The organism is Bombella favorum (assembly GCF_014048475.1).
GTDB lineage: Bacteria > Pseudomonadota > Alphaproteobacteria > Acetobacterales > Acetobacteraceae > Bombella > Bombella favorum.
In genome coordinates, this window is sequence record NZ_NWUS01000003.1 from 114,846 (window position 1) to 172,516 (window position 57,671).

General features: G+C 55.7%; 54 protein-coding genes and 1 riboswitch (2 of these 55 cut by a window edge). Of the genes, 27 read left to right on the forward strand and 27 right to left on the reverse strand.

What is annotated here, in order from left to right; all coding sequences use genetic code 11:
* On the forward strand, positions 1 to 1,433 hold the 3' portion of the coding sequence (locus tag CPA57_RS07475; protein ID WP_182082191.1) for a hypothetical protein. 301 nt of this gene lie to the left of the window's left edge; only the last 1,433 of its 1,734 coding nucleotides appear in the window; its start codon lies off the left edge, out of view; the stop codon is at positions 1,431 to 1,433.
* A 9-nt stretch (positions 1,434 to 1,442) separates the two neighbouring features.
* Here the strand turns inward: CPA57_RS07475 and CPA57_RS07480 are convergent, their stop codons facing one another.
* On the reverse strand, positions 1,443 to 3,236 hold the full coding sequence (locus tag CPA57_RS07480; RefSeq protein WP_182082192.1) for a DUF262 domain-containing protein: 1,794 nt from the start codon (positions 3,234 to 3,236) through the stop codon (positions 1,443 to 1,445).
* Positions 3,237 to 3,374: 138 nt separating this feature from the next.
* Between CPA57_RS07480 and CPA57_RS07485 the strand changes: the two genes are divergently transcribed.
* The 6 genes from CPA57_RS07485 (at position 3,375) to CPA57_RS07510 (ending at position 10,184) form a co-directional block, all read left to right on the forward strand.
* Positions 3,375 to 4,718 (forward strand): UDP-glucose dehydrogenase family protein, encoded by a 1,344-nt coding sequence (locus CPA57_RS07485; protein WP_195805439.1) that lies wholly within the window; start codon positions 3,375 to 3,377, stop codon positions 4,716 to 4,718.
* A gap of 182 nt (positions 4,719 to 4,900) precedes the next feature.
* The gene (locus CPA57_RS07490; RefSeq protein ID WP_182082193.1) at positions 4,901 to 6,049 is read left to right on the forward strand and encodes a hypothetical protein; all 1,149 of its coding nucleotides are present in this window, start codon (positions 4,901 to 4,903) and stop codon (positions 6,047 to 6,049) included.
* 25 nt (positions 6,050 to 6,074) lie between these two features.
* Complete coding sequence (locus tag CPA57_RS07495; protein ID WP_182082194.1) at positions 6,075 to 6,860, forward strand: MlaE family ABC transporter permease; 786 nt, start codon at positions 6,075 to 6,077, stop codon at positions 6,858 to 6,860.
* Complete coding sequence (locus tag CPA57_RS07500; RefSeq protein ID WP_182082195.1) at positions 6,857 to 7,696, forward strand: ABC transporter ATP-binding protein; 840 nt, start codon at positions 6,857 to 6,859, stop codon at positions 7,694 to 7,696. Before CPA57_RS07495 ends, CPA57_RS07500 begins: the two co-directional genes overlap by 4 nt.
* 1 nt (position 7,697) lies before the next feature.
* Entirely contained in the window at positions 7,698 to 9,107 is a 1,410-nt protein-coding gene (gene radA / locus CPA57_RS07505; protein ID WP_182082196.1) for a DNA repair protein RadA, read from the forward strand.
* An 84-nt stretch (positions 9,108 to 9,191) separates the two neighbouring features.
* Positions 9,192 to 10,184, forward strand: a complete 993-nt coding sequence (locus CPA57_RS07510) for an MIP/aquaporin family protein (protein ID WP_182082197.1) — start codon at positions 9,192 to 9,194, stop codon at positions 10,182 to 10,184.
* 33 nt (positions 10,185 to 10,217) lie between these two features.
* Here the strand turns inward: CPA57_RS07510 and CPA57_RS07515 are convergent, their stop codons facing one another.
* Entirely contained in the window at positions 10,218 to 10,811 is a 594-nt protein-coding gene (locus CPA57_RS07515) for an IMPACT family protein (protein ID WP_182082198.1), read from the reverse strand.
* 353 nt (positions 10,812 to 11,164) lie between these two features.
* Between CPA57_RS07515 and CPA57_RS07520 the strand changes: the two genes are divergently transcribed.
* From CPA57_RS07520 to CPA57_RS07530, 3 genes are all read left to right on the forward strand, one after another.
* Positions 11,165 to 13,756, forward strand: coding sequence for an MMPL family transporter (locus CPA57_RS07520; protein WP_182082199.1), 2,592 nt, complete (start codon positions 11,165 to 11,167; stop codon positions 13,754 to 13,756).
* Positions 13,757 to 14,170: 414 nt separating this feature from the next.
* Positions 14,171 to 15,901, forward strand: coding sequence for an alginate export family protein (locus tag CPA57_RS07525; protein ID WP_182082200.1), 1,731 nt, complete (start codon positions 14,171 to 14,173; stop codon positions 15,899 to 15,901).
* 151 nt (positions 15,902 to 16,052) lie between these two features.
* Positions 16,053 to 16,547, forward strand: a complete 495-nt coding sequence (locus tag CPA57_RS07530) for a flavin reductase (RefSeq protein ID WP_182082201.1) — start codon at positions 16,053 to 16,055, stop codon at positions 16,545 to 16,547.
* A gap of 6 nt (positions 16,548 to 16,553) precedes the next feature.
* On the opposite strand, the gene CPA57_RS07535 is transcribed toward CPA57_RS07530, so the two are convergent.
* The 4 genes from CPA57_RS07535 to CPA57_RS07550 form a co-directional block, all read right to left on the reverse strand.
* Entirely contained in the window at positions 16,554 to 17,843 is a 1,290-nt protein-coding gene (locus CPA57_RS07535; protein ID WP_229709357.1) for an Nramp family divalent metal transporter, read from the reverse strand.
* Between the two features lie 54 nt (positions 17,844 to 17,897).
* Entirely contained in the window at positions 17,898 to 18,146 is a 249-nt protein-coding gene (locus CPA57_RS07540; protein WP_182082203.1) for a DUF3297 family protein, read from the reverse strand.
* A 167-nt stretch (positions 18,147 to 18,313) separates the two neighbouring features.
* A complete protein-coding gene (locus CPA57_RS07545; protein ID WP_143280730.1) occupies positions 18,314 to 18,784 on the reverse strand; it encodes a RidA family protein in 471 nt (156 codons plus the stop codon).
* A gap of 97 nt (positions 18,785 to 18,881) precedes the next feature.
* A complete protein-coding gene (locus CPA57_RS07550; protein ID WP_182082204.1) occupies positions 18,882 to 20,180 on the reverse strand; it encodes an O-acetylhomoserine aminocarboxypropyltransferase/cysteine synthase family protein in 1,299 nt (432 codons plus the stop codon).
* A gap of 229 nt (positions 20,181 to 20,409) precedes the next feature.
* Between CPA57_RS07550 and CPA57_RS07555 the strand changes: the two genes are divergently transcribed.
* A complete protein-coding gene (locus CPA57_RS07555) occupies positions 20,410 to 21,186 on the forward strand; it encodes an alpha/beta fold hydrolase (protein WP_182082205.1) in 777 nt (258 codons plus the stop codon).
* Between the two features lie 77 nt (positions 21,187 to 21,263).
* Here CPA57_RS07555 and hisD read toward each other — a convergent pair whose 3' ends face one another.
* From hisD to gmk, 3 genes are read right to left on the reverse strand one after another with little or no spacing between them, the layout of a single operon-like run.
* Positions 21,264 to 22,556 (reverse strand): histidinol dehydrogenase, encoded by a 1,293-nt coding sequence (gene hisD, locus CPA57_RS07560; protein WP_182082206.1) that lies wholly within the window; start codon positions 22,554 to 22,556, stop codon positions 21,264 to 21,266.
* On the reverse strand, positions 22,556 to 23,248 hold the full coding sequence (gene hisG, locus CPA57_RS07565; RefSeq protein ID WP_182082207.1) for an ATP phosphoribosyltransferase: 693 nt from the start codon (positions 23,246 to 23,248) through the stop codon (positions 22,556 to 22,558). Before hisG ends, hisD begins: the two co-directional genes overlap by 1 nt.
* A 48-nt stretch (positions 23,249 to 23,296) precedes the next feature.
* Positions 23,297 to 23,920 (reverse strand): guanylate kinase, encoded by a 624-nt coding sequence (gene gmk / locus CPA57_RS07570; RefSeq protein WP_182082208.1) that lies wholly within the window; start codon positions 23,918 to 23,920, stop codon positions 23,297 to 23,299.
* A 275-nt stretch (positions 23,921 to 24,195) separates the two neighbouring features.
* Between gmk and pqqA the strand changes: the two genes are divergently transcribed.
* From pqqA to CPA57_RS07600, 6 genes are all read left to right on the forward strand, one after another.
* The gene (pqqA, locus tag CPA57_RS07575) at positions 24,196 to 24,276 is read left to right on the forward strand and encodes a pyrroloquinoline quinone precursor peptide PqqA (protein WP_043559425.1); all 81 of its coding nucleotides are present in this window, start codon (positions 24,196 to 24,198) and stop codon (positions 24,274 to 24,276) included.
* A 154-nt stretch (positions 24,277 to 24,430) separates the two neighbouring features.
* Entirely contained in the window at positions 24,431 to 25,348 is a 918-nt protein-coding gene (gene pqqB, locus CPA57_RS07580) for a pyrroloquinoline quinone biosynthesis protein PqqB (RefSeq protein WP_182082209.1), read from the forward strand.
* Positions 25,345 to 26,076: a pyrroloquinoline-quinone synthase PqqC gene (pqqC, locus tag CPA57_RS07585; protein WP_182082210.1), complete on the forward strand. Its 732-nt coding sequence runs from the start codon at positions 25,345 to 25,347 to the stop codon at positions 26,074 to 26,076. The genes pqqB and pqqC overlap by 4 nt, the downstream gene beginning before the upstream one ends.
* 29 nt (positions 26,077 to 26,105) lie before the next feature.
* Positions 26,106 to 26,402, forward strand: a complete 297-nt coding sequence (gene pqqD, locus CPA57_RS07590) for a pyrroloquinoline quinone biosynthesis peptide chaperone PqqD (protein WP_229709337.1) — start codon at positions 26,106 to 26,108, stop codon at positions 26,400 to 26,402.
* On the forward strand, positions 26,399 to 27,529 hold the full coding sequence (pqqE, locus tag CPA57_RS07595) for a pyrroloquinoline quinone biosynthesis protein PqqE (RefSeq protein ID WP_182082211.1): 1,131 nt from the start codon (positions 26,399 to 26,401) through the stop codon (positions 27,527 to 27,529). The genes pqqD and pqqE overlap by 4 nt, the downstream gene beginning before the upstream one ends.
* A 174-nt stretch (positions 27,530 to 27,703) precedes the next feature.
* Positions 27,704 to 28,501 (forward strand): polyprenol monophosphomannose synthase, encoded by a 798-nt coding sequence (locus CPA57_RS07600; RefSeq protein ID WP_182082212.1) that lies wholly within the window; start codon positions 27,704 to 27,706, stop codon positions 28,499 to 28,501.
* A gap of 63 nt (positions 28,502 to 28,564) precedes the next feature.
* On the opposite strand, the gene rfbD is transcribed toward CPA57_RS07600, so the two are convergent.
* The 6 genes from rfbD to CPA57_RS07630 form a co-directional block, all read right to left on the reverse strand.
* Positions 28,565 to 29,458 carry a dTDP-4-dehydrorhamnose reductase gene (gene rfbD, locus CPA57_RS07605; RefSeq protein WP_182082332.1) on the reverse strand — a complete coding sequence of 298 codons (894 nt, stop codon included), beginning with the start codon at positions 29,456 to 29,458 and terminating at the stop codon, positions 28,565 to 28,567.
* Between the two features lie 42 nt (positions 29,459 to 29,500).
* Positions 29,501 to 30,061: a dTDP-4-dehydrorhamnose 3,5-epimerase gene (rfbC, locus tag CPA57_RS07610; RefSeq protein ID WP_077396779.1), complete on the reverse strand. Its 561-nt coding sequence runs from the start codon at positions 30,059 to 30,061 to the stop codon at positions 29,501 to 29,503.
* Between the two features lie 88 nt (positions 30,062 to 30,149).
* A complete protein-coding gene (rfbA, locus tag CPA57_RS07615) occupies positions 30,150 to 31,073 on the reverse strand; it encodes a glucose-1-phosphate thymidylyltransferase RfbA (protein WP_182082213.1) in 924 nt (307 codons plus the stop codon).
* Entirely contained in the window at positions 31,070 to 32,125 is a 1,056-nt protein-coding gene (gene rfbB, locus CPA57_RS07620) for a dTDP-glucose 4,6-dehydratase (protein ID WP_182082333.1), read from the reverse strand. Before rfbB ends, rfbA begins: the two co-directional genes overlap by 4 nt.
* Positions 32,126 to 32,340: 215 nt before the next feature.
* On the reverse strand, positions 32,341 to 33,753 hold the full coding sequence (locus CPA57_RS07625; RefSeq protein WP_182082214.1) for a mannose-1-phosphate guanylyltransferase/mannose-6-phosphate isomerase: 1,413 nt from the start codon (positions 33,751 to 33,753) through the stop codon (positions 32,341 to 32,343).
* A gap of 76 nt (positions 33,754 to 33,829) precedes the next feature.
* Entirely contained in the window at positions 33,830 to 35,281 is a 1,452-nt protein-coding gene (locus CPA57_RS07630) for an ArnT family glycosyltransferase (protein ID WP_182082215.1), read from the reverse strand.
* Between the two features lie 367 nt (positions 35,282 to 35,648).
* On the opposite strand from CPA57_RS07630, the gene CPA57_RS07635 reads away from it, so the two are divergent.
* A complete protein-coding gene (locus CPA57_RS07635; protein ID WP_182082216.1) occupies positions 35,649 to 36,971 on the forward strand; it encodes an ArnT family glycosyltransferase in 1,323 nt (440 codons plus the stop codon).
* Positions 36,972 to 37,227: 256 nt separating this feature from the next.
* On the opposite strand, the gene ribH is transcribed toward CPA57_RS07635, so the two are convergent.
* The 6 genes from ribH to CPA57_RS07665 form a co-directional block, all read right to left on the reverse strand.
* On the reverse strand, positions 37,228 to 37,698 hold the full coding sequence (ribH, locus tag CPA57_RS07640; protein ID WP_182082217.1) for a 6,7-dimethyl-8-ribityllumazine synthase: 471 nt from the start codon (positions 37,696 to 37,698) through the stop codon (positions 37,228 to 37,230).
* Positions 37,699 to 37,701: 3 nt separating this feature from the next.
* Positions 37,702 to 38,946, reverse strand: a complete 1,245-nt coding sequence (ribB, locus tag CPA57_RS07645) for a 3,4-dihydroxy-2-butanone-4-phosphate synthase (RefSeq protein ID WP_182082334.1) — start codon at positions 38,944 to 38,946, stop codon at positions 37,702 to 37,704.
* Positions 38,947 to 38,954: 8 nt separating this feature from the next.
* A complete protein-coding gene (locus tag CPA57_RS07650) occupies positions 38,955 to 39,605 on the reverse strand; it encodes a riboflavin synthase (RefSeq protein WP_182082218.1) in 651 nt (216 codons plus the stop codon).
* A gap of 4 nt (positions 39,606 to 39,609) precedes the next feature.
* The gene (ribD, locus tag CPA57_RS07655; protein ID WP_229709338.1) at positions 39,610 to 40,671 is read right to left on the reverse strand and encodes a bifunctional diaminohydroxyphosphoribosylaminopyrimidine deaminase/5-amino-6-(5-phosphoribosylamino)uracil reductase RibD; all 1,062 of its coding nucleotides are present in this window, start codon (positions 40,669 to 40,671) and stop codon (positions 39,610 to 39,612) included.
* 93 nt (positions 40,672 to 40,764) lie between these two features.
* A riboswitch (FMN riboswitch) is annotated at positions 40,765 to 40,916 on the reverse strand.
* 111 nt (positions 40,917 to 41,027) lie between these two features.
* Positions 41,028 to 41,552, reverse strand: a complete 525-nt coding sequence (locus tag CPA57_RS07660) for a hypothetical protein (protein ID WP_182082219.1) — start codon at positions 41,550 to 41,552, stop codon at positions 41,028 to 41,030.
* Positions 41,553 to 41,651: 99 nt separating this feature from the next.
* On the reverse strand, positions 41,652 to 42,398 hold the full coding sequence (locus CPA57_RS07665) for a Crp/Fnr family transcriptional regulator (protein WP_229709339.1): 747 nt from the start codon (positions 42,396 to 42,398) through the stop codon (positions 41,652 to 41,654).
* A 260-nt stretch (positions 42,399 to 42,658) separates the two neighbouring features.
* On the opposite strand from CPA57_RS07665, the gene CPA57_RS07670 reads away from it, so the two are divergent.
* The 4 genes from CPA57_RS07670 to CPA57_RS07685 all read left to right on the forward strand — a co-directional run bounded on the left by CPA57_RS07670 (position 42,659) and on the right by CPA57_RS07685 (position 49,527).
* Entirely contained in the window at positions 42,659 to 43,525 is an 867-nt protein-coding gene (locus tag CPA57_RS07670) for an OmpW/AlkL family protein (RefSeq protein WP_229709340.1), read from the forward strand.
* Between the two features lie 216 nt (positions 43,526 to 43,741).
* Entirely contained in the window at positions 43,742 to 44,857 is a 1,116-nt protein-coding gene (locus CPA57_RS07675) for an efflux RND transporter periplasmic adaptor subunit (protein ID WP_182082220.1), read from the forward strand.
* 16 nt (positions 44,858 to 44,873) lie between these two features.
* Positions 44,874 to 47,966, forward strand: coding sequence for an efflux RND transporter permease subunit (locus CPA57_RS07680; RefSeq protein WP_182082221.1), 3,093 nt, complete (start codon positions 44,874 to 44,876; stop codon positions 47,964 to 47,966).
* Between the two features lies 1 nt (position 47,967).
* Complete coding sequence (locus CPA57_RS07685; RefSeq protein WP_182082222.1) at positions 47,968 to 49,527, forward strand: efflux transporter outer membrane subunit; 1,560 nt, start codon at positions 47,968 to 47,970, stop codon at positions 49,525 to 49,527.
* A gap of 85 nt (positions 49,528 to 49,612) precedes the next feature.
* Here the strand turns inward: CPA57_RS07685 and CPA57_RS07690 are convergent, their stop codons facing one another.
* The 6 genes from CPA57_RS07690 to CPA57_RS07715 form a co-directional block, all read right to left on the reverse strand.
* Positions 49,613 to 50,209: a histidine phosphatase family protein gene (locus CPA57_RS07690; protein ID WP_182082223.1), complete on the reverse strand. Its 597-nt coding sequence runs from the start codon at positions 50,207 to 50,209 to the stop codon at positions 49,613 to 49,615.
* Positions 50,210 to 50,283: 74 nt separating this feature from the next.
* The gene (locus CPA57_RS07695; RefSeq protein WP_182082224.1) at positions 50,284 to 51,219 is read right to left on the reverse strand and encodes a ribose-phosphate pyrophosphokinase; all 936 of its coding nucleotides are present in this window, start codon (positions 51,217 to 51,219) and stop codon (positions 50,284 to 50,286) included.
* A 107-nt stretch (positions 51,220 to 51,326) separates the two neighbouring features.
* Positions 51,327 to 51,641: a J domain-containing protein gene (locus CPA57_RS07700; protein ID WP_182082225.1), complete on the reverse strand. Its 315-nt coding sequence runs from the start codon at positions 51,639 to 51,641 to the stop codon at positions 51,327 to 51,329.
* 378 nt (positions 51,642 to 52,019) lie between these two features.
* Positions 52,020 to 52,397, reverse strand: coding sequence for a peptidoglycan-binding domain-containing protein (locus tag CPA57_RS07705; protein WP_182082226.1), 378 nt, complete (start codon positions 52,395 to 52,397; stop codon positions 52,020 to 52,022).
* Between the two features lie 126 nt (positions 52,398 to 52,523).
* Positions 52,524 to 53,546: a hypothetical protein gene (locus CPA57_RS07710; protein ID WP_182082227.1), complete on the reverse strand. Its 1,023-nt coding sequence runs from the start codon at positions 53,544 to 53,546 to the stop codon at positions 52,524 to 52,526.
* A 119-nt stretch (positions 53,547 to 53,665) separates the two neighbouring features.
* Entirely contained in the window at positions 53,666 to 54,655 is a 990-nt protein-coding gene (locus CPA57_RS07715; protein WP_182082338.1) for an energy transducer TonB, read from the reverse strand.
* Between the two features lie 154 nt (positions 54,656 to 54,809).
* Here CPA57_RS07715 and CPA57_RS07720 point away from each other — a divergent pair, with 154 nt between their 5' ends.
* The 5 genes from CPA57_RS07720 to CPA57_RS07740 form a co-directional block, all read left to right on the forward strand.
* Entirely contained in the window at positions 54,810 to 55,472 is a 663-nt protein-coding gene (locus CPA57_RS07720; protein ID WP_182082228.1) for a DNA-3-methyladenine glycosylase family protein, read from the forward strand.
* Between the two features lie 118 nt (positions 55,473 to 55,590).
* Entirely contained in the window at positions 55,591 to 55,809 is a 219-nt protein-coding gene (gene infA / locus CPA57_RS07725; RefSeq protein WP_043559458.1) for a translation initiation factor IF-1, read from the forward strand.
* 31 nt (positions 55,810 to 55,840) lie between these two features.
* The gene (locus CPA57_RS07730) at positions 55,841 to 56,461 is read left to right on the forward strand and encodes a Maf family protein (RefSeq protein ID WP_182082229.1); all 621 of its coding nucleotides are present in this window, start codon (positions 55,841 to 55,843) and stop codon (positions 56,459 to 56,461) included.
* A gap of 5 nt (positions 56,462 to 56,466) precedes the next feature.
* Entirely contained in the window at positions 56,467 to 57,525 is a 1,059-nt protein-coding gene (locus CPA57_RS07735) for a ribonuclease E/G (RefSeq protein ID WP_182082230.1), read from the forward strand.
* On the forward strand, positions 57,522 to 57,671 hold the 5' portion of the coding sequence (locus CPA57_RS07740) for a DNA gyrase inhibitor YacG (RefSeq protein WP_182082231.1). It continues 48 nt past the right edge of the window; only the first 150 of its 198 coding nucleotides appear in the window; the start codon lies at positions 57,522 to 57,524; its stop codon lies beyond the right edge, outside the window. The genes CPA57_RS07735 and CPA57_RS07740 overlap by 4 nt, the downstream gene beginning before the upstream one ends.

The following is a 57,671-nucleotide window of genomic DNA, read 5'->3' on the forward strand; positions in this document are numbered from 1 at the left end:
TCGGCCTTGGCAACACCATCCTCGCCCCCTCCCGCACAGCCAGTACCCCCTATGGTGAACTGACCGCCATTCCCCCAGCCCATCCAGACCTCTACAGCCCCATGCGCCGGGGACAGCTCCAGATTGGCGGTATCCGCCTGACACTGGGCGGGTACCTGGAAGCCGCAGGCGTCTGGCGGTCTCGCAACAGTGCAGCCGACATTGCCAGTGCCTATAATGGCATCCCGTGGCATAATCAGCCTGCCTCCCACATGAGCGAATTCCATCAGACTGAACGACAGAGCCGCCTTGCCTTTCTGGCAGAAGGGATGCTGACCCACTGGCTGGAAGCTGACGCCTATGTGGAAACAGACTTTCAAGGATCGGGCTCATCCTCCAACTCCCGTCAATCCAATTCCTATGTGCCGCGCGCCCGTGTCGTCTATGGTGAACTGAAAGACCGGGAAGATGGCTGGTACCTGCTGGGTGGGCAGAGCTGGTCGCTAATTACGCTCTTCAACAAGGGAATGTTGGCTCGTGATGAGCAAACCCCGATGGTCATTGAGGCGCAATACGTTCCCGGCTTTAACTGGACACGCAACTCCCAGTTCCGTGTGGTCAAGACATTCGGTAAAGAAGAACGCTACGCTGCCGGTCTATCCATCGAAAATCCCAGCTCGGTTCCGGCTGGTGTGTCACCCTGCTCCAACGCAGCTAACCACTGCACCACGACGGACCGGCTGACAGGTACGAATGTCAATAACCCTTCCACCTACTACACAACCGACCCAGCACCGGACCTCATCGCCAAGGTAGCTGCCGACCCCGGCTGGGGCCATTACGAGCTTACAGGCGTCATGCGCTTCTTCCGGGACCGGACAAGCACGTTGGGCGAAGGGCACAACCATACCCGCATCGCTGGAGGCGGTGGGGGTGGCATGGTCCTACCCCTCATCAATAGCAAACTATATTTTCAGGCTTCTGGTCTCGTCGGTACAGGGCTAGGCCGCTATGGCACGTCGAACATGCCGGATTATACCTACGGGCGTAACGGTGCCGTCACACCTCTGCCAGAAGCCAACCTACTTATCGGCCTTTATGGCACCCCCCTCAAAAAACTGAAGCTCTACTCCTATGCGGGGGCGGAGACTGTCCTCAGCCGCCGTGCCTTTGATGATAATGGTGCCCATTATGGTTATGGCAACCGGGGCTTCGACATGCGGGGCTGCTCTACCGAACTCGCCACCAACTGCGCTGCTTCTGGCAATATCCGCACAGTAGCACAAGTAACAGGGGGCTTCTGGTACACAGCGGCCAAGGGTGATTATGGCACTCTATTGGTTGGCGGGCAGTACGCCCACACCCATGTACAGGCTTTTTCCGGCCTTGGTGGCAAACCCAAGAGTGACGCCGATATGGTCCTGATGTCCCTCCGCTACCAGCCGTTTAATTGAGGAGGGCCGTTACGGTCCTCCCATATCCAGTTCTCTGCCGTAATGCTCACTAGGGACATTCCACACAGTACAAGCGAGCTCAGCCAACCACTGAGCTCGCTGACGAATTGTATTCTTATTCCACTCATCAAATGGATGCATATGGGCCACTGCCCGATCAATAGCTGTATTTCCTATGTCCGGTTTCTCAGAAATGATTCTCGTTAACAAATAACGAGACTTGGGATAGATACGTTTCTTATAAGAAAACGCCTTGTTACCCAAAGACATATTGATTGACTTTTCTACAAGGGCCAGATTTCCAATGGACCAAATTAAGCTTGGATCATCAGCACCTAAACCAAACTCCTTGTAAACATCGCAGTCTGACTTCTGTGGGAGAATATGCTCTAGGTGAATTTCCTTGGTGTTGCAATAATAGGAAAGAGGATTATCGCTTCCGTAAGCGTCTCTATCAACAGCCTGCGTTAGTTTCCCAAGAACATAATCAAACTGATATTTTGGCAATGACCTATTATCTATACTCCTAAACATATCATAAAATTTAGATGAGTGTTTTTTCTTCTGCGCCTGAAACGTTTCCTTTGAGAACGCTTTATAATCTTCCATCGTTCTCACTCGAGAAAGAAGAAGAGACCACTTAGCAAATAAAGCCTCAAATGTTCTAATTTCTTCTCTCACAAGGATACATACAAACAGAAACGATTCAATATCACGACATAAGGCTGAGAAAACTTCAGATGAAAGGTTACGACCCGCAAGAAGGAGAACCAAATACTGCCTGGCAGATGTATGTTTCCTATACAAAAAAGATATATTCTCAAGAATATAATTCTGCTCTCCCCTACTATCCTTCTTCTTCAAAAAGAAAGCATACGCTTTCAAAGCTTCTTTCAATTTTTCGGTAAACCCAACTGGGTTATCGCTTAGACCAATCTTCTTATCATTATTGATAAGCCATTCATATAGTTCATCTTTCGCAAGTCGTGGCACACCCCATTTAGAAAAAATAAAATACCTCAGAAAACGCAGAGGCTTCTCATTAATTTTATACAATTCATCTACAATAAACTTCCAACATTCTTGTAGATATTCAAACTGAGTTTTCTCAGCATTCATAAATAGAAGATTTTTCAATAAATCCATAGCATTCAACCCAATGCCACGATCATTAATTGTTTCAAATATCTTCAAAGCCCTACCAAAACTATCTGTGTATATCTTTATAAGCTTTACATTAGCCATAAGATATCCAAAGAATTTCTTTATTTCTACAACAGAATCATCAAGATCATTTGATAGAAAATCTTTCACAACATTATAAGCAATAGAAATATTCTTTATTGATCTTGTATCTTTACTTGTTATTTTCCGACCTTCTATCAAATCATCGAAAACACCCTCTGCATCTTTATATTGTGGTTCTAAACGTGCTCGATGGCAGTCATTACCATACTGATCTGTATCAACATCAACGATGCTCTTTTTTATTCCCTCCAAGTTCTCCTCTCCGAGCGCAGATAATCTGTCCCTTATTGCACATAATACGATAAAAAGCGTTGTAATACGCTGTTGGCCATCAATAAGATCATCAGCTCCCCTTTCTGTTTGACTCGGACAAACCACTACAGAACCAATAAAATACTCAGAGTACTCTCCTTCCATTTGCTCAGAACGTATATCCCCCAAAAGCTGAGTTACTTGATTCTTTCCCCAGACGTACTCTCGTTGGTAACGAGGGACAATATAGAACTTCTGGAAAAGTTCTTTTACACTTACGTCTCTTGATTCAATCGCAGCCATTTGACCCACCACAAAGAAAAATTAAAAAGTCTATTTATGAAAAGACAAAAACCACAATTAACTTTTTTTATCAAACATGAATTTACCATAATATACATTTTATATATTGTTCACGCCCTTACCCTCCTAGGAGACCCCATGCACATCACCATGATTGGCGGCGGTTATGTCGGGCTGGTATCGGGGGCCTGTCTGGCAGCTGTCGGCACGAACGTGACCATCATCGAACATGACCCGACACGGCTTAATCGCCTGAAGGCCGGAGACATCCCGCTTTATGAACCCGGGCTTGAGGAACTAGTTGCCGAGCAACGGCAAGCAGGGCGGCTAGCATTTTCTGATGACCTAGCAGCGGCCCTGCAGAAAAGCCGTGCCGTTTTTATCGCCGTAGGCACCCCTACACGCCGAGGCAGCGGCCACGCCGATCTAAGTTACGTCCACGCCGCAGCACGGGCCATTGCCGCCCATGCGCCTGACGGCCTGTTGATCGTCACAAAATCCACCGTCCCGGTTGGCACCGGGCGGCAGGTTGCGGCCATCGTCCGGCAAGCCCGCCCTGACCTGACCTTTCACATCGCCTCTAATCCCGAATTCCTACGGGAAGGCCATGCCATTGCTGACTTCATGCAGCCGGACCGTGTCATCATTGGGCTGGAAAGCTCCCCCACTATCCCTTCCACAGCCCGCACTCTGCTGGAACAACTTTATGCCCCTCTAAACGGGCCAGAAAACCGCCTGCTCTTCATGGGGTTGGAAAGTGCAGAACTGACAAAATATGCCGCCAATGCCTTCCTTGCCATGAAGGTGACCTTCGCTAATGAAATGGCCGATCTCTGCGAGGCCACAGGCGGGCAGATTGCCGATGTGACCCACGGTATGGGTATGGACCCCCGCATAGGCCCTCATTTTCTCATGCCGGGGCCGGGCTATGGCGGGTCTTGTTTCCCCAAAGATACGCAAGCTCTGGCAACCTCTGCACGGCAGGCAGGTACCCCGGTGCAGCTTATTGAGACCACCATCGCCGCTAATGAGGCCCGCAAACGCCGCCTTGCCGAACGTATCCTTGCCCTTGCTAAGGGTGACATCACCGACTGCACCATCGCCGTGCTGGGGCTGACCTTCAAAGCCCACACTGATGACATGCGGCAGGCCCCTGCTCTGACTATCCTGCCTCTTCTGCATGAAGCGGGAGCGACATTGCGTGTTCATGACCCACAGGGGATGAGCACAGCCAAGCCCTTGCTGCCAGATGGCATCACCTATGCCGACAGCCCCCTTCAAGCCGCCGAGGGGGCCGATATGCTGCTGGTCCTGACAGAATGGCCCGTTTTTGCGTCCCTTACTCCGGCTCAGCTGGCCCCCAAAATGCGTGGCAGACTGATTCTGGACTACCGGCAGATATGGCAGGGCCATGACTGGCAGCAGGCTGGCTTTCACTATCATTCTCTAGGGTACGGCACACACCGTGACAGCCACTCCTGACAGTCCCGCCCATCATCGCCATATCCCTGCCTATAAAGCGGGCTATCCTCATGCCGCCCGGCTGCCTATAATGACAATAATGGTAACGGGGCCATAAACGGTGAAGGGCTGACAGGACCTGCCGCCTGTCTGGTCCTATAGGCAACCTATCTTTGCCATATCTTATATTCGGGAGTCCCTGAGTGAGCATGCGTAACATCCGGACCTGTCTTTCCCTGTTCCTTAGGCGCAGTATGTGCCTTGGGACCATTCTGGGCAGCACCCTGATGGCTGGCAGCAGTCTGGCGGCTGAATCCCATGCTGTCCTCCATGCTGATGAGCTGGACCTCAGTGCGCCCTGTGCTCAGGTTCATATCAGGGCGGATGCTACCCTAAAGGACAGCATGGTGGTCGAGGAGGCCGTTGGCTTCACCCCGGATATACAGACAACCCGCGATGGCACAGAAAGTCACGTTCGCCTTGCCCTGCACAACTGCCCCAAGGGAGGGCGGCTAGTGTTGCATCTTTCCAGCGACACCGCCCTGACACTGCATGACAGCCCGCAGGCCCACATCACCATCAGCGGTACACTCACCACGCTAGAGAGCAATTTGGACGATGCGTCCCTGCAGGTAGAACGTGTAGAATCGCTGGACATGTCTATCTCCGGCACGACACAGGCCCATATTGCCCAGCTGAATCGGGCAGCGCAGCTCAATGCTACGGGGGCCTCTCATCTAGAGGTAGATACCGCTCTTCTCTCCGCCTTTTCGGCTCAAATGTCCGATAACAGCCAGCTCTCCATCGCCGCTGGGCAGATCGACAGCCTGACACTGAACGCCTCCCATCAGGCGGATGCCTCCATCATGGCAACTGTCAACAATGCCAGCATCACCACCAATGATGCCGCCAGTGTTACACTCAGCAAAGTTACGGGTAGCGTACAGGATGGCGGAACAAAACACATCACCCACGCCAGCCCGCCAGAACCTGCCCCGGTAAAACAGACCGTACAGCCTTCTACCCAGCCTCCCCAGCCGGATGGTCAGGCACAGGGGCTGAACAACCCCACCGTTCCCCATGTGCCGAAGCAGGTGATCGTAACACCTCCCGCCCCCTCTCCAGCAGTCAGCAGCCCTACCGCTGGGCAGGCGGGCACTATCCCGGCACAGCCCGCACCGCCTGCACCAACGGCACCACTTCCTACATCAGGCACTCTGCCGCAAGCACCCCAGCAGCCTACGCCGCCAGCAGCAGCCAGCACCCCGGCACACCCCGCCGCTGCCCTGCCATCTAAGCCCGCTCCACAAGGGAGCGCACCGGTAACACCGCAGAACCAAACACCAAAATGACCGGCAGACAGCAAAGGCAGAACGTGTGAGAGCTTTATCCCTTCCTTTCATCTTCCTTGGGCGTAGCGTATTGAGCGGGCTGCACCATGCTGGTGCGCTCAGCCTGTTTGCCCTGCGCGGGCTGGCAGGTACCTTCCGTTTACCTGTTTACGGGCAGATCATATTTTCCTGCCTGGTTGAGATCGGCTTTCTCTCCCTGCCTGTCGTGGCTCTCACAGCCATATTCTCTGGGGCGGTCATCGCTCTGCAATCTTATAGCGGGTTTAGCCAGTATCACGCCCAGAATGCCGTTGGCGGCATTGTGGTCATGGCTATTACGAAAGAGCTAGGGCCGGTTCTAGCCGGGCTCATGGTGGCAGGCCGCATCGGGGCAGCCATTGCCGCACAGATCGGGGCTATGCGAGTGACTGATCAAATTGATGCCCTCAGCACACTGGCGACTGATCCCATCAAATATCTTGTCACACCCCGCCTTCTTGCCGGTATTCTGGCTCTGCCATTCCTTGTGCTGATTGCCGATATTCTGGGGGTTGCTGGCGGGTTTATCGTTGCTGTGAGCAAGCTGGGGTTCAGCCCTGCGCTGTATATCCATTCCACCTATGCCTCCCTCCATAGCCATGATGTCTTGGTTGGATTGCTCAAAGCGGCTGTCTTCGGCTTCCTTATCGCCCTACTGGGCTGTTACGAAGGCTATCACAGCCGTGGTGGAGCTGAGGGAGTCGGACGGGCTGCCACAGCCACCGTTGTGACGGCCTCCATTCTGATTCTCGCCTTTGATTATCTGCTGACGGACCTCTTCTTTACCGCATGACAACAGTACCATCCCCCTCTCAGCAGACCGCTGCAAACGATCAACCACGCCTGCGCATCCGTGGCCTGAAGAAAGCCTTCAACGGGCGGACAATCCTCAACGGGATTGATCTGGATGTGCCTGCTGGTCAGTCCACAGTCATCATCGGGGGCTCTGGCAACGGCAAGTCCCTCCTGCTCCGCTGTATTTTGGGGCTGATCGAACCAGATGCAGGAACCATTGAGATTGATGGTGAGAACATCATCGAGGCCTCACGCAGCCGCCGTGAGGCCCTGCTGCGGCGGATTGGGATGCTCTTTCAGAATGCTGCCCTGTTCGACAGCATGAGCGTGCTAGACAATATCCTGTTCGGCCTTAGAGCCAAGGGGAGTGACCGCAACAAAGACCACGCCGCACAAGAGCAGGAAGCACTCCACCTGCTGGAACTGGTAGGGCTGGGGCCCCATGTGGCACCGCTCAACCCAGCGGAACTTTCGGGCGGGATGCAGAAGCGTGTCGGGCTGGCCCGTGCCTTGGCCGGGCAGCCGGACATTCTCTTTTTTGATGAACCCACTACCGGGCTGGACCCCATCATGTCTGCCGTGATTGATGGCCTCATCAGCAATTGTGTTACCCAACTGGGGTCCACCGCCCTGACCATCACACATGACATGACCTCCGTAACCCGTATCGGCGACCACGCCGCCATGCTCTACGGGGGGAAAATCATCTGGCAGGGGCCCGCCGAGACACTGATGAACAGTGGCAACCCGATTGTCGACCAATTTACCCACGGGCGGCTTGAAGGGCCAATCCCTACCGGCAACCTGACAGCCACCCCTACGGACAAACGCTGACATGGCCCGGAAACCCGCCAGCCTGTTCGTCTGCCAGAACTGTCAGGCTCAATTTCCAAAATGGACAGGCCGCTGTGAGCAATGCGGCGAGTGGAACAGTCTGGAAGAAGAAACCAGAGCCGCCACCCCTGGCAGGACCACCGCCGCCACACGAAAAGGGGGCGGACTAAAGACAACACGACTGGATGGCAAAGCCACCCCTCCAGCTCGGCTAGACACGAACATGGCAGAGCTAAACCGGGTGCTGGGCAGTGGGCTCGTCCCCGGCTCGGTCGTGTTGGTGGGCGGAGACCCGGGCATTGGTAAATCCACCCTCATGCTTCAGATGACCTGCGCCCTCGCCAAGGCGCAGCATAATGTTCTCTATGTTTCCGGCGAAGAAGCCATAGACCAGATACGCCTACGAGCACGACGGCTAGAGCTGGACAAAGACCCAAAAGCACTGGATCAACTGGAGCTGGCAGCGTCCATCAATGTCAACGACATCACTGCAACGCTGGAGGATAAGCGGGCTTTTCAGGTCGTAGTCATCGACTCCATACAAACCATGTGGCTGGAAGGCGTGGCCAGTGCTCCTGGCTCGGTCTCACAGGTCCGCAGCTGTGCCTTCGAGCTGATCCGCCTCGCCAAAACATTAGGGTTTGTGCTCATCCTCATCGGCCACGTCACAAAGGAAGGCGCACTTGCTGGCCCCCGTGTGCTGGAACATATGGTCGATGCCGTACTGTATTTTGAAGGTGACCGAGGCCATCAATTCCGTATTCTCCGGGCGGCCAAGAACCGCTTTGGTGCTACCGATGAGATCGGCGTTTTCGCCATGACCGATACCGGCCTGCGGGAGGTCCCCAACCCTTCTGCCCTGTTCCTAGCCGAGCGACATGGCAATGTTGCTGGGTCTGCCGTGTTCGCTGGACTAGAAGGAACCCGCCCCATATTGCTGGAGGTGCAGGTCCTGCTTTCTGCCAAAAGTAGCGACGGAGCAGCCCGCCGTGCCGTGCTTGGCTGGGATAGCTCCCGGCTGAATATGGTCCTTGCCGTGCTGGAAGCCCGCTGCGGGCTGAAGCTAGGCAGCATGGATGTTCACCTCAATGTCACTGGTGGGCTGAAAGTAACCGAGCCTGCTGCCGACCTTGCCGTAGCCGCAGCCTTGATCTCCGCCGCTACAGGCCAGCCCACTGCTCCTGATGAAGCTTATTTCGGGGAGATCGGTCTTTCGGGGGAGATACGGCAAGTCAGCCAGACGGGCATCAGGCTGAAAGAGATCGCCAAGCTTGGATTCCGACAGGCTGTTATCCCCCGCCATGTGGGTACGGCCAATGCCCGCCCCAAAGCTCCGCGCTCCCTCACTATTGCAGAAACCGGACATCTCAGCGAACTGGTCCGCCGCTTTTCACCAGCTGGGAAAGATTAAATTGCCCTTATTAGCTTGACCAAACAGCCAACAGATCAGCAACATATGGTGAGTTCTTCTAGTCGTTCCTGAAAAGTAACCTCTATGTCTGCCTCTTCTCCCCCACCGCAGCCAGAGCATAAGGCCCGTTTCATTGCCCGACATGTGCGATACCCGCACATCCATATTCCCCATATCCATTTTTCCCGCCGGGAACTGGTGGACCGCCCGCTGGCTGGCAAACCTCACCCTGACCAGCCCCTCCACTGGAAGCTCTACTTCATGGAGGCCATCGCCACAGCCATCATGCTGACCATCGGCATCAGCACGACCACTATTCTAGCCTCGGGCAGATCGCCCCTTGCCGCCCTGCTGGCCCCTCATCCTGTCATACGCTCCATTCTTATCGGGCTGTTCTTTGGGCTAGCAGGGACCATCGCTACGCTATCCCCCTTCGGCAAGGTCAGCGGGGCGCATCTCAACCCCTCTGTGACACTGGCTTTCTTCCTCACCAAGAAGATTCGCTGGCCCGATGCCTTGGGCTATCTCGGTGCCCAACTTGTTGGAGCCTTCTCTGGCACACTCATTGCATGTCTGGGGATCAGCTTGCTGCTGCCCATCTGGCATCCCATGGTCAGCCAGATCAATTATGCCGGGACGTTCCCCTCTAGCAATTACGGTCTCGGCCTTGCCGCCTTGATGGAGGCCATCGCCACGGCAGGGCTGATCATGATCATCTATTTCACGGCCTCAAGGCCGAAATGGCAGCATCTGACAACATGGATTTGTGCCTTCTATTTTGCCATCACCAATCCGCTAATTTCTGGATTTTCCGGCAATAGTACAAATTTTATGCGAACACTGGCCCCCGATACGCTGGCCCATAATCTGCATGGTGTATGGATCTATCTAGTCGGGCCTTTCATCGGTTCGGCACTGGCACTCCAACTAGCTCGCCTTCTTTTCTCCATGCATGGGCTAAAAGAGGCCCGCATTGTCAATTTTGGCCATCATGGGCGTGTGCCCCGCTATGAAGCCCCCGAGGCTACCGGCCCCACGCCGCAAGAACTCAAACAACAAGACCAAGAAAAGACCTGACAGAGAGGGGTTTCAGCCCCTCCGTCACGGCTGCTACTGCTCATCCAGCACACGGATAGGCTCCTGACCCCGTGTCAGGTCCCGCAGCCAGTTTTCTACGGCTGTACGTTCCTGCACGGGAACAGCTAGCTCCATCGTCGCCCCTTCAGCCCCGAAATCGCAACGTCGTATCTCTACATTCCAACCCGGAAGTTTAGCCTCTACCTCGGCATAAACGGGGAAAGGGCAATGAAACCCGAGGCGGATACGTTCCACCCGCTCAATTTTAGCAGCCTCCCGCAGGCAGGCCGCCGCCGCCCCGCCATAAGCCCGAACCAACCCACCAGCCCCAAGCTTAATGCCACCAAACCAGCGGATGACGACTACCATTACGCCATCAAAATCCTGCCCCTCTATAGCAGAGAGGATCGGACGGCCTGCAGTACCAGACGGCTCGCCATCATCACTTACACGGTATCGCCCGCCAACACGGAAGGCCCAACAATTATGGGTAGCGTCCGGCACAGCCACTTTTGCCAGAAAGGCCATGGCCCCGGCCTCATCTTCCACAGGGGCTGCCAGAGTGCGGAACACGCTATGGCGGATGATACTTTCATGCTCGGCAATGCCGTCCAACGTCCAGGTCATACATCCATTTTGCCGCAGATCAGCCGTCCTGTCAGCCAGAAAGCCCCACATCGAAACAGAGTACCCAATGGCCTACTCTGGTGGGTATTAGGACATACATCACCCTCTTTTCCCTCACAGATCATCGCAAGGGATAGAAAAAAGCCATCCATCGGGCTAGTAATCCCTGTGCCTATGGTAGTCGCTGGGACGAGATCCCCGGTCTTAACTGCCAGAAAGCACCATCATCACACTCCCGACAGGGCCCTACTAAGAGCCATGCGGGAATGTTCCGGTCCGGCTGAGGGGCCGCCTGGCCCTGGCCTTTTATTCCATGCAGAGCCTGCAAGGACACAAAGGGGACAGATTTCTACATGCTTTCTACTCTGACAAGCCGCCTCAACGCTTTTTGCGGACGCCATGTCGCCCTTGTCCTATCTCTCTTCATATTGCTCTGTGCAGGGTCTGCGTGGCTGAGCCTGAACCAGCTGGGCATCACTACAGAGACAGACAAACTCTTTGCCGATACGCTACCGTGGAAGCAAAAGAACCGTCAGATAGAAAATCTCTTCCCCGGCGAAAAAAACACGCTTGTAGCTATCATCAGTGCATCCACGCCGGAAGAAGGGCGTGAGACTGCCAATGCTCTTACGGCTATCCTTGCCAAAGACACACTCCATTTTGACCGGGTAGACCAGCCCGATGCCAATCCCTTCTATAGCCGGAATGCCTTCCTCTTTGTCGATACAAAGCAGCTTGAACCCCTGCTAGACTCGACCATCTCTGCCCAGCCCTTTCTTGGGATGCTCGCAGCGGACCCTTCCGCCCGTGGGCTGTTTGGCACGTTCACCCTCATGGCCACGGCCATACGCAGTAACCAGCCCATCCCTGCTAGCTTCAACACCGCACTAGATGGCCTGACCAATACTCTAAATGATGGCCTCGCCGGCCATGCCACACCTCTTTCTTGGGAGAAGCTACTGGCAGGCGGGCTGAGCGAAATGGGCGGTCATTACCAGTTTGTCGTCACCCACCCAAAGCCGGACTTCACCTCCTTTGAACCTTCCGAAGCCGCTACAAAGGCTATGCGTACAGCGTTGGACAGCCTGCCCACCATAAAAGCTGGCCGGGCCCATGCGCTCATCACCGGTGAAGCTAAGCTAAGTGATGAAGAATTCTCCACTGTCGCACAGGGCATGATCATCGGGCTTTTCATCTCCTTCGCCCTTGTCACGCTTTGGTTGCTACTGGCTGTCCGCTCACTGCGTGTCGTCCTTCCTATTCTGCTCACACTCATCATAGGGCTGCTGCTGACAACTGGATTTGCCTCTCTGGCCGTTGGCACGCTCAACATGATCTCCGTCGCCTTTGCCATTCTCTTTGTGGGCATTGCTGTGGATTTTGCCATACAATTCGGTGTGCGCTTCCGCTGCCAGAAGGATGAGACAGGCGCTCCGCTTTCCCCCCTCGCCGCACTAGACCGCACAGGCACAGAGAGCGGCAGCCAAATCTTCGTTGCCTCCTTGGCTACAGCAGCGGGCTTCCTCGCCTTTACCCCAACCAACTTCGTAGGCGTAGCGCAACTCGGGCTGATCGCTGGTGGGGGAATGATCATTGCCTTCTTCTGCACGCTAACCCTCCTGCCCGCCCTGCTACGGCTCTTCCGAGCTACACCGGGCGATAGCCTACGGGGCTTCACCTTCCTCAAGCCGGTGGACCATGCCCTGCGCCGTTTCCGCCTGCCCGTGTTGGCCATTTTTGCCGTGCTGGGCATCATCGGTACCTGCCTGGCACCGTCCCTCACATTTGATGCTGACCCCCTCCATACTAAGAACCCCAATACGGAGGGGATGAAAGCCCTTACCCTGCTTGAGGAAAACCCGCTCACAACACCCTATAATGCGCAAGTGCTCGTCCCCGACACGGCAACAGCGGAGCGGATGGCAAAAGCTCTTAGCAAACTGGACAGCGTGCATGATGTTCTCTGGCTCGGGGCACTCGTTCCAGATGATCAGCAGACAAAACTACAGCTGATCCATGAGGCTGCCGATATTCTGCTGCCGACACTCTCGGTTCCCCACCCGGCCCCAGCTCCTTCGGCGGCTGACCTACGCGCGGCGGCTCTCAAAGCAGCACATGACTTTGATGGGCTAGATGCTAAGCTCTCCCCGTCCCTCAAAGCCCTACATGACGCACTGACACGCCTTTCTACAGCACCAGATGCAACCCTGCTGGCCACAAACGAAGCCCTGACCCGCTTCCTGCCAACGGAGCTAACCCAGCTAAAAACCCTCTTGCTATCCCCAGCCCCCATCACACTGGAGACAATCCCAGCAGATATCCGAAGCGATTATATCGCCTCCACGGGGGCTTACCGTCTGGTCATCCATCCTAATGGCCGGATGTCTGAAACAAAAACACTGCATCATTTCGTGCAGGAGCTGGAAAGCGTAACGCCGGACATCTGCGGCCCAGCACTGGAAATCATCGCCAGTGCGCAGACCATCACACACGCCTTCATTACAGCGGCCCTGTGTGCCATCGTGGCCATTGCGCTGATTCTTCTCGTTACACTGCGCCGCTTGCTGGATACGCTGCTTGTCCTGCTGCCGCTGCTACTCTCCTCACTTCTGACAGTCATTCTGGTCATCACCGTGCCGGAGCAGCTCAATTACGCCAATATCATTGCCCTGCCACTGCTGCTGGGTGTTGGTGTGTCCTTCAATATCTATTTTGTCATGAACTGGCGGGTGGGCCTCAAGGAGCAGCTTTCATCCCCTACAGCCAGGGCCGTTCTCTTCTCCGCCCTGACGACAGGCTCTGCCTTCGGCTCATTGGCGGCCTCGGCCCATCCGGGAACAGCCAGTATGGGACGACTGCTGCTGCTGTCTCTCGGCTGCACACTGGTCTGTACCTTGCTCTTCATCCCGGCTCTGCTCCCCCATAAAACGGATAAGAAGCACTGATCACTCTGAAGCAGACAGGTCTTCAGCCCGATTCGGGCCTGCCCCCTTCCCTACGGATTGGGGGCAGGGCACTCACTACCCCGTGATGAAAGTCAAGGTGTCCCTATGATAAAATCACAGAGAAAGGCAAAACCGATTAAATAATTTTGTAGCAAATCCTCCCCCTGCCTCCTTTTTTCATCCTCCTTCTTTTACATTTTAAGTTTCATAACATACTGTTTTTTAAGTATTTTTTTCACAAAGTGAATCTTCCCTAATCCGGCCATTTCCTCCCTCTGACAGGTTTTTTGTATCATTGTAAAAGGTTTATTCTATGGGAATCTTTTGCACATTCTTGCCTTAAATCAATGTTGAGACAGTTTTTTTCCCGTCTTCTCGGCTCACCACTTCACAAACGAGCTGTGAAAGAAGACCATGAAATACTCCTTTTTCTCCCGGACCATTCTGTGTTCCACCCTCCTTGCAACGGGCTTTGGCATTTCCGCTGCCCATGCAGACACAGCATCCGGAACGGTCTCCACGCTCAATACGACCCAGCAGCGCAGTATCCTAGACCGCATCATGCATACAGCCCCCGGCGGCTGCCCCAAGGATGATGGCAAACAGGCTACACCCAATCCCTACGGTGTTTGGGCACGAGGAGACGGCAGCGAAACAGGTTTTGGCCCCGTCTCCCAGTATGGGACACCCGCTGGTATGGACAGCATCAGCGAGCCCAAAAAAGGCGTCTGTGACAGTGGCGACCCTTTTGACTCCTACAAACATATGAAGCTGAATGACAGCGGCTCCATCTGGCTCAGCCTCGCTGGGGAAACTCGCCTCAACAACTGGTATGATAGACGGCCTGTCTTCGGTGCCGCCATCGACCCCACATCCTCCATGAAGGCACGCCCCTTCAATTCGGGCCGTTTTGCTGTCCGTAACCTCTGGAGTGCAGACCTGCACCTCGGAAAGCATGTGCGTTTCTTCGGCCAGCTCATCAATGCCGATGCAGGCGGCTGGCGTGGATACAGCTACGACGGTACGTTCCGCAAGAATCTGGACCTACAACAAGCTTTTGTGGAACTTAGCGGCAATGCTGTAGGTGGACATGGCGGTTTCATCTTTGGTCGCCAGCAGTTCCTTGATGCGCCCGATTACATGATCGGAAACCGCGACGTACTGAACGTCCCGCTCAGCTGGGATGGTTTCCGCATCTATGAACACTGGAACCGTGTCCGCTTTGATGGCTTCTATTTCATCAATACAAAGAACAACCATCCAGACAGCTTCCGCGGCGGCAACTCCCTCTTCCACGACACGCTGGATTACAAGACGAAACTCTACGGGGCCAATGTTACTATCGCCCCGCCGGATTTCCACTTCCTCGGCGAGAAGGGCTATTCTTTCATCAACCTGTTCTATTACGGGTATGAAATTAATGGCGGGCCTGCACAGCAGACCGTGATGTATAATGCCTCTGCCCTCGGCCATACCAAACGTAACAATTTCGGCCTACGGTGGCACGGTGAAGCAGGGCCGATCAGCTTCTCCCTTGGTGGGGCCTACCAGCAGGGTACGTTCTATCAGTCCTATAACCAGGCCAACCACTACAACAAAATGAACCGCAACGTGAATGCATGGTCCATGAATGGCACAGTGGATTACCACTTCCGCCATGTCATGTGGCACCCGACCATCGGTGTGCAGGGTGATGCCTATTCCGGCGGTGGTGCCCGTGGAACGACTGGCAGTGTGAACACCTATATCGAGCCCTTCGGTGTGAACACCAACTATCTGGATCCGACCAACTATCTGACCGGGCAGAACCTGATCGACTTTGCCCCCAAGGCAAGCTTTACCCCCACCAATTATCTGACCTTCCAGCTGAAGCTGCCTATCTACTGGCGTTACAACACGGGGGATGACACCTACTCCATCTATGGCCGTAACATCTTCCAGCGTCAGTTCAGCGCCGGCATGTTCAACGCCTACAACCATAGCTCCTTTGTTGGCATTGCCCCGCAGATGTCCGCCAGCCTACGCCTCGGCCCACATCTGACATGGGACCACCATGTCGTCCGCTTCCTCACCTCCCATGCCATGCATCAGGTTGGCGCTCATGATGCCACCTACTACCAGTCTTCTCTAACACTGACCTACTAACACACCCGGTTTCTGGGCCGCCCCTGCCTCTATGCAGGGGCGGTCTGCCATCTGGCCAGGCCTTCCAGAATGGCATTTGCATCCATGCCGCAATGAGTCCATTATTCGTCCTTCCTTGGTCCTGTTTCATCACTACCAGAAGGTCTCCACCATGCAGGCTGTCTTCCGCAACGCCATGAGCCGCCTTGGCTCTCCTGTCGTTCTTGTTACGACCGATGGCCCGGCTGGCCCGCATGGCCTAACCGTCTCTGCCATCACCAGTGTGACGGATACACCACCGACCGTTTTGGTCTGCCTGAACCGCGGCAACCAATCCCATCAAGCATTTTTAAAAAATGGTCAGCTGGGAATCAGCATTCTGGGCAAGGGCCATGACAAGCTCGCTTTTGCCTTCGCCAACAGTGAGATGACATCCGCAGACCGCTTCTCCCATGGCACATGGAAGAACGGCCCACTCGGCTCCCCACTACTGGAAGACGCCCTGGCCACGCTCGATTGTACGATTGACGACACACACAGCATCGGCACACATGATGTTCTGATCTGCCGTGTTCACACCATTACGGTGAAAGATGGGGCCGGCCACGGTCTGACATGGTTCGACCGCAGCTTCCATTACCTACCACCGAAATGCACCCCCTGCTGAAATCCATCAGAACAGGGCATCACCTAGCAGTTTGATATTCAGGGCCACGATTACCAGCACAACCAGCCAGGACAGTACCACCAGTACGGGAGAGAGGCGGAACCGCCCCATATACTTCCGGCTAGAAACAAACCAGACCAATGGTACCATGGCAAAAGGGAGCTGCATGGACAGCACAACCTGACTGAACACCAGCAGGTCCCCTACCTTGCCCTGCCCAAAAATGGCAATGACAGCGATAACAGGCAGCACCGCCAGCCCTCGGGTCAGCAAACGCCGCACCCAATATGGCATATGAAGGTGCAAAAATCCTTCCATGACGATTTGCCCTGCCAGCGTTCCCGTCACGGTAGAATTGGTACCCGCCGCCAACAGGGCCACAGCAAATAGTGTGGAAGCCAGCCCGAACCCCAGTACGGGAGAAAGCAACTTCCACGCATCGCTGATCTCCGCCACATCCTGATGCCCCGTGCCATGAAAAGCAGCGGCAGCCACGATCAGGATGGCCGCATTGATGAACAGAGCAAGCGTCAGGGCCAAGGTGCTATCCCATGTCGCCCAGCGCAACGCATCCTTCCGTCCTTCATCCGTACGAGGATAGGTGCGGCTTTTGACCAACGACGAATGAAGATAGAGGTTATGAGGCATGACAGTCGCCCCAATAATGCCAATGGCCACATAAAGCATAGCCGGATTGGTAAAAACCACCGATGAAGGCATGAAGCCTTTCAACACCGCCCCAACAGGCGGAGCCGCTGCCACAAGCTGCACACCGAAACAGACAGCAATAATCCCCAACAGGGTGATAACGAAGGCCTCCAGTGCCCGCATCCCCCGCCGCATGAGCAGCAGGACAATGAACACATCCAGCACGGAAATCAGCGTTCCAGCCATGATGGAGAGGCCAAAAAGCAAATTAAGAGCTACGGCCGTCCCGATGACCTCGGCCAGATCACAGGCGATGATGGCGAGCTCGCAGGTCAGCCAGAGAGGTAGACTCAACCCCCGTGGCAGCCAATCCCGGCACGCCTGCGCAAGGTCTTTCCCCGTGATGATCCCCAGCCGAGCAGCAAGAGCCTGAAGCAGAACGGCCATAATGTTGGCCAGCAGAATGACCGAAAGCAGCCGGTAACCGAACTGAGCCCCACCTTGAAGGTCAGTCGCCCAGTTGCCGGGGTCCATATAGCCTACGGCCACCATGTACCCCGGCCCCACAAACGCCAGAAAACGACGAAACCAGAAGCTTGCCCGCTCCGGTACTGTAACAGCACCGTGACCGGCATCCCCTAAGGGCATGATGTCTGCCTCTTTCACGGTTTCATCCTTTTCTCCGTGTCCTAACGCCATCTATCAGGCGTCAGCGTTATCCTTAAACCACACCTCGACCGGGCCTTTCAGCTTCAGCGTCATGGGGCGACCACGGCGGTCCAGCGTCCGGCCAACAGAAACACGGATCCAGCCTTCACTGATGCAGTATTCCTCAACATTGGTCTTCTCTTCCCCCTTGAAGCGCACACCAATGCCGCGGCTCAGTATCTCTTCATTAAAATACGGGCTATCCGGGTAGACCGAGAGACGATCAGGAATTGTATCACTCATCCGTTAATCCATCCTTTTACAGAATATGGCTACACCGCCTCTGAACGGTTCTGGCAGTGTTCTTCCTCCATAACAGGCAACCCGCCAAAAAGAACCCCCCAATATGATACGGGCCGCCCACCCCCATAGGGATGAACGGCCCGCCCTCGGTCTCTATGGCCTATCGATCAGGCAACTTCGAACATCGCTTCAACCTCGACCGGGGCATTCAGCGGCAAACTGGGAACACCAACAGTCGAACGGGCATGCTGCCCAACCTCACCGGCAAAGACAGCCGCTGCCAGATCGGACGCACCATTCATCACGGCGGCATGGTCGGTAAAGTCCGGCGTGCAGGCCATAAAGCCCCCAAGGCGCACAACACGACGCACACGGGAGAGATCACCACCCAAAGCCGTATTAAGCTGCGCCAGAATATTGATAAAACAAGCCCGGGCACAGGCTGTCCCTGCCTGATTGGAAACTTCTGCTCCCAGTTTACCGGTAATCAGAAGCTTGCCATCCACCAGCGGCAACTGTCCGGACACGACTAGAAGGTTCCCTGTCCGCACGACTGGCAGATAATTCGCCACAGGGGCCGCAGCGACGGGCAGTTCGATATTCAGCTCAGCAAGGCGGCTTTCTGGTGTGGACATGATGATCTTCCTTTCCTGTTCATCACTTCATCGAATAAGCTGAACGCCACACTGCGCCGTAAAGAAAGTCTTGCCAAGAGGGCCCAACCGAAAACGCTCATCACCCAACAGCACGATCCAACGCCTGTGCTAGATCAGCCAGAATATCCTCGGGATGTTCCAGCCCGATGGACAAACGGACATAGCCCGGCGATACACCCGCCGCCTTCTGCTCGGCCTCGCTTAGCTGGGCATGTGTGGTGGAAGCTGGATGAATGGCCAAACTACGCGCATCCCCAATATTGGCCACATGATAGAACAGCTCCAACGCATCAATGAAACGCTGTCCAGCATCCCGGCCACCGGGCAGCTCGAAGCCAACAAGCCCCCCGAAACCGCCCTTCAGAACAACCTCTGCTCGCTGGCGAGTTTCTCCCGCCTGCAAGGCTGGGTAGATCACACGGGCCACATCGCTACGGCCCTTCAGAAACTGAGCCACCTTCAAAGCGTTCTCACAATGGCGGGGCATACGCAGGGGTAGTGTCTCCACGCCTTGAATAAGCTGAAAAGCATTAAAGGGTGACAGGGCCGCCCCGCCGTCCCGCAGCAGCACGGCTCTGGCCCGCAGCGCATAAGCCACCGGCCCCAGCGGACGGGCGGCCTCTGTCCAGACAGCACCGTGATAACTTGGGTCTGGCTGTGTCAGCAGCGGATGACGGGAGGGTGTTTGCGCCCAGTCGAACTGGCCGCCGTCAATAATCAGCCCGCCGATTGATGTCCCATGCCCGCCAATATATTTTGTAGCAGAATAGACCGTAATGGCTGCCCCCTGCTCCAGAGGCCGAGCTAAAAGCGGAGCAGCGGTATTATCAACAATCAGCGGAATCCCCATTACTCGCCCTGCCTTGGCAATGGCCGCTATGGGCGGCACGATCAGCTTGGGGTTGGGCAAAGTTTCCAGATACCAGGCCCGTGTCCGCTCATCACTAGCAGCCTCGAAAGCAGACGGGTCGGCGGGGTCTACAAAACGCACCTCTATGCCCATATTCTTTAATGTATGGGCAAACAGGTTCCATGTTCCACCGTACAGGTCTGTCCCGCTAACAATATTGTCCCCTGCCTCCGCTAGTGTCTGCACGGCCACGGTGGCAGCGGCCTGACCGGATGCCACGGCAACGGAGGCCGCTCCACCTTCCAAAGCTGCCATGCGCTGCTCAAATACATCCACGGTCGGGTTTGTCAGGCGGGAGTAGATCATCCCCACATCTTTCAGCGCAAAACGGTCTGCCGCCTGCTGGCTACTCTCGAACTGATAGGATGTTGTCTGATGAATGGGCGGCACGACCGACCCCGTCACCGGGTCTGCCCGCCAACCTGCATGAAGGGCCAGTGTTTCAGGGTGCTGTGTTTTCCGTACCATTGGGGGCCTCGTATAGTTCGTCATGACATCCACTACACCGTGACCCCAAAAAGGCTCATTCGTCCAGAGCCTATCCAATGCCATTACCCAAGTGGGCTGATGTCTACAAACCCACCAGAGATGAAGTATGTGTAATCGCTCTAATAGGGAATATAGGATTGATTTTATCCAGAATAACTCTATAAGCGGCGCTTCTTCCTGTTTTTCAGTCCGTTAGAGAGTTACAGTCATGCAGCTCGCTTCCATTGTCCGCAACGAAACAGGTGTGGACAACGCACCAACAGTTGTCATGCTTCATGGCGTCTTCGGGCGTGCTCGCAATCTTGGCATCCTCCAGAGGGCCTTAAGCCCCTATTTCAACACGGTTGCGTTCGACCTACGCTGCCATGGTGATAGCCCCCATGCGCCTATCTCCTACCCGGAAATGGCCAAGGATGTTCTAGAAAGCATGGATGCGCTGGGGATTCAGGATGCCCATATTGTGGGGCACTCCATGGGCGGGAAAACGGCTATGGCCACCGTCCTGACAGCTCCAGATCGTTTCCGGAAACTGCTGGTGGCTGATATCGCTCCGGACATCATGATCCACGGGCAGCACGACCTGGCCCAGCAGCTCTATCACACGCCACTCCCTACGCTGAACAGCCATGCTGAGATCCGCAAATTCCTGCATGATCTGACGGAAGACCCTTCCGTTGGGGAGCTGATTGCCCAGCACATCACCCCCGGCGACCCGGCTAAATGGAATATCGGCGTTACGGATATTGTGGCCAGCTTCCCTGTCATTCAGGCATGGCCCGATGCTTTTGACGGCAAAACGTGGGACGGCCCTGCCCTGTTCATCCGAGGTGGGAATTCACCCTACATCAAGCCGCAGCATCATGATGTCATCCGTGGGTACTTCCCAGGGGCAGACATCAAGACCATTCCCAATACTGGCCACTGGCTCCATGTCGAAGATCCTACAAACTTCAATGCAATGATGCTGGAGTTCCTGCGGGATTGATCACTCCACTAGGAGTCTTCTTCTAAACTGAAAAGGGCCGCTCCACCGTAGTGGGAGCGGCCCTTCTTTTTGGCAAATCAACCTTTTTTCAACCGTTCTGACAGGCTCATGGCGTGGGCATCCAGCCCCTCTTCCCGGGCGAGGACCACACCGGCAGGGCCGACCTTTTCCAACCCCGCCCTATCCGTCTCGATAGAGGTGGTCCGTTTCAGGAAGTCATAAACTGACAAGCCAGAGGCAAAACGGGCCGTGCGGCTGGTTGGCAGAACGTGATTGGGGCCACCCACATAATCACCGACAGCCTCCGGGCAGAACCGCCCCATAAAGATCGCCCCAGCATGACGGACCTTCAAGCTGAACGCCCTTGGGTCATCCAGCAGAACCTCCAGATGCTCCGGGGCAAACTCATTCACCACCTCGGCAGCCTCATCCTCAGAGCGGACGATCACGACCGCACCGCAATCTTCCCAGCTTTTACGGGCGATCTTTGCGCGTGGGAGCGTCTTCAGCTCGTCCTCCACAGCGGCGACAACTTTATCGGCAAAGGCTTCATCCTGTGTGATCAACACAGACTGGGCTTGCTCATCATGCTCCGCCTGTGCCAGCAGATCAATCGCCACAAGGCGGGGATCATTATTCCCATCGGCCACCACCACAACCTCGGATGGTCCAGCGATGCTGTCGATCCCCACATGGCCGAACACCTGCCGTTTGGCCTCCGCTACAAAGGCATTACCCGGCCCGACAATACGATCCACCGGGGCAATGGTCGGTGTCCCATAGGCCAGAGCCCCTACAGCCTGCGCCCCACCGATGCGATAAATCTCCGTCACACCACAAAGGCGGGCAGCCTCCATAACAAGCGGATTCAACACACCATCCGGTGTCGGCACGCACATGGCCAAACGCCTAACCCCAGCCACATGAGCCGGAAGGGCGTTCATCAATACTGATGACGGATAAGCGGCCTTACCTCCAGGCACATACAGGCCGGCAGCATCCAAAGCCGTCCAGCGCATACCCAGCCTCAGACCGGCTTCATCTGTGTAATCAAGGTCTTTAGGCAGTTGGGCCTCATGGAACGCCCGGATGCGCTTTGCTGCCAGTGCCAGTGCCTCTTTTGTTTCCGGGGCGACACGGTCTGCCGTTTCCTTGATTTCTGCCTCGCTGATACGCAGCTGGGCCGATGTGAGCTTCAACCGGTCGAACCGCTCCGTATAGTCGCAGAGGGCTGCATCGCCCCGTTTCTGCACATCCGCCAGAATCGCCCGCACCGGTTCAGCCACGGAGCCACTCTGCTCGCCCCGGCGGGCCAGAACAGCTTTCAACTCGGCTGCAAACTGGGATGATGTCGTGTTCAAGCGTTTCATCAGGCGGACTCTCCCTTCTGGACAGACTGAGCTACAGCGGTACGGAACCGCTCAATCAGGCTGCCGACCTCTTCCGGGCGGGTTTTCAGGGCAATACGATTTACAATCAAGCGGCTGGTGACGTGGGCGATCGTTTCCACTTCCTCCAACCCATTGGCCCGCAGGGTAGAACCTGTATCCACAAGGTCCACAATCACATCGGCCATATCCAATGCGGGGGCTAGTTCCATCGCGCCGTGCAAATGCACGATCTCGGCATTAATCGCCCGTGAGGCAAAATGACGGCGGGCAATAGCCGGATATTTAGTAGCCACCCGCAGGCGAGACCGCCCCTCTGGCGGCTCCTCATCCCCGCTGCCCTTCGGGCGGGCTACAGCAATGCGGCACCCGCCAATCCCTAGGTCCAGCGGCGCATAAAGGTCGGGATAATCGAACTCCAGCAGTACATCCGCCCCGCAGACACCAATGTCCGCACCACCATAAGCCACGAATGTCGCCACATCGAAAGAGCGCACCCGTACGACATCCAGCCCCGGGTTAGATGTAGGGAAACGGAGCCGACGGCTGCTCTCATCCAGACAGTCCTGCGCCGGCTTAAACCCCGTATGATGCAGGACAGGACCTAAAGCCTTGAGGATCCGCCCCTTAGGAAGGGCCAGAATAAGCGGCGTCTTGGCCTGCATGTCTGTCATCAGTAAGCTCCTGCTTCAACGTACGGGGGTAGCTTATCAGAGCCGCCCTCAACCTGCTACTGGCCAGAGGGCTGCAATATCCCGGCGGCGGGCACGGGCCAGACGACTGGCCACCAACACGGCCCTTGCTTCCTCAACGGCCTTATTCAGATCATCATTAACCAGAACATAATCAAACTCCGGCCAGTGTGAAATCTCACTCAGTGCGGCTTTCATGCGGAAGGCAATTTCCTCGTCACTATCCGAGTTACGCCCCCGCAAGCGGGATTCCAGCTCTTCCAAAGAGGGAGGCAGGACGAACAGTCCGACCACATCTTCCGGCATGGCATTGCGCATCAAACGATAGCCCTGCCAATCAATATCTAGAATCACATCACGCCCGGCGGCCAGAGCCTCCTCCAGCGGTGCACGGGGCGTCCCATAGCCACGGCCGAACACCTCTGCCCATTCCAGCAGCTCACCCTCTGCCGCCATGCGGCGGAAGGTCTCTAGATCACGAAAGTGATAATGCACGCCCTCTTCCTCGCCAGGGCGGGGGCTACGGGTCGTGACAGAAACAGAGGTGAAAATGGTCGAGTCTGCTTTACGCAGAGCCTGCGCTATCGTGGATTTCCCCGCCCCTGATGGCGCCGAAATTACCAGGCACACACCCCGCCGTGACTGCTCAACCATACTGCTTCCCCAACTGCTGCTCTGTTCTGCCGTGCCCAATGGACACGTCCCGCCTTTATTGCCCTGTTCCTGCCAGAAAAACACGTCTCTTGCCAGCAGTCTGCCACTAACACCCGGGCGTATATACGGGCTACCCCCCTCCCCTGAAGGGGGCTTACGTTTCTTCTGGCATTTTCGACAGATTCTGCTTTATCCTGCCTTGGCAGGCCTATTCCTCATCGGGTGGCCTGCCACTGTGCGGACACACGCACTGACCTAAAACAAGGAGTACCATCATGGCATGGAATACACCGAAAGTAACCGAGATCCCTCTGGGCGGCGAAATCAACTCCTATGTCTGCGGCGAGAAGAAATAATCTCCGTACGGGCATATGCGTAACAGGGAGGTACGGGCAGAACTGCCACGCCTCCCTGTTTCCACACCGGGCTGATCTGCGAGGCAGGCCCTTTACGGGCACGTAACACGGACACAGCCAGCCACCACACAGCTGGGGAAAGGGTGCCTCTGTCGTGCTTGATGTCATTATTCTGGGGGCCGGTGCTGGCGGCGGTTTCCCGCAATGGAACTCCGCCGCACCGGGCTGCCTTCAGGCCAGAGAAGGCAAACAGGCCAAACCCCGCACACAGGCCTCCCTCGCTGTAAGTGGGGATGGCGTGCATTGGTTTCTTCTCAACGCTTCGCCGGACCTACGCCAACAGATTCTTTCCACACCAGCCCTTCAGCACAATGGCTCCACCCGTGGAACACCGATTCAGGGTGTCATCCTTGCCGGTGCGGAAATTGATGCCATCACCGGGCTGCTGACCTTGCGAGAGAGGGAACCCTTCACCCTGATGGGCAGTGCCTCCACACTGGCGCAGCTGGACCGCAACCCCATCTTTGAAGCTCTGGACCGCAACATTATCCCCCGTATCGCCCTTACGGAAGGGATAGCCGTGCCGCTGCCCCTCAAAAATGGAACACCATCCGGACTTGTGCTGGAGGCTTTCACAGTCCCCGGCAAAGCCCCCCTCTATGCCGAGGCCGAAGGGACAAAGCCCGATGATACACTTGGTCTATCCATCTCCGATGGGCAAAAGACCATGCTCTTCATCCCTGGTTGTGCCAAAATCACACAGGCCCTGAAGGACCGTGCCGGCCGGGCCGATCTACTCTTTTTTGACGGCACCCTCTGGCAAGATGATGAAATGATCCGCACGGGCCTCAGCCCCAAAAGTGGGCACCGTATGGGCCATGTCTCCATCAATGAGGAAGACGGCCCGCTCCGACAGTTTGCTGCCTGTACAAAGCCGAGGAAATTCTTCGTCCACATCAACAATTCCAATCCGGTCCTTCTGGAAGACAGCCCCCAGCGTCAGGCAGCCGAACAGGCAGGCTGGGTCATCGGCGAGGATGGGATGAGAATCAAAGCTGAGGTACCGTCATGAACACACTTCTTTCCCCTGACGAGTTGGAAGCCCGCCTGCGGGCCATCGGAGCGGAACGCTATCATCGCCAACACCCGCTCCATAAAGCCATGTACGAGGGTAAGCTGACTAAAGGCCAGCTACAGGCATGGGCCCTGAACCGTTATTACTATCAGGCCCAGATTCCCCGAAAGGATGCCACGCTGCTCGCCCGCCTGCCCACGACCGAACTGCGCCGGGAATGGCGCCGCCGGATTGAAGACCATGACGGCACAGCAGACAGCCCCGGCGGCATTGCCCGCTGGCTGAAACTGACCAACGGGCTAGGCCTTGATGATAAGTATGTGACGAGCCTGAAGGGCCTGCTGCCTGCTACGCTCTTCGCCGTGGATGCTTACGTGGCCTTTGTGCGGGACCGTTCCATTCTGGCAGCCATTGCCTCCTCCCTGACAGAGCTCTTCTCACCGACCATCATCGGGGAGCGTATGGAAGGGATGCTCCGCAACTATCCCTACATCTCTGAGGATACGTTAGCCTATTTCAAGCCCCGCCTGACACAGGCCCCGCAGGACTCCACCTTTGCGCTAAATTACGTCAAGGAACACGCCCGCACGCCAGAGCAGCAGCAGGAAGTCCTCGGTGCGCTGGAGTTCAAATGCGCCATTCTCTGGCAACTGCTTGATGCTCTGGACCATGCCTATGTAGCAGGCCATATTCCGCCGGGTGCTTTCGTCCCTGAAACACCCTGATCTCCCTCCCCCCTGCCAGCAAGGTTCTCATGACCACCCATGCGCCACACACGATGCTGACTGAAGATGACTGCCCCGGTTTCAGCCGGGGTTACCGCCTCCAGCATGACAAAGTGCGGGAACAATGGGTGATTCAAGCCCCAGAACGTGCCCTGCTGGCAGACCCCATTGCTGTTGCCATTCTTCAAGAGCTTGATGGCCAGACCCGCCTCGGGGTGGTCATCGACCGGCTGGCTGAACGCTATGAAGCCCCCAGAGACCAGATTGCCACCGATGTTCTCGCCCTGCTTTCCGACCTCACGGAAAAAAGGATTATTCGGTTATGAGCGAGACTTCGCATAGCAATAAAGCTGGCAGGGCAGAGCACACCATCCCCGCCCCCATGAGCCTGCTGGCCGAGCTGACCCACCGCTGCCCGCTCTCCTGCCCCTATTGTTCCAACCCTGTCGAGCTGGAACGCAAAGCGCAGGAACTCAGCACGGAAGATTGGCTGCGTGTATTGGAGGAAGCCGCTGAACTGGGCATTCTACAGGTCCATTTCTCCGGCGGGGAGCCCATGGCCCGGCCAGACCTCTACACCCTCATCTCCCATGCGCATAAGCTGAATCTTTACACCAACCTGATCACCTCCGGTGTTCTCATCACACCCCAGACCATGAAACGTCTGGATGAAAGTGGGTTGGACCATGTGCAGCTCTCTTTTCAGGACACGGACGGGCCAGAAGCAGACCGGCTAAGCGATTTTCCGCAGGTTCAACCCCGCAAACTGGAAGCAGCCCGCCTCATCACGCAGGCCGGGATTCCCCTAACGCTGAACTTCGTTCTGCAAAAAGCCAATATATCCCGCATGCCCGCCATGTTTGCTCTGGCCCGTCAGCTAGATGCCCAACGTGTCGAAATGGCCCATACTCAATATTATGGCTGGGCATTGAAAAACCGTGCTGCTCTGCTGCCCTCCCGCACACAGCTTGAAGAAGCCTCCCGCTATGTTGCCGCCGAGGAAACCAAAGGCGGGCTGGCTATTGATTACGTCACACCAGATTATTATGCCGAACGCCCCAAACCCTGTATGGGCGGCTGGGGACAACGTTTCCTCAACATCTCACCTTCCGGTCATGTCCTGCCCTGTCATGCGGCAGAAACCATCCCCTCGCTAACGTTCGATAATGTTCGGGATCATTCACTTAGCCATATCTGGTACCACTCCCGGGCCTTCACCCTTTTCCGGGGAACAGACTGGATGCCAGAGCCCTGTGCCTCTTGCGCCCGCAAGGAAATTGACTGGGGCGGGTGCCGCTGTCAGGCTCTGGCCCTTTTGGGGGATGCCTCCCAGACGGACCCTGTCTGCTCACTTTCTCCCCATCGTCACCTAATTGATGAAGCCATCGCTGAAGCCGAAAAAACAAATGAACAAGTGTTCATCTATCGCCGCATGGGCCAGAATACCCGCTGACGTTCCTTACACATAAACTTCATTACGATAATATAAAATAATTTCTACATTGAAATGATTATTTATTTCTTTATTAATAAAATGACATGGTCTCTCCCATAAAAGGACTCCCTTACCTTGTGCTCATCTATCATCCACTTTATGTAATGTAGACCCCCTCACATGGAACTTATTATGACCGCCCCTGAGATCAGCATCATCATCCCATGCTATAATGAGGTTAAAAACGTCGTCCCGCTCGTAAATGCTCTAGAAACTGTTCTAAACGGCATGGCGTGGGAAGTTGTCTTCGTAGATGACAATTCTCCCGATGGCACGATGGACGCTGTACGCCAACTGGCCCAGCAAAAACCCTATGTACGGGGCCTGCTACGCATTGGCCGGCGGGGGCTGTCTTCTGCCGTGATTGAGGGGGCACTGAGCGTCTCAGCTCCTTTAATTGCTGTCATGGATGGAGACCTCCAACATGATGAAAGCTGCCTCCACGCAATGATTGCCGCCCTGCGGGATGACCAAGCCGATATCGCCGTGGCAAGCCGCCATGTCGCCGGAGGCAGCAATGAAGGACTATCCAACGGCTGGCGTCGTTTTCTATCCAACAGTGGCATCTGGGCGGCACGCCAGCTGCTTAATGTCCCACTGACAGACCCCATGAGTGGCTTTTTCGCCATCAAGCGTTCCGTCTTCACCGATCGTGCCGCCCAGCTAGACGGTAAAGGCTTTAAGATTCTGCTGGATATCATGATCGCTCGGTCCAAGCCTTTGCGGGTCAAGGAAGTTCCCATGGCCTTCCGAGACCGAGCCCACGGTGAAAGCAAGCTGGATTCAGGCGTCATGATCTCCTTTGCCCAAATGCTGGCAAAGCACAGTTTCCGCCGCCGCCCCGTGCCGACCTATAGTGCTGCAACCCTCGTCGGGGGTGGGCTGCTCTGGTCCGCATGGCGTCTTTTATCCCGCAAGCGGTCGGGCTGATACAAAAAAGGCCGCTCCTAAAATGGAGCGGCCTTTTCCATATCACAGACAAGGAAACTAAAATCAGCCCTCTGGCTTCATCAGAATCCTGACTGTCCGGGACGCACTTTCACGCCAATCAGGCATTTTCTGCCCGAACACACGCTCCAGCTTGCTATTATCCAGACGAGAGTCCGCCGGACGAGCGGCTGGTGTTGGCCAATCCGCCGTTGCAATAGCCTCTATCTCTGGCATGGGCTGACCATGACGAGCGGCCTCCTCCAACACATGGTATGCAAGCCCGTGCCATGTCGTCTCGCCACTACCCGTGGCGTGGTATATTCCCGCATAGGAATCCTGCCAACCAGTCTGCTTGATGTGCTCAACAATGCCCAGAATCACCGTTGCCAGATCATCTGATGAGGTCGGATTGCCCTGCTGGTCCCCCACCACACGCAGGCGAGGATTCTTCGCCCCTGCATTCAGCATGGTTTTTACAAAGTTCTTACCATGAGGCGAATAGACCCATGCGGTCCGTAAGATGATGCTCTGCGGCTGTGCCTTCAATACCGCAACTTCACCCTCGGCCTTGGTCCGCCCGTAGACCGTAACGGGATTAACCGGGTCACTCTCCAAATAAGGGGCAGCCTTTTTGCCATCAAAAACATAGTCCGTAGAGACATGCAGGAACGGAATTCCTCGGCGGGCTGCTTCTTCTGCCAAACGGGCGGGGCCTGTGTGATTACCCTGCCGTGCTCCTTCCTGCTCCGTCTCTGCTAGGTCAACGGCTGTCCATGCGGCAGCATTGACAATGAACTCCGGCTGGTAGGCATCAATAACCGCAGCCAGTGTTTCCGGTGCCTGAAAATCCGCCTCTGGCCGGCCAACGGATACAACACGATCCCCTCCCTGTTCTTTCAGGGATGTTGCAAGCTGGCCTGTCCGGCCAATCACAAGAATGGAAGGCTTCGTCACAATAGAGGCCCTTTCATACCAGAAAACACATATCCCGAATGGGGATTACTTATATTCAAACCAGCCTTTAGCAGCATCAAAGGATGGCGCTTCCAGGTCCTTTTCCGAGAGGACAGCCTCACCCGGGGCAACTGGCCAGTCAATTCCGATCTGGCTGCAATCCCAGCGTACGGAACGCTCGGAGGCTTTGTCATAAAAACCGGTGCATTTGTACTGCACTTCGGTATTCTCCTCCAGCGTGACAAAGCCATGCAGGAAGCCAACCGGCAACCAGAGCTGAGACCAGTTTTCTGCCGAAAGCTCGACACCAACCCACTGCCCGTAAGTCGGTGAGCCTGTCCGTGCATCCACCGCTACATCCCAGATGGCCCCCCGTGTCACCCGCACAAGCTTACCTTGCCCGTGGGGAGCAAGCTGACAGTGCAAACCACGCACAACCCCCTTCTGGCGGGACAGGCTCTGGTTGTCCTGTACGAATGTCTCCGGGATTCCGGCTTCAGCCATACTTTTCTGATTGTACGTCTCGGAGAAAAAACCGCGATTATCCCCAAAACGGGCTGGTGTTACCTTCACGATACCGGGCAGGGACAGTGCCTCAACCTTCATCTCGTCATCTCCTCGTCTCTACTCGTTCCACAACCCGGCCTCCAAACCCCGAACAAGCGGGGTCTAGAGCACCAAAGGCCGCCTATACTCACACCTTGCCCGGGCGATTTTCCGCCGCCACGTGCAGCAGCATTTGCCCCAGTGGGGTCTTTTTCATCTTGTGGCCCGTCTCCAACAGCTTCTCATGGGAAATAAAGCCCATGCGATACGCTGCTTCTGTTGGGGAGCCGACCAGCAGCCCCTGACGGGACTGAATGGCATGCACAAAGGTGCCTGCTTGCATCAAACTATCGGATGTACCAGCATCCAGCCATGCACAGCCACGGGCCAGCCGGTCCACCTCCAACGTGCCTTCCTCGAGATATATGCGGTTCAAGTCTGTAATCTCCAGCTCACCACGTGCACTGGGGCGTACCTTGCGGGCAAATTCACACACCCGACCATCGTAGAAATACAGACCAGTTACCGCCCACTGAGAAGGAGGAACTTGCGGCTTTTCAACAATATCCAGCGCCCGCCCCTTCTCATCAAAAGAGATAACGCCGTAACGTTCCGGGTCACGCACCTGATAGGCAAAGACAGTAGCCCCGTAAGGCCGTTTTGCAGCACTCCGCAGCATATGCTCCAGCTCATCTGCAAAGATGAGGTTATCACCCAAAATCAGAGCACAAGGTGAACCGTCAATCCAGTCCTCGGCAATGTGAAAGGCCTGTGCGATCCCTTCCGGCTTGGGCTGGACACGATAGGTGAAGGTGACACCAAACTGCTCGCCACTCCCCAACAAACGCTCGAACTGCGGCTTATCATCTGGCGTGGTGATGATCATGATATCCCGGATACCTGCCAGAATCAGAGTGGTCAGGGGGTAATAGATCATCGGCTTGTCGTAAACAGGCAGAAGCTGTTTGGAAACGGCCAGTGTCATCGGATACAGGCGCGTTCCCGACCCACCAGAAAGGAGGATACCTTTTGTCAGCGGCGCAGCGGGGGTTTCCTTTGAGGTGCCTGTCATGCCTTAACTCCCAATCTACGGCCATCGTAACGCTGGTTTCGGAGGTTCTGCCACCATGACCGGTTTTCTAGATACCACTGAACAGTCTTACGCAGACCGGCCTCAAAATCATGTTCTGCCCGCCAGTCGAGGCTACGCTCGGCATGGCTGGGGTCAATCTCATACCGGAAATCATGCCCCGGCCGATCGCTGACAAACGTAATCAAACGCTCCCGTGGGCCAGCAGAATCCGGCTCCAGTTCATCCAGCAGAGAGCATATCTTACGGACAACCTCGAGGTTGCTCCGTGGCTGTCTCGCCCCGATGGCGTAGGTCGCACCCGGCTTGCCACATTCAACAGCCCGAACAAGAGCGGCTGCATGATCTTCCACAAACAGCCAATCCCGCAGGTTTTCACCCTTGCCGTAAACGGGCAACGGTTTCCCCTCCAGCGCGTTGATAATCATGAGGGGGATCAGCTTTTCCGGGAAATGCCACGGCCCATAATTGTTGGTCGTGTTCGTCACAAACGCCGGGAAACCATAAGTGTGGTACCAAGCCCGCACCAGATGGTCAGAGGCGGCCTTACTGGCAGAATACGGGCTGCGAGGATCATACGCCGTTTCTTCAGTGAAAGGGGGATCTTCTGGCGAAAGATGCCCGAACACCTCATCGGTCGAAATATGAAGGAAACGGAATCCTTCCTTCTTCTCTCCCTCTAGCCCCAGCCAGTACCGGCGGGCTACATCCAGCAGGCAATATGTCCCCACGATGTTGGTCTGGATAAACGCATCCGGGCCATCAATGGAGCGATCCACATGGCTTTCAGCGGCCAGGTGCATAATGGCATCCGGTTGGAACTCTTCCAGAGCTTCTTCTACCGCAGCCTGATCGTTAATCGAGATACGGGCATGACGATACCGTGGATCGGACGCCACAGCGGCCAACGTCTCCTCCGAGGCGGCATAGGTCATGCAGTCTATGTTAAGGACCTGATGGTCGGTCCTATTCATAAGGTGCCGGACAACCGCAGAGCCTATGAACCCGCACCCACCTGTTACTGTAACCTTCATCATGCCTCCTTATGCATCAATCCTGCCTGGGATCCCTTTACCCGACCTCCCCGGCTCCGGACAACAAACCTGCTACCATTTTGTTAACAATAAGCATATCGGAAAGAAAATGACCGCCTTTTTAAGGAGGCATGTTCAATGACGAGGCCATTTTACCGGAGAACTGCCCGCTCTGCTAGTAACGAGCAGTTTTCATCCTCGTATAGAAGCAGAAATCAGCGTTTATAGACGTCGTCCAAACGAACGATATCATCCTCCCCCAGATAAGGGCCAGACTGTACCTCGATCAACGTCACAGGAATACGCCCCGGATTCTCCAGCCTGTGAACACAGCCCAACGGCAGATAAACGCTCTCATTCTCCCGAACTGTAATCTCCTCATCATCCCGTGTCACAAGGGCTGTGCCTGCTACAACAACCCAATGTTCCGCACGGTGAAAATGCTTCTGAAGAGATAATTTCTCACCGGGGCTGACATGGATCCGCTTCACCTGAAAGCGAGCGCCTCGAATCAGGCTCTCATAGAACCCCCAAGGGCGATACATACGGACATGCTGCTCTGCCTCGGGGCGTCCTTCGTCACGAAGGCGTGAGACCATATGCCGGATATCTTGCGCCTGCTCCCGATGCGATACCATGACGGCATCACCTGTCACGATAATAATGAGGTCTTCCACACCCGTTACGGTCGCTACAACCCCATCGGAATTGACGTAACAGTTCCGGGCACGGTCCAAAAACACATTGCCCCGCACGGCATTGCCGTTCTCATCCTTCGGTGTCAGCTCCCAAACGGCATCCCAGCTACCCACGTCCATCCAAGAGAAACCGGACGGCACGACAGCCGCACGGTCTGTGCGCTCCGCCACGGCATAATCCACCGAAATGGACGGCGCCCGGGAAAAAGCGTCTCCATCCAGCTGCACAAAACCAAGGTCGCAATCCGTTTTCTGAACCGCCCGGGACACAGCCTCATGGATGGTGGGTTCATATTTCTTCAGTTCTTCAAGAAAAACCCGGGCCCGGGCCACAAACATGCCAGAGTTCCAAAGATGCTGTCCATCCTGCACAAACTGCGCTGCCCGTTCGGCATCTGGTTTCTCCAAAAAACGGGCAATATGATAGGTGTTTTCCTGCCCCTCTAGAAGACGGCCCTGCTGGATATATCCGTAGCCTGTTTCCGCCCTAGTCGGCCGGATACCGAAAGTGACGATATAATCCTGACGGGCAGCCTCACAAGCCTGATCCAGAGCCTCCTTGAGAGCGGCATGGTTCTCAATAGCGGCATCAGCCGGCATGAACCAAAGGATGGCTTCCTCATCATACCGGGCCTGCCAGAAAGCCGCCGCCGCCATGGCCGCCGCCGAGTTGCGGGCAACGGGCTCGAGAATGATGCTGGCAGCCTCTATCCCCACCTGCCGCAGCTGCTCAGCCATGATGAAGCGATGCTCACGGTTCCCCACGACAATAGGCTCCGCCTCCAGCCCTAGCGTTTTCGTACGCTGTACAGTTTCCTGAAAAGGCGTGTCCTTGCCCAGCAGCGCACAGAACTGCTTAGGATAGCTCTTGCGGGATACCGGCCACAGCCGTGTCCCGGACCCACCCGAGAGAACAACAGGAACAATCATAACAAGCCTTTCCAGTCTCGATACGCAGCCAAACGCCACAATGCACCGCGTATCACATAGGGGGTCTTCTCTTAATCTAATGAACGTGACCCAGAAGAATCATCTGCCCGCTATCAGATACGGGACGGTATCCGGCCTTATGCAGCCAGCTGTCAAATACGATGTTACCGCTGCTGTAATGGCCAACGGTTCCATAGAGCTGAACAATAGAGAACCGGTGCTGATCAATCTGATCCCGCAGGTAGGTGACATCCTTATTCTTTTTTAACGCCTGCGAGAAATTAAATCCGTCCACAGCTTCGTGACGATGTGCCCAATAACATAAAGCCATATCGGTACAGAGCAGAGAGGCATTATACGTTCTCAGCATCGCAATATGCGTCTGCCACTCTTGTTCTTTCAGCGCAACAGTTTGGACTTCCTTGTAAAATTCCACACCCCGCAAAGGTGCAAGCACCAGCAAAGGGAGTGTCAGAATACAGCAGACCCATTTCAGGGATGATTCCTGCCCATCTTCTGACAACAACGAAGCAAACCCCAATCCACATAGAAGCGTCCCCGCCACAAGGGCATCGAAGACGCAATTATAATCAACACCCTCTCCCATGGCTTCCAGCACACCGAACAGGCAGCCCAAAATCAGGAACAGCATGATCAACACAGATGGGTCTCTTAGACTTATTGCCTTCCACCGTCGGCAAAATATCCAGACACCGACCAGCAACATTCCCCCCATGAGAGGCAGTTCACGTAAGGCATGAACACCCCGCACCAGCCGAATGACACGCCGCTGGAGAAAAATATTCTGAAAAAAACTAACCCCATAAAACTCATAGAAGGCCACAAACCCCGCCAGCAGCAGCCCAGACACCATAACGGCCCAGATCATCGCCTTTTTCGGGCTGACAAAAAGCAGCCAAAGCTCCATAGCCAGAGGGAGAGCCACAAGATTATGCTTGGTAAAGCCCCCCAGAACGACCAAACAAGCACTCAGAAACAGACGCCCTACAACCAAGTCCGACCCGCCCCTGCCAAGCAGGACACATAACCCACCTAACATCAGGGCCTGTGCCATCCATTGCGGATCATTCATCCCAAAATAACCATAAAAAGCCGTATTGACGGTCGCCAAAAATAGAGCCGACGACGCAAAAGCAGCGGATAGCTTACCTGTCAGGTTCCATATGATCTGCGCTATCAGACACGCTGCTACAATGACGGAAAGACAGGACAAAAGACGGCCTGCGACAATGGCATCGCACCCCAACCGCACCAACCCTCCCATAAGAATAAAAGATAAAGGAGGGTAATTATTGAAAACAAAACCATCGTGAGATGAATAGAGCTCATGTGCGCTAGCCAAGGAGGCGGCACGACTGGCTAGCTGGGCGTTCCACCCCTCATTCACATCCAAAGGAACATGATGGAAAATAATCAGCCCTGTATGCAGGCAAGTCAGAAGGAACAAGATAGTCCAAAAGACACACCATGACCACGTCAGGCGTTCTTTCTTATAGGAAACAAACATTCAATTTAATTCCAATATCTTACCTTACGCCCAAAAGCATAACGCTTTGACAGCCCATGCCAAAGCGTTATGCAAAGACAATTTCTATGCATTCATCATCCACCAAATAAACTTCACAACTTCCTTTTCCTAGAACATTCCTGTAAGAAAACACAGGGCAGGTTGTCAAAGAAACATTTCTATTATCTCAAAAAGGCTCCTGAGCATGATGCCATCACATTCCAGCCATCAACCTAGAAAAACATTGCAAAATAATTTATTCCTATACTTTGTGTTACTTATTGTTGCCGTAATATCCCGATATCCAGCACTCGGCAACCCTTTCATATTTTTTGATGAAGAGTTTTATCTATTCGTCGGTGGCAGGATGCTACATGGCGATATACCGTATGTCGATGTCTGGGACAGGAAACCTATTGGTCTTTTCCTGATTTATGAATTTTTCCATCTTTTTGGCCCCTACCGTATATGGGCCTATCAGATAGGGGCTCTCCTAAGTGCGTGGGCTACCTCCATCCTGTGCATGAAGATGGCCCGTTTCATCGCTCCAAAAACAGGCGCCTTTCTGACTGGATGCCTGTATCTTCTCTGGATCAACGGGGCGCAGGGGATCGGAGGGCAGGCTCCTGTTTTCTATAACCTGCTCATCACAGGGGCCATGCTGGCCATCGTGACTTTCCTTGATCAGAAACAGACCAAAAGCCTAAATCGCACTGGTATTCTGGTCATGGCCCTCTTCGGCATTGCCATACAGATCAAGCCAACCGTCGTTTTTGAGGGCATCTATGCCGGGCTTGTCCTACTCTGGATGACCTATCAAAAGACAAAATCATGGTCTGCCATCTTGGTCAACGCATTCCTCTGGTGTGGAATAGCACTCATCCCCACGCTCTGCGTGATCGGTTTTTATGCCGGGATTGGACATTTCCATGACTGGTGGTTCGCCAACGTATCATCCATTTTTCTCAAGCAGAAGACACCTCATGACAGCTGGAAAACCTTCTGGCACTGGATACACTGGGCTGTCACCATTACTCTGCTTCTTCTTTCCATCATGATCCTGCGTGCCCTGGTCATTAAACAGAAACCCACCAAGGTGAGCCTCATCTTCATCACAGGCTGGGCATGGGCAGCTTTTGCCGGCTTCATCCTATTCGGTTGTTTTTCCAAACATTACGCACTGCCTCTTTTTGCACCATTCTTCATCAATGCAGCTCCCCTGTGGCAAGCAAGGATGGGCCGACTCTGGCTGATTATCCTTGTCCTGTGGGGCGGGCAGCGCAATCTCTCTGAGATAAAGCAGGCCCGACATATGGGGTCAGCCCGTGACCTGAAGCAGATCACCCGTCTTCTCTCCTCACCGGGAGGGTGTGTCTTCAACTTTGGCGGACCGGATATCATTCTGGATGCTGTGCCCTACTGCCCTCTGACACGCCTGCCATTCTCCGCACATCTCAACTCCGATACGGAAAAAACAGCCCTGCCCGTGGACCCTGATACAGAGATGCGGCGTATTCTGGCCCTCTCCCCCCGTTACATCATCATAGGAGAGGATCGAAGCAGCAATGCCGGACTGAACATGAGCACGAATGCAATCCTCAATGAGCGGATAAAATCCGCCTACAAGGAAATATATCGGCACAAACAAGATGATGAGAACGACAACATCGTCATTTTCATAAAACAGTGAAAGAATCTCTTCCCCGTATGCCGACTCATACGGGGAGGCCGATATATATCCCGCAGAACAAGCCCATGAGATGCGCCCATCCGTATCATGGTTTTTCAGGGGATAACCCCGTGGTGACCGAGCCATCTAACGCACAGCAATATGTGGCTTTTTCCTGAAAGTCCGATCACCAACGTGCCGCAGACCTCCTGAGCCTTGTAGCCCTATAACAGGTATCCAGCTCGTAACAAGACCTAGATACCTGTAAGAGCGTTCTTTACTTCCGCAGGAAGGCCACTGTCTCCACACAAGCAGCGGCGGCCTCACGTCCTTTATTATGTTCATCAGCACGGGAACGCAGAACGGCCTGTTCTTCCGTATAAGTGGTTAGGATACCAAAGGAGACTGGCACGGCTGTTTCCAACTGTGCCTGCATGATGCCGATGGTCGCCCCCATAGAGATAAACTCAAAATGGGCCGTATCCCCCTTGATGACACAACCGAGGCAGATCACCCCCTCATAAATGCCTTTACGGGCCAGATGCTGGGCCATGATGGGCAGCTCGAACGCACCGGGGGCCTCATAGACATCCACAGTCTCATCAATACCACGCTCTTTCAGCCACTCCAGCGCACCATCACGCAGGCCACCCGTCACATCGGGGTTAAAACGGCTGACCAGAAGGGCCAGTCTAGGTGCTGGGTTCAGTTTCAGCCCTTCCGGGGCCGTAGCGATATGTTTGCTCATGGTTCAGCTCTCCTGTAGCGCATGCCCCATACGGGTGCGTTTCGTTTCCAAATAATGGCGGTTAAAGGGGTTAGACGGCACAACCAGCCGCTCCACAGCCTCCACCGCCAGCCCAGCGTCTAAAAGACCACGCTCTTTTTCCGGATTATTCGTCAGCAGACGCAAACGGGTCACACCAAGGCTGGCCAGCATATGGGCGGCCATATCCCAGCGGCGGGCATCGGCGGGCAGGCCAAGGGCTTCATTGGCATCAACCGTATCCATGCCCTGATCCTGCAATTCATAGGCTCGTATCTTGTTGGCCAAGCCGATCCCCCGGCCTTCATGCCCTCGCAGATACAGCAACACGCCAGACTCCGCCGCCGCAATCCGCTTGAGAGCCTCACGCAGCTGCGGGCCACAGTCGCAACGCAACGACCCCAGCGCATCCCCCGTCACGCATTCGGAATGTAGACGCACCAGAGGCATAGTCTGGTCTGGCTTCCCCTTCACGAGAGCCAGATGCTCCACACCATCGGCCCCACGGAAAGCATGAACCCGCATATCTTCCCCACCACATACGGTTGGCAGGTCCGCCACGGCTAGCTGATCCGCCTCCGAAAGCGGAACCTCCGTCACCTCTACAGCGCCGACATCACCTCGGCCATGTTCCGCAATCCAGCGGCGCATTTCGGCAATGCTGATAAGCGGCAAACCATGACGATGCGCATAACGCCGCAGCTCTGGCAGGCGCATCATCGTGCCATCCTCGGCCATAATCTCGCAGATCACACCAGCCGGACGCAGACCCGCCAGCCGCATGAGGTCCACCGCCCCTTCCGTGTGCCCCTCCCGGGCCATCACACCATCAGGGTTGGCCCGCAGAGGGAACATATGGCCGGGAGAGATAATATCCGCCGGTGTCGCATCCGGTGCGGAAGCAACCTGAATCGTATGAGCACGCTCGGCAGCGGAAATACCCGTTGTCACGCCATGAGCGGCCTCGATGGACACGGTAAAGGCCGTGCCCCGTGGGTCCTGATTTTTCTCCACCATAGGGGAAAGACCAAGCCGGTCTATCTGCTCTGCCTCAAGGGAGAGGCAAATCAGCCCACACGCCTGACGGGCCATGAAATTGATGGTTTCCTGCGTGGCAAACTGGGCTGGAAGAATCAGATCGCCTTCATTTTCCCGGTCTTCATCATCCACCATCACAACCATGCGGCCTGCCCGCACAGCAGCAATGGCAGCCTGCAAAGCGGGAGACATTCCGATACTCACCGGGCACCTCCCTTATAGCGCAGCTCATCTTCGGGCGTGTAGCGTAGGAGTGTCTCCACATATTTAGCCATCATGTCCACTTCCAGATTCACCTTTGCCCCGATGGTCAGCGTGGAAAGGTCTGTATGTGTCCATGTATGGGGAATAATCATGAGGCTAATTTCAAAACCTGCCTGCCCCTCGTACTGTAGGTCATCATGAACCTCATTCACCGTCAGGCTGATGCCATTGATCGTGATAGAACCTTTCTCGATGACATAGCGGCGAAGAGAGGCGGGCATAAAAATGCGTAAATGATGCGAGTCCCCAGCGGACGCTACATGCGTCAACCGCCCCACGGCATCCACATGCCCTTGCACGATGTGACCAGAAAGACGCGTGTTGAGACTGACAGCACGCTCCAGATTCACGCGTGACCCCTCCTCCAGTTCACCTAGTGCCGTGCGGGCCAATGTTTCACCACTTAGGTGAAAGTCCACCACACCTTCGGGTGTAAAACGGGTCACGGTCAGGCAGACGCCATTGGTGGCGATGCTCTCACCTTCTGTCAGGTCTGTGAAATGGGTGGCAATCCGTACATCCATAGCCCTGTCCCGCAAGGAAACAGACTGCACAGCGCCAACATGTTCGATAATTCCTGAAAACATTGCCTTAGTCCCCATAGCGGCGCAAAAGCTGCACCGGACTTTCATTCCCATCACGTCCATTCCGCAGAGTGACGGATAGCTGATCATCTCCACCATGCTCCTCATGGTGAATGGTCAACCAATCATCCCAAAGGTCGGCTTCCCGCACACTTTTCAGCAGGGCGGGGCCGGCCTCTATCAAGGCCCAGTTGACGCCCATTTGCCCAAGCAAGGCCGGTACAGACGCCAAGTCGCGGCATTGTTCCACGTGGAACCCGTCTGCTTCCCGTGCCTGACGCCACGCCATTGGCATACGTCCCTGCCGGTCCAGCACGATCAGAGGGCGCGGGCCTCGTCCTTCATGGTCGGCGACATGCCGCACGGTAAAAGAAGGATCATCAGCCAATACAGTGCCAATCCCCGTCACCACCGCATCACAAGCCCGCCGAAGCTGATGCGCCAGACGCAATGACGTAGGAGAGGTGAAGGTCTTCTGCCCCGGCGGGGGAAGCATACCCCCTCGCCCATCCAGAGCCTGCTTTACGGTCAACCACGGGCGGCCCCGTATCACACGGGACGCAAACGGGGCGAGCAGAGCCTTGCACTCCTGCGCCAGAGGCTGCAATTCAGGCTCATCAGCGAGAAACCGGACATTTTTTGGTGCTTCGCCTTCGGCTAGATACTCAGCCCCACCCATGGCCTGCGGGTTAGGGTCACGGGTACCAATCCATACGGTCTGTACAGGGCTGTTCTTTAGCTGTTCGCTGCAAGGAGGAGTGCGGCCATGATGGTTGCAAGGCTCCAACGTCACCAAAGCGATGCGGGCCCGTTCCAGAACAGCTTTTTGACGAGCCTGCTCCAACGCCATAACCTCGGCATGAGGCTGCCCCGCTGCCGGGTGCGCCCCTACAGCAAGAAGACGCCCTTCGCCATCCAGCAAGGCGCAACCTACTGCTGGGTTAGGGGCCGTTGCCCCCATTTTCTGCACAGCCTCTTTTATGGCGTGCTGAAAGCCGACCCGCACAGCTTCCAACGGGAGAGGCGGTTCTTTCAATCTTCGTGTCTCGCTCGACACATCTGTCATCATCAGTCCCCAATCATCTCAGGGACGTTCGCGGCGACGTCACGCCTTTTCCTCCAGCAGGTTAGGGCATACACCCCACCCATGCATGCAGGAAAAGAACGTTCTCTCTCATCCGGACTGTAACCGTCGGCCCCGGAATTGCACCGGGTCTGCTTGTCCCCTGCATGGATGCAGGGCGCTCGCGGGCTGAGGCAGCCAAAGCCGCCAACACCGCCGGTAGGGAATTTCACCCTGCCCCGAGAACGTCTATCTCAATCCCGTTCTATATGGAGGCACTCCCCCCAAAGAGCAAGAGGCCACCCCAATAGGAGCGGCCTCTCTCATTACTCTATCCTGTTAGGACTGATCCTCTGGAAGGATCAGAAACCGCCCTTCAGGGAGTGAACAAAGTCCTTGCCGGACTGCATCGTGCTGTCGCGCATGTCCTTCAGGCTCTTCTTCTGCTCATCAAACTGGGACTTCTGAGAATCCCACTGAGCCTTAAGACGCTGCTTCTCTTCGGCAGGTGCGTTCTTGTACTTGTCGCGCATATCCTTGATCTGCTGCTTGCGCTCATCAATATTCTTCTGAAGCTCGGCCTTCTTATCTGCCGCCAGATTTTTGTACTTGTCCTGCAATGTGTGCAGACGTTCCTCACGCTGCTTCAGATCGGACTTAACAGCATCAATGCGCTTCTGGATACGGGCACGGGCACGTTCCGGGGCACCAGCATACTTCTCCTGAAGAGCATGCAGCTTGGCATTCTCGTTCTGAACAGACTTCGTCACGCTATCCATGGTGCTCTGAATGGCCAGCGGGTCATTCGCATCATAAGCGTGAGCCTGCGGCAGCAGAGCAAAGGATGATGCCAGCAGCGTGGCTGTAAGCAGAGTGCGGATCTTCATTTGAGGAGCTCCTGGAAAAGTACAAAACGTGGTTAGTCACTACACCACGAGGTCACATCAAAAAAGTTAAAAAAAGGCCATCCCTAGGCCATTGCCGTCTCAGTCCCGCTTTATCCCGTTGGCTATATCACTCAATACTCCCGGCGCTAGAAGCGTGACGGAACTTGCTCCCTTAACACTTATTAATCCTTCTTTTCGGAAAAGACCGAAAGTCCGACTTACCGTTTCAATCGTCAAACCCAGATAGTCGGCAATATCTGTCCGGGACATGGGCAGGGGAAGGGTTATCGGTTCTTGCTCATCATGCAGGGCGTGATGCCCACAACAAGGGCTGGCCTGTTCAACTAAAAAACTCGCCAGACGTTCCCGGGCTGTCTTACGCCCCAGCACCATAAGCCGTGACTGCATTTTGACGAGCTCGCTAGAGGCTTCTTTCTGCAATCGGCCACGCAAACGCGGGAACCGCTCTACAAGACGATCAATAGCAGAATGAGGGAAGCGGCAAAGCGTCACATCCCCCAGGGCTTCCGCCGTAAAGGCATAGGTCTCTGACGAGGTCAGCCCCAAAAAATCCCCCAACTCCGCAAAGCCGACAATCTGCCGCCGCCCATCCGGCATAAGGGTGAACAGTTTGGCCCTACCGCCTGTCAGCACATAAAAATCATGCGCTGGGGCCCCTTCCTGAATGAAACAACGCCCGGACGAGACAACCACCCGGGAGGACGCCGCTACAAGGGCAGGCAAATCTTGGTCATCAATGACATTACATATGCTAAGCGACCGGCCAGAACAGCGACCGCACCGCTCCCGCACGGCGTCCATGAGGCTGCGACCTGTTTCCATCATATCTTTCCTGTCTCACTATAACCGATATCTGCATTAGCGGGTTGATGGCCCCTTTTAAAAGAAACGTTCCCTATGACAGTGACAGGATGGCCCATCAATTGATCTAGATCAATCTTCCACCATTTTCAGTAAACAACCTATTACAGTTATAAGTTTTTTCTTGATTTTCGAGAAAGATCATTCCTATAGCCAGAGAAGGAACAATTACATTTTGTCCATTTTCGTCACGCCGTCGTATCACATTGAGGATTCTAGGAAACATGAGCCGCACCTTCACCCGGATGGCTACAGCCGCGCTGTTTGCTCTTGGGTCTGTCTCCTTCGCCGTTGCCCAGACAACGCCGCCGGGAGCCCACAACTCCGTATCCACATCCAGCACCATGCAGGCCGCACCGGATGCTTCCGTGCATCTCCGTGCACCGGGTGACCACCATTGCGGCATTTTCCAGACCTGCGCCAACACTAAGATTGGCCTTGGCAAGGGTGACTTTGTGGTCCGCCTCTCCGCTCTCGGTGTGATTACCAACAACACGGGCTCCCGTGTTAAGCTTAATGCTAGCTCCCCCGCTGCGCAACTGGCAGGCGGCAGCACATTCCGCCATAATGTGAGCGCAACCAATCAGGTTATGCCGGAGCTGACGCTTGAATATTTCCTGACAGATCACCTCTCTCTGGACCTCATTGCCTCCTCCACTCGCCACGAAGCCGCCGCCCATGTTGGCAATCTGGGTAAGCTGGATGCTGGTAGTTTCTGGATCCTCCCCCCGACACTGACTGCCGCCTACCATTTCCGCCCGCATAAGCGCTTCAACCCCTATGCTGGCCTTGGTATCACGGTAGCCATCTTCCACAACATGCATTCAGCTACCAATCTTGGTGGGGCCTATAATGGGGCCGTTTTTAATGCCATGCACATGAAGACCAACGTCGGGCCTAGCTTCAATCTCGGGTTTGATTACCAGCTGGTCGGCAATTGGTTCTTCAACTTTGATATCAAACAGATTCTGCTTTTCAATCAGAGCATCCATCTGAGTTCACGCAACAACCCCATTACTGGTGGCCGCGTGCGTGTTCATGATGATGTCCACCCTACTGTTGTTGGTGCTGGTATCGAATACCGCTTCTAATCCTTCTTCAAGGACATCGGGATATTTATAGGAGGGGCTGCAGAGTAATTGCGGCCCCTTTTTCATAGGCTCGCAATACTATTTCTGAATTACTCCCCACTGCCATAAAGTTCAAATGTTACGGTACAAATACAATCCCGTGACAAAACATTCCATCTGTGTCAGAAAGGAACGAATTTTGTCCAAGCAGTCAGAAGAGCGGAGAACATTCCAATAATGCGTGTCTCACGTAACATTATTATTACTGGCATCGTCCTGATCGCTCTTCTACTTCTCTGGGGTGCGTGGTCTCTCCTCCCGCATCGCACCATAGAGACTGCACCTCCCCCTGCCGTTACTCACGATGGGGACCTACTGCGCATTCGCTCCGGCGGGCCATTGGATGGTCAACTCACGATTGAACCTGTTCAGGAGACCCTTTCTCCCCATCAGGTAGAGCTCCCTGCCCAAATCATCACCCCTCCCGGCCAGAGCGTGGACATCCACTCCCCAGTCGTCGGTCGGTTAGCCAACCTGTATGTGCAGACAGGCCAGCATGTGCAGAAAGGCGATATTCTTGCCATCCTCTACTCTGGCGACCTTGCACAGGCTTGGTCGGATGACCACAAAGCACAGGCAACCCTTACCCTCACCCGGCAGGCCTATCGCCGTGCCGTTGGCGTGCTCAATGCTGGGGGGAATGCTGTAAAGGACATGCAGTCCGCCAAAAATGATCTGGAACAGGCACAGGCCGAAGCAACCCGGGCCCGCCTTCGCCTTCAGGCACTCGGTACGGATGGCAATGCAGGCTACCAGCCACTCTTTGCCCCTGTCTCCGGGATTGTGACGTCTGTCTCCACCGGCGTCGGCCAGAACGTAACGGATATGACAGCCGTCCTAATGAATGTCTCCAACGTGGATACGGTGTGGGTCCAAGCCAGCCTGCCGGATACCCTCCTGCCCATGCTTGGCACAACCATGACGCTGGACGCCCCCTTCCCCGGCCAGGCCTGCCATGGCCCCGTGACATCACTGGACGGCACTGTCCATACCGATACACGCCGCCTTAACCTCTATCTGCGCTGCAATAACCCGCAAGGTATATTGCGCCCCGGCCAGTTCACCACCGCCACACTGAACATCACCCAGCAGGCTCAACCCATCCTGCCCAAAACGGCCCTGCTTATGGATAATGATCAGGTTTCCGTTTTTGTGGAAACATCGCCCAATACTTATCGCCGCCGCTTCATCACCATCAGCTACGAGGAGGGAGAGTCCGTGCGCATCCTCTCCGGCCTAAAGGCTGGTGAGCGTATCATCACGCATGGGGCCATCCTGCTCAATGATTACTGAAGGCCGCTGAGCAGCTATGTTTATCGAGAAATTTATTACATGGTGCTTTGGTCACCGTAAGGCTGTAGCCTTTCTCACCGTTGCCCTATTCATCACCGGGATGCTGGCTTGGAAACAGTTACCCGTGGAAGCCTATCCAGACCTCGGCCCGGCCAGTGTTCTGGTAACGACGCAGGTCAATGGTCTTGCTGCAGAGGAAATGGAGCATCAGGTCACCACACCTGTCGAGCGTGAGCTAGCAGCCGTCCCCGGCGTGGTGGAAAGTCGTTCCAGCACGACATTCGGCCTCTCTCTCATCACGCTTATCTTTAAGGATGGAGAGGACATATACCGGGCCCGCCAGTTGGTACAGAGCCAGCTTGATGGCCTCCAGCTAACAGGCGGCGCCCAGCCTTCCCTCGGCCCCATCAGCGGGGCCAGCGGGGAAATCTACCGCTACACGGTGGAATCGGACGATCAGGACCTCATGACCATCTCTGATGTCCAGAAATGGGAGATCATCCCCGCCCTCCAGCGGGTACCCGGTGTGGTAAATATTGATAATTTCGGTGGTTTCACCCGGGAATATCAACTGATCCTCGACCCCAATGCTCTCATCCGCTTTGGTATCAGCATCAGCGATGTGATGAATGCCATCCGCAACAGCAACGCCAATGCTGGTGGCGGCCGTGTCACCCGTGGGGAGCAGTCCTACATCGTCCGTGGGGTGGGGCAGATCCACTCTCTGGAGGATATGCGCAATACCGTCATCGGCCATCATGATGGCGTCCCCGTTCTCCTCTCCGAGCTAGGGCGGATTGAGTTTGGCCATCAGGTCCGTGAAGGGATGCTCGGTAAGAACGGCAACCCCGATACAATCGAAGGCGTCGTGACCATGCTACGAGGGGCCAACCCCTCGCAGGTGCTGGATGATCTGCACACAGCTATCGCCAAACTCCAGACGCAGCTCAAACCCAAACATATCCGTATTGTCCCGTACCTAGACCGTGACAACCTTGTAAAATCTACAACGGACAAGGTCAGCGAAACCATTCTGGAGGGGATCGGCCTCGTGCTGATCATTCTAACCTTCTTCCTTGGTTCGCCACGCAGTGCTGCCATCACGGCCGTGACCATTCCCTTTGCTCTGTCTTTCGCCTTCATTCTCATGCGGGCCTGCGGCATGGCGGCCAATCTCTTCTCTCTAGGGGCTGTGGATTTCGGTGTGATTGTCGATGGGGCCATCGTCATTACCGAGGTTATCCTCCGCCACAGGGAGGAGCATCCCTCCCTTCCGCTGAACCAGCCGGACATCCTTGCTATCACCCGCCGTGCGGGCCGGGCCATCTTTGCCTCCACTATCATCATCGTGGTGGCCTACAGCCCACTGTTCGCTTTTGAAGGGAGCGAGGCAAAAATCTTCCGCCCCATGGCCTGGACTGTCAGCTTCGCCCTACTTGGTGCCCTGCTCTGCGCCCTGGCTCTAACACCCACCATGTCGTTTCTGGCACTGCGTAAGCCACGGCGCATCTGGCACAACAAGCCGCTAGACTGGCTGCATAAATATTATGACGCCTTGCTCCGCCATCTGCTTGATCATCCCGTCATCCCCTTCGTCAGTGCGGGGCTAGCGTTAGTAGCAGTCATCGCGCTTGGCGTTACAACGGGCCGGGAGTTCTTGCCCGATCTGGATGAAGGCGCACTCTGGCTTCAGATTCAGATGCCAACAGGCATTTCGCTGGAAAAGGGGCAGGAAAAAGCCTCAGAAATTCGCCGTGCAGTCCGGGAGTTCCCAGAGACCTCCTACGCCATTACCCAGCTTGGCCGCTCGGATGATGGAACAGACCCATGGACTCCCTCTCACATTGAGATGCCTGTCGGCCTGACGCCCTACAACCAGTGGGCCCATGGCGAGACCAAGGCTGAGTTCATCACGAAGCTCCGTGCCCGTCTCAATAAGATTGCTGGTATTTCCTTCTCCATCAGCCAGCCGATTGAAGATAACCTCAGCGACCAGCTTGGCGGGGCGCATAGCCCACTTGTTATGCGCATCTATGGTGATGACCTGGCAGGACTGCGGACGCTGGGGGCGCAGGTGGTTCAGCAGCTCTGGCAAGTACCCGGTACCGTCCAGGCGGATATCTTTCAGGAACCTAGAATTCCGCAGATTGAGATCACACCGAACCGGCTGAAGGCTGCCCGTTACGGCATCAGCATCAATGACGTGACGGATGTCATTAACAGTGCCATCGGCGATGAGCCGCTGACCAGCGTGATCGAAGGGGACCGCTTCTATAATGCAACCCTGCGTATTGATAACACGCAGCGTTCCAATCTTCAGCTTCTGGGGCAGATCCCCCTGATCACGAGCGATGGCAGTGCCATCCCTCTGGCCGAAATTGCCCGCATTCGTCTCCAAATGGGAGAAAGCAGCATCGCCCATGAAATGGGAGAACGGCAGATCACCCTTCAAGTAGATAACGGCAACCGGCCGATGTCCCAGTACCTTGATGATGCCCAGAAGCTCATTGACCAGAACGTCCATTACGACCACCAAAAGTTCCGCTTGGAATGGGCAGGAACGTTCCAGGAAGCCCAGCATGCCCAGGTCCGGCTTGTGGCGGCTCTTGGTGTCATGTTTGCCGTCATGCTGGGGCTACTTTATGCGGAGTTCCAAAAATTCCGTCATGCGCTACTCATCATCGGCATTGTGCCTCTTGCTGCTCTGGGCGGGCTAATCGCCCTGCATCTACGGGACGAAACCCTGAATATCGCCACAGCTGTCGGCTTTATTGCCTTGTTTGGTGTGGCTATTCAGAATGGGATCATTATGGTCTCCAACATCAACCGTCATCTCGGTGAAGGCGGCGACATCAGGGAAGCTACCCGGCTGGGGGCAACGGAGCGTTTCCGCCCTGTTTTGATGACCGCCACCGTGGCCAGTGTTGGCATGCTGCCCGCCGCCATGGCCACGGGCGTGGGTACGGACGTACAACGTGGTCTGGCAACCGTGGTTGTAGGGGGGCTTGGCATTGCCACCCTGCTGACCCTCTTCATCCTGCCTGTCTGCTTCTGCCGGCTGGAAGAAACGGTCAAACGCCGGACGGGCCAGAAAGAGCAGGAGGCCTGATATGAAACAATGTTTCACCCTTTTGGAGCGGGTACGCCCTTCCCTGCTGATGGCCAGCACCTTAATCAGCGGGTTGGCTGTCGGGCTAGGGGGCTGCGTTGTTGGCCCTTCCCCCAAAGACATTCCCCCCCTGCCTAAACAGACAGGCTATAGCCAGCAGGCCATCACACAATCTGAGGCAGGGCGGGAGAAGACTAAGGATAGCCTCCTCGGCCGCCAGCAGTTCATCTCCGGGGCTGATGTTGCTGGTAGATGGTGGGAGGCCTTCCAGAATCCCCATCTTAACCAGATGGTGGAACTGGCCCTGACCAACAACCAGACATTAAAAGCCATGCAGGCCGGCCTGCGGGCAGCATGGGAGCAGCGTCGAGTAGAGGGGGCTTCACTCTACCCGAGCATTTCTGCCCAGTTCATTCCGACACGAAACAAGACCTCCAAGGCACTCTCACCCGTCCCCAACAACAATGAATGGCTCTACAACCTACATACGGCACAGCTAAATATCGGCTATGTGCCCGACCTTTGGGGTGGGTCCCGTCTTGCTATCCGCAATGCCAAGGCACAGGCGGATATCCAGCGTTTCCAGCTGGAAGCAACAACGCTGACGATGATCGCCAATATCGTCAATACGGCCATCACCGAAGCCGGGCTCCGTGAGCAGATACGTGCCAAGGAAGATTTAATCGCCCAACAGACGGCTATGGTTCGCATCAACCAGAATCAGGTTGGGCTAGGGGATCAGTCCCGCCAGAGCCAGCTCATCATGCGGGATTCTCTAGCGCAGTTGCAGGCAGACATACCACCGCTGCGGACACAACTTGCCCAGACCCGGGACCAGCTGGCTGCCCTCGTCGGCCTTAGCCCTAATGCGGACCTCCCTATTTTTGAGCTAAAAGACTTCTCCCTGCCCCAGCAGCTACCTGTTACGTTACCGGCTCAGCTTCTCTCACAGCGGCCCGATATTGCTTCTGCTCAGGCGCAGATCCGTTCTGCCGGGGCACAGCTTGGTATCGCCATTGTCAACCGCCTCCCCAATGTGCAGCTGAGTGCCCTGCCGGGTGAGGCTGTCGATAGCATGAGCAAAATGTTCAAGCCCGGTATGGGTAACTGGATGTTGGCTGCAACTGTCACCCAGCCCATTTTCCAAGGTGGGTCTCTGCTTCATGCTCAACGGGAGGCCAAGGCCAATTACGAGCAAGCCAAGCACTATTACCAAGCGGCCATCATGTCTGCTGTTAGTGATGTAGCAGACAGCCTTCATGCTGTAGAGCTGGATGGCAGCACGCTTCTGGCCGACCAAGGCGGGCTTGATGCTGCCACGCAGGCCCTACATATCGCCGAGGCCCAACACAGGCTGGGGGATAATAGTCAGATTGACGTGGCACAAGCCCGCATGGCCGTGGCGCAGGATCAAATTTCTGTCGCACAGGACAAGGTAACCCGCCTATCCGATACAGTCGGGCTATTTCAGGCTCTCGGCGGCGGATGGTGGAACCGTAACGACCTTGGGGTTAGCCCGGAGACTGCCAAACGTCTCTCCACAACACTCGTCCCCTGGTAAGTTAACAGCCATACAAACCATCCAGACATAAAAAAGGCCGCTTCCTTTTCGTCAGGAAGCGGCCTTTTATGGAAGAAGGACTCTCTTAAGCTGAAAGCAATTTCAGAACCCAGCCCTCTTCCTCCGGTGTGGCCTTCAGCGGCATCGCATTAGGCAGACGGACATTAATCTCCAACCCCATAGCGGCCCTCAACCCACGGAAAAGTGCCCCATGAGCAACGATCAAAGGGGCACCCTCACCAGCATCCTGCGCCCTGTTGAGGGCCTGAATGCCACGGGTCTTCAGCGTGATGAAATCCTCGCCCTTCTCTGGCACGAAGCTTCCAGCAATCCATGTATTATACCAATCACCCATTGGCTTACCTTCCTGCACACCAAAGCTAACCTCCTGAAGGTCCGCATCCTTGGTCAAGGGTAAGTCAATGCCTGTCCGGTCACGGATTGCATCCCTTACATGCTCGGCTGTGACAAAAGCTCGCTTTAGCGGGGAGCTCACAATATGCGTGAAGGGGCGCACCCCTGCCTCAAACAGGTCAGCCAACTGGCGACCTGCTAGACGAGCTTGTGTCAGGCCAGTCTCATTAAGCGGAATATCTGTCCGCCCTTGTGAGAGATGGCGTGCGTTCCAGTCCGTTTCACCATGCCGAAGGAACCAGTATGGTTCTGCACGAAGCTGTGTCATTTCCTGACCTCCCCCAAAATCCCGTCAGAACGTGGCTGTGCCTTATCTCCTGCTCCAGCCACGGAATATCTGTCTCAATCGAAAAGAGTGGAGACAGAGCTTTCATCTGCCACGGCCCGGATAGCCCGCCCCAGCAGATTAGCCGTTGGAATCTGCCGAATATTGGAAACCGCCTTCAGCTCCTCCGTAGCGGGAATGCTGTCCGTCAATGTCAGCATGGAAAGCGGGCTGTTCTGCACACGCTCGCAAGCATTGCCTGTCAGCACACCATGCGTCACATAGGCCTCCACACCAGCGGCGCCGTACTTCATCAGAGCTTCGGCTGCGTTGCAGAGAGAGCCCCCACTATCGATGATATCATCCACCAGCACACAGAAGCGGCCTGATACATCACCAATCACGTTCATCACTTCGGAGACACCAGCCCGCTCACGACGCTTATCAATGATGGCCAAGTCAACATTCAGCCTACGAGCCAGCTGGCGGGCCCGCACCACACCGCCTACATCGGGTGAGACAATCATCAGTTTTTCATGGTTAGGATGGCGGGTCATTATGTCCCGCACGAAGAGCGGGGCGGCGTAGAGATTATCCGTGGGGATGTCGAAGAAGCCCTGAATCTGCATAGCGTGCAGGTCCATCGTCAGGATACGGTTGGCACCGGCTTCTGTTAGAAGATTAGCCACCAGCTTGGCACTAATAGGTGTACGGGGGCCGGATTTACGGTCCTGCCGAGCATAACCAAAATAAGGCATCACAGCTGTAACACGCCGTGCAGACCCACGCCGCAAAGCATCTAGCACGACGAGAAGTTCCATCAGATGATCGTTAGTCGGTGTGCAGGTACTCTGGAGAACGAACATGTCCTCGCCACGCACATTTTCCTGAATCTCGACAAACACTTCACCATCCGCAAAGCGACGGATGGATGTCTTGCACAAAGGGATCTCAAGCTCATCAGCCACAGCCTGAGCCAACGGCAGATTACTGTTACAGGCAACGATCTTCATGACAGGTACTTTTCATAGAAGGACGGTAAGAAGCGGTACAGCTCTTTCTATCAGCCTGCCCGATCAATGTCATGATTTTACAGCAAACCTGCCACAGCACAGACGGACTAGAACTGCCGGCACTGCTTCACATAGCGATAAGCCTGCGTAATTTCAGCAGTTCGGCGAACAGATTCCTCATAAACCTCGCCACCGACATGGGCAAACCGGTCCGGGTGATGCTGCTTGATAAGCCGCCTATATGAGGCGGTAATCTCCTCGGCGGATGCGGTTACGGAAACTTCCAGCACGACATGCCAAGGCTCATCCTCTGGCGAAGCTGCCACGGCCTGTTTTGCCCGGCGATAAGCTTTCGCCCGTTCCCGCTGTTCCTGTGCGGCGTCCTCATCCCTATCCTGAAAATGTTCCTTCAGGAACGCCAACACCTCTATGGAAAAACGCTGAAAGCCCTTTCCAGCTAAACAGCGCTGTAATGAAACTCCGGATCAGCTGGACAAGCCTTATGGGCAAGCAGAAGATGAATACCACCACACGCCAGACTGCCGACAACACGGCACCACACATATGAATGACGGCACCAAGAATCTGAAACAGCAGAGCCAGAAGGGAAGTATGCCCTCCTGCCGTTTCATGATCGGCCTCCCGCCGAGGGCTGCATCATCCGAAGAGAGTGAAGACGGCGGAACTGATTCATGCTGAGGGAGAGACGCCTCCGTAGATGAGGCGGTGCCCCCTGACGGTGGCTGGCGCCCAGCATTGCTAGGCCCCCTCTCTGCCGCAGGATAGAAGGAGCAGGCCCGTCAGCACCTGTTCCTGCCTCTGTCGAGGCGGGGAGGTACCCCCTGTGTACTAGTTTCAGTGGCCAGCTCTGGCATCAGTGATAGGGCGTCGTCATTCCCCAGAAAGCCATCTCGATTAGGCTGACTAGCCTGTTCCTGCCACCGCAAAATGGCCCGTCGAGTTGCGTCCCCATACACGCCATCGGGCACAACCTCGGAGGGTAGAAAACCAAGTGCCTGAAGTTTTCTCTGTAAGGCGATATGATCGTCAATCGGGCGGGTAGCGTCCTCATGCGCCCGGCTACAGTCAAAGTCGGGATGATAAACTTCAGCAGAAGCCGCCTGACACTGAACAGCGCCCCATAAAATCAGCAAACATATCAGACGAACAGAACGCATAACGGGCCATCTATTATCTATGTCCAGTTTGTATAAGTTGATTGATACACCCTATCCATTCCCGGCCAGCCCGTCATTTTCTATGGGGCAGTAGGCAATACCAGCCTTTAAGCCCCGATCCTTTCATTATTCTGCTCCTGTAGGGCCAGTCTGATCCGTACCGGCGATAAATTTCTTCATGCCATCCTTTTCTTTGGATGCTTCCCCGCCAACATCCGGCTGCGCCGTGGCAGCCTTGCGGGCCCGGCCTGAATAATTGGTGATGATGGTCCGCACGGCCTCGGCGGCCTCCTGCGCTGCGGCACCTGCCACATCAGCCCAAGGGCCATCAAGCGAATGTGCCACTACGTCATGCACCTGCGTGGCAGCCCCGGCCTCCACGCCCTGCGGCGTCATCACATGCCACACGATAGTGACCTGCTGCTTCGGTGCTTCACCCGGCGGGGGAGCATCCGGCGATGGTTTGAGGCTGACTTCAGTCTTCACAATGTAATCAGCCCCGTTTCGTGTGGTCTGCACGCTATTATGGCCATCAGGCAACATCATATAGAACGCCTCGGCCAGAGACTTGTTGCCATCCCCCGGGGCCCCCTGCACACCCTCAAAACAAATGCGGGCTGAACGGTGCATAAGGCTCTGCGGGTCATCCATCATCATACGGGTTTGAATTTCGGTCAGCTCACGGGCAATTTCTGGAGCCATCTGGAGGGCAACCGTGTTCAGAGCGGCCGGGTCTGCACTGCGCCAACCTTCATCATCAATCACAGCCCCAAATCCACGGGCCTTCACTTTGCCATCCGGCCCGACAATCGCATAACGGGGGCGGATACCGCCATTCTCTGCCCGGACAGCCCCTAGGCGAACCCACCAGTCGCCCGGTTCTGGCAGTTTTGCCACGGCTGGAATGGACTGCCCGACCAACGCCACCACCACATCCCGCGCCCACATAGCCGTTGCCTCACGCCACGGTGCTTTCTCCGGCACAGGAACGGGAACAGCCAGACGAACAGGTGGAATATTGTCCCTCACAAGATGCTGGGCCTGCTTGCCCGGATTATGGGCAAACGGCTTATAGACCTGAAGGCACCCCCCCAGACCGAGGAGAGACACGCACAGCCCTGATACCAGCAGCTTACGACAGAAGCGCATGAACAGCCCACTTTCCCTGCAATGTTTGGACAGATACCCGGCCGGCTCTTCCCGGTGGGTCTTGCAATTTAACGTCCTTTCCCACTCCTGGCCACAGGGAGAAGGACCGCAGACGCCCCTTAATGACGAATCAACATGTAATGGATCGTCACATCCAGATCAAAATGATCCCCCTGCATGTCCGGCGGGACGGGGGGAAGTTGCACCCCTTGGAACATGCCCGTCGTCGCAGCATCCAGCGCATAGGAGTTAGATGAATCCGTCAGCCGTACACGGAGAACCTTCCCGGTACGGTCGATCACCACATGCACGGAAGAAGGCCCTTCTTCTCCATTCTGTACCGCTTCATCCGGATAGAACATATGATTACGTACCCAACGGTCGATCTCACTTCCGTAATCGGAACTGACACCCTTTACGCTACTGCTTGTCTTATAGGGTGCATTAATCTGGCCATTCAGGCTAAGCGGCCCAAGGGAGAAATCAATCGGCCCACGTGTCCCGCCATGCCGTCCCCGCTTGTGGGGATGTGGTGCAGGCTCGCCATCCAAGGACAGGTCCATCGGATGTGCAAACGGATTTGTTTCACTCTGCCGGGTCACACGCTGGTGGGTTGGGGTTGCCCGGCTCCTATGTGGGCGGCGGGGTGCCGCCTTGGAGATCGGCTTCTCCGACATTTCCGCATTCGTTAGCTCCCCGGTGGGCGATGGGGCTGTCTGCGGGGAGGATGGCGTATGGGGAATTGGCTCCATCGGGGCGGGGGTAGCTTCCTCTTGCGTGGTCGGTGCCGGGGCACTGGTGGCTCCGCCTACCTCATGCGTTGGAGCCCCCTGCATACTGTGTTTGACCGGCGGGGCATCAAACACCATTTCCACTTGAGGCTGCTGTGCACCATTGGGTGTGCCATGCATAGCAGCACTGGTCTGCATCATCAGCCACAGTGCGATGCCATGCACGCTGGCCGCAAGCAGCAGCGGGCCAATCAGCGGCGGGTCTACCAGAACCTGCGTGCGCCGCATGGGGGTGCGGGCTTCCGTCCGCAGGCCAGCCACTGGCTCTGCGTAATCACCCAGCCGCCTCCGGCGCTGCTGCGTGGGAGCGTCCTGCATCGTCACGGGCGAGAAACCCGCCGGCAAAAAGAGGGGCGCAGACTGGTGAGGAACATATCCCCCCTTGTGCCTCAAAAAGGGCCATATTGTCATCACTGGAAAATGCCCTTGCCATTACTTTTATATAACATCTTTCCCACGTGAGGTCCGTTCTATGGTCTCCCTGCCAGCCTGCTTCATCCAAGATGCTGCTCTTTCCCGCTTCATTGCAGAGATCGGCCCCTGCCTCTTACATAAACAGGCTGCCCCGGACCCTCAGGTACAGAGCCCCTATGCGTCACTCATCAAAGCTGTGACGGGCCAGCAGCTCCATAATGCCGCTGCTAGAACTATATTCAGGCGGCTATGCGCTCTTGGGCCAGACCACAAGGAAGACGGCCCACCCCCACCTCCAGAAGCAATTCTTGCTCTGGAGGATGATACCTTGCGACGCTGCGGCCTTTCAGCAGCCAAGATTGCCAGCTTACGGGCCATCGCCCGGGGGCGGCTGGAGGGGCTCGTACCCAGTCTGGCTGAAGCTCACCAACTGGATGATGCCACACTCATAAAGCGACTGACGTCTCTGCGGGGTGTCGGACAATGGACAGTCGAGATGCTGCTCATCTTCCATCTTGGCAGGCAGGATGTCATGCCAGCAGGCGATCTTGGCGTGCAAGAAGGCTGGAAGAGACTGAAAAAACTGCCCGCCCGCCCCACGCCCCGACAGCTACACGAGGCTACAATCAGGTTCAGCCCACACCGCTCGGCTCTGGCATGGTACTGCTGGCAGGCAAAAGCCCACCTGCCTGATCCTGCTCCATCCAGCAAAAAACCTTGACGTCATCCCCTCCTCCCCGCACATAATGCGCCGTCATGACGAGGCTACGGGCCGGGCTTTTCCAAAGGCTGGCTGTGTGGCCCGCACAGTTTTTACCCACTTCCTGCAAGGGATATTCATGCCTAAAGAAGACCTGATCGAGTTTACTGGTACGGTAACCGAACTTCTGCCCAACGCCATGTTCCGCGTCACGCTGGATAACGAGCATACCATCCTCGCCCATACGAGCGGTAAAATGCGCAAGAACCGCATCCGTGTGCTGGCTGGGGACCGGGTCAATGTCGAAATGACCCCGTATGACCTCAGCAAGGGCCGCATTACCTTCCGCTTCAAGTAAGATAGCGGAAGTCAGGATCATTTCGTCCCTTATGTCTGCTCCATCCCGGCCTGCCCTTGTACTGGCCTCCGCATCGCCCCGCCGCATCGCCCTACTCCGCCAGATCGGAGTGGAGCCGGACGCCATCTGCCCGGCGGCTCTGGATGAAACACCACATAAGGACGAACTGCCTCGCCCTTATGCGCTACGAATGGCCCGAGCCAAGGCGGCGCATGTCGCTACTCACCATGATGGCCCTGCGCTCATCATCGGGGCAGATACGGTCGTCGCAGCGGGGCGGCGTATCCTACCCAAAGCAGAAGATGCCGATACCGCGCGCCGTTATCTCACCCTCCTTTCTGGTCGCCGGCACAAGGTCATTACCGCTGTTGTGTGCCACCCCACAGAGAGTTGGGCCGAGGGTCGCCGCTGCGAACGTGTGGTAGAAAGCTACGTCACCTTTAACCGCCTGACCGTTCGACAGATTGACTCTCTCATTGAGGGGGGAGACTGGCACGGCAAAGCAGGTGGCTACGGTTTGCAGGGGCAGGCAGCAGCCTTCATCCGGCAGGTAGGGGGCAGCCCCTCCGGCGTGATCGGCCTGCCACTGTTTGAGACTGCCCAGCTACTCCGGGGCCAGCCTCTACCCGCTGGACAGCACTGGCTGCTCTGACCCTTATGGAAATCCGCCTCGCCAGTGCGCCGGGAAATGTCCGCATCGCCCTGCTAAAGGATGACGAGCTGCTGGATGTCGCCCTATGGCGACCCGGTGCCCCGGATGGCTGGGGCGATGTGCATATCGTCCGCATCACGGCCCATGCCCCTCATCTTGGCGGTGCTTTCGTAGAATTAGCTGGCCCGACAGGCTCGGGCTTCATGAAAGGGCGCAAACTGCCGGCCGAAGGCAGCCTACTCTGCGCTCAAGTAACCCGGTCGGCCCAAAATGGGAAAGGACTACGTCTGCGTGCCCTTCCCTTACCGAATGATGTGGAGCTGGGGGACTCGCCACGCCTCATCACGCCCGGCCCCACCCCATTGGATGACATTCTCCAACAAGCCCCGGCTAATTGCCCCCTAATCGTTGATGATGCTGCACTAGCAGCCCGCCTGCCCACTGCCCTGCATCCCCGCCTAAAACGGGTAACCCGCAGTTTTGATGAAGTTCTGGAAGCAGACTGGGCAGCCCTGCTTGGCCCTGATTCCTCGGTTGGTCCGCTGATTGCCCGCATCACCCCTACCCCGGCCCTAACAGCCATTGATCTGGACGCCCATCAGAACCCGGACTTTGCCGCCAACCTGGCATGTTTTGGCCCGCTGCTGCGGGAGGTCAGGCTCCGCAATCTTTCCGGCACCCTGCTGATCGACCCGGCGGGCGTCCGCAGCAACAAGCGGCCCGCTCTTGTCCCCTTCCTCCGTAAGGCGGCTGATAAGGAGCAAGACCCGCTCCAGCCCCGCATTACCGGCATCACGCCCAGCGGGTTGCTGGAAATGACCCGCCCTCGCCATAGGGCACCACTCCATGAGCTATATAGCTCCCCTCATGGGCAAGGATTAGCGATCCTTCAGCGCATTGTCGGTGAAGGCCTGAAAGGTGACCAGCTCCATGCGCCACCAGCCATCATCCGGGCACTAGAGGCCGACACTGTGGCACTGAAAGACCTCTTTCATACCACGGGCCAAAGCCTTACCCTCCATAGCCATCCTGTTTCTCCATCACCTTGCTGGAGTCTTTCGTGAGTTGCCCCATCTGCCAAAAGCCGACCACCCCTGCCTTCCGGCCCTTCTGCTCCCAACATTGCGCTGATGTGGACCTCGGGCGTTGGTTCAAGGGGGATTATCGTGTCCCCTCTCTACGGCAAGACAATGACCCAGAAGAGCTTGAG

Bases quoted from the DNA above. Each gene is read 5' to 3' on its own strand.
- CPA57_RS07705 (WP_182082226.1), bottom strand. From the start codon at position 52,397: ATGCGTTCTGTTCGTCTGATATGTTTGCTGATTTTATGGGGCGCTGTT.
- CPA57_RS07710 (WP_182082227.1), bottom strand. From the start codon at position 53,546: ATGCGCTTCTGTCGTAAGCTGCTGGTATCAGGGCTGTGCGTGTCTCTC.
- CPA57_RS07600 (WP_182082212.1), top strand. From the start codon at position 27,704: ATGACCGCCCCTGAGATCAGCATCATCATCCCATGCTATAATGAGGTT.
- rfbC (WP_077396779.1), bottom strand. From the start codon at position 30,061: ATGAAGGTTGAGGCACTGTCCCTGCCCGGTATCGTGAAGGTAACACCA.
- CPA57_RS07525 (WP_182082200.1), top strand. From the start codon at position 14,171: ATGAAATACTCCTTTTTCTCCCGGACCATTCTGTGTTCCACCCTCCTT.
- hisG (WP_182082207.1), bottom strand. From the start codon at position 23,248: ATGACAGACATGCAGGCCAAGACGCCGCTTATTCTGGCCCTTCCTAAG.
- CPA57_RS07530 (WP_182082201.1), top strand. From the start codon at position 16,053: ATGCAGGCTGTCTTCCGCAACGCCATGAGCCGCCTTGGCTCTCCTGTC.
- CPA57_RS07675 (WP_182082220.1), top strand. From the start codon at position 43,742: ATGCGTGTCTCACGTAACATTATTATTACTGGCATCGTCCTGATCGCT.
- gmk (WP_182082208.1), bottom strand. From the start codon at position 23,920: ATGGTTGAGCAGTCACGGCGGGGTGTGTGCCTGGTAATTTCGGCGCCA.
- CPA57_RS07550 (WP_182082204.1), bottom strand. From the start codon at position 20,180: ATGGTACGGAAAACACAGCACCCTGAAACACTGGCCCTTCATGCAGGT.
- hisD (WP_182082206.1), bottom strand. From the start codon at position 22,556: ATGAAACGCTTGAACACGACATCATCCCAGTTTGCAGCCGAGTTGAAA.
- radA (WP_182082196.1), top strand. From the start codon at position 7,698: ATGGCCCGGAAACCCGCCAGCCTGTTCGTCTGCCAGAACTGTCAGGCT.
- CPA57_RS07660 (WP_182082219.1), bottom strand. From the start codon at position 41,552: ATGAAGATCCGCACTCTGCTTACAGCCACGCTGCTGGCATCATCCTTT.
- pqqC (WP_182082210.1), top strand. From the start codon at position 25,345: ATGAACACACTTCTTTCCCCTGACGAGTTGGAAGCCCGCCTGCGGGCC.
- pqqE (WP_182082211.1), top strand. From the start codon at position 26,399: ATGAGCGAGACTTCGCATAGCAATAAAGCTGGCAGGGCAGAGCACACC.
- CPA57_RS07685 (WP_182082222.1), top strand. From the start codon at position 47,968: ATGAAACAATGTTTCACCCTTTTGGAGCGGGTACGCCCTTCCCTGCTG.
- CPA57_RS07485 (WP_195805439.1), top strand. From the start codon at position 3,375: ATGCACATCACCATGATTGGCGGCGGTTATGTCGGGCTGGTATCGGGG.
- rfbB (WP_182082333.1), bottom strand. From the start codon at position 32,125: ATGAAGGTTACAGTAACAGGTGGGTGCGGGTTCATAGGCTCTGCGGTT.
- ribB (WP_182082334.1), bottom strand. From the start codon at position 38,946: ATGTCTCCCGCTTTGCAGGCTGCCATTGCTGCTGTGCGGGCAGGCCGC.
- CPA57_RS07515 (WP_182082198.1), bottom strand. From the start codon at position 10,811: ATGACCTGGACGTTGGACGGCATTGCCGAGCATGAAAGTATCATCCGC.
- CPA57_RS07630 (WP_182082215.1), bottom strand. From the start codon at position 35,281: ATGTTTGTTTCCTATAAGAAAGAACGCCTGACGTGGTCATGGTGTGTC.
- CPA57_RS07650 (WP_182082218.1), bottom strand. From the start codon at position 39,605: ATGTTTTCAGGAATTATCGAACATGTTGGCGCTGTGCAGTCTGTTTCC.
- CPA57_RS07535 (WP_229709357.1), bottom strand. From the start codon at position 17,843: ATGCCCTTAGGGGATGCCGGTCACGGTGCTGTTACAGTACCGGAGCGG.
- CPA57_RS07680 (WP_182082221.1), top strand. From the start codon at position 44,874: ATGTTTATCGAGAAATTTATTACATGGTGCTTTGGTCACCGTAAGGCT.
- CPA57_RS07670 (WP_229709340.1), top strand. From the start codon at position 42,659: ATGAGCCGCACCTTCACCCGGATGGCTACAGCCGCGCTGTTTGCTCTT.
- CPA57_RS07540 (WP_182082203.1), bottom strand. From the start codon at position 18,146: ATGAGTGATACAATTCCTGATCGTCTCTCGGTCTACCCGGATAGCCCG.
- pqqA (WP_043559425.1), top strand. From the start codon at position 24,196: ATGGCATGGAATACACCGAAAGTAACCGAGATCCCTCTGGGCGGCGAA.
- rfbA (WP_182082213.1), bottom strand. From the start codon at position 31,073: ATGACAGGCACCTCAAAGGAAACCCCCGCTGCGCCGCTGACAAAAGGT.
- CPA57_RS07715 (WP_182082338.1), bottom strand. From the start codon at position 54,655: ATGCAGGACGCTCCCACGCAGCAGCGCCGGAGGCGGCTGGGTGATTAC.
- CPA57_RS07500 (WP_182082195.1), top strand. From the start codon at position 6,857: ATGACAACAGTACCATCCCCCTCTCAGCAGACCGCTGCAAACGATCAA.
- CPA57_RS07555 (WP_182082205.1), top strand. From the start codon at position 20,410: ATGCAGCTCGCTTCCATTGTCCGCAACGAAACAGGTGTGGACAACGCA.
- CPA57_RS07520 (WP_182082199.1), top strand. From the start codon at position 11,165: ATGCTTTCTACTCTGACAAGCCGCCTCAACGCTTTTTGCGGACGCCAT.
- CPA57_RS07665 (WP_229709339.1), bottom strand. From the start codon at position 42,398: ATGATGGAAACAGGTCGCAGCCTCATGGACGCCGTGCGGGAGCGGTGC.
- CPA57_RS07695 (WP_182082224.1), bottom strand. From the start codon at position 51,219: ATGAAGATCGTTGCCTGTAACAGTAATCTGCCGTTGGCTCAGGCTGTG.
- CPA57_RS07735 (WP_182082230.1), top strand. From the start codon at position 56,467: ATGGAAATCCGCCTCGCCAGTGCGCCGGGAAATGTCCGCATCGCCCTG.
- ribH (WP_182082217.1), bottom strand. From the start codon at position 37,698: ATGAGCAAACATATCGCTACGGCCCCGGAAGGGCTGAAACTGAACCCA.
- CPA57_RS07510 (WP_182082197.1), top strand. From the start codon at position 9,192: ATGTCTGCCTCTTCTCCCCCACCGCAGCCAGAGCATAAGGCCCGTTTC.
- CPA57_RS07635 (WP_182082216.1), top strand. From the start codon at position 35,649: ATGCTACATGGCGATATACCGTATGTCGATGTCTGGGACAGGAAACCT.
- ribD (WP_229709338.1), bottom strand. From the start codon at position 40,671: ATGATGACAGATGTGTCGAGCGAGACACGAAGATTGAAAGAACCGCCT.
- CPA57_RS07690 (WP_182082223.1), bottom strand. From the start codon at position 50,209: ATGACACAGCTTCGTGCAGAACCATACTGGTTCCTTCGGCATGGTGAA.
- CPA57_RS07720 (WP_182082228.1), top strand. From the start codon at position 54,810: ATGGTCTCCCTGCCAGCCTGCTTCATCCAAGATGCTGCTCTTTCCCGC.
- CPA57_RS07480 (WP_182082192.1), bottom strand. From the start codon at position 3,236: ATGGCTGCGATTGAATCAAGAGACGTAAGTGTAAAAGAACTTTTCCAG.
- CPA57_RS07730 (WP_182082229.1), top strand. From the start codon at position 55,841: ATGTCTGCTCCATCCCGGCCTGCCCTTGTACTGGCCTCCGCATCGCCC.
- CPA57_RS07625 (WP_182082214.1), bottom strand. From the start codon at position 33,753: ATGATTGTTCCTGTTGTTCTCTCGGGTGGGTCCGGGACACGGCTGTGG.
- pqqD (WP_229709337.1), top strand. From the start codon at position 26,106: ATGACCACCCATGCGCCACACACGATGCTGACTGAAGATGACTGCCCC.
- infA (WP_043559458.1), top strand. From the start codon at position 55,591: ATGCCTAAAGAAGACCTGATCGAGTTTACTGGTACGGTAACCGAACTT.